This is a genomic window from Polaromonas sp. YR568, from assembly GCF_943371715.1.
Taxonomy (GTDB): Bacteria; Pseudomonadota; Gammaproteobacteria; order Burkholderiales; family Burkholderiaceae_C; genus Polaromonas.
This window is the reverse complement of sequence record NZ_CALRVW010000011.1, coordinates 1-56,570: the sequence shown is the minus strand read 5'-3', so window position 1 is coordinate 56,570 and position 56,570 is coordinate 1. Positions and strand designations below refer to the sequence as shown.

Here is a 56,570-nt window from a genome sequence, read left to right as displayed (position 1 = left end):
CATGGACGGCTTCACCGAAATGATGCTGGCGCAGACCGGCCTGATCTCCATGATCGGCAAGGCCGAACGCGGCCCGGTGGCGATCGAGGCCATCAAGAAACACAAAAGCGCCTACCTGATGGCCGTCGGCGGCGCCGCCTACCTGGTCAGCAAGGCCATCAAGAGCGCCACCGTCGTCGGTTTTGCCGACCTCGGCATGGAAGCGATTTACGAGTTCGACGTGGTCGACATGCCGGTGACCGTGGCGGTGGATTCGGGCGGCACCAGCGCCCATATCACCGGCCCGGCCGAGTGGCAGAAAAAGATTGCCACCGGCGAGTTCAAGGGAATCGCCGTCGCCGCAGCCTAGTGGTGCGCGCAGGGCCTGTCGGCGTTTTTGACAGCGGCGTCGGTGGCCTGAGCGTGCTGCGGGCGCTGCGCGCCGAGTTGCCGCACGAGGACTTCGTTTATCTGGCCGACTCGGGGTTCGCGCCCTATGGCGAGCGCGGCGACGATTATGTGATCGCGCGGACACGGACCGTGGTTGAACGCTTGCTGCAAGACCACGAAGTCAAGGCCCTGGTGATCGCCTGCAACACGGCAACCGCCGCAGCCATCCACCTCATCCGCCAGGCGTATCCCCACTTGCCGCTGGTGGGCGTGGAACCAGCACTCAAGCCGGCGGCCGCCCTCAGCAAGACCAGGCGCATCGGCGTGATCGGCACGCGCGGCACGCTGGGCAGCGCCAGAGTCCGCGCGCTGCACGAGGCGCTGAAAGACCAGGCCGAGTTCGTGCTTGTGCCCTGTGATGGTCTGGCCGATGCAATCCAGAACGACGATGCCGCGCAGATTGCGCAGCTTTGTGCCCGCTACATGGAGATCCTTGGCCCCTGCGGCACCCAAGCAGGTCAGATCGACACCCTGGTCCTGGGCTGCACGCACTACCCTTTCGCGCAACACCAGCTCGCACGCCATGCTGGCGAAGGTGTGCACCTGATCGAGACCGGTGAGCCGGTCGCACGCCAGACGCGGCGCCTGATGGAAGCGGCAGGCCTGCTCAAGGCCGGCGGCGATGGCCGCATCACGCTGCTGGCCACCGGCTCGGTGCAAGCGCTGGAAGCGGCGGCACGGCGCTGGCTGCAGCTGGACATCGCGGCAAGTTAGCTACACATTTAATAGCTGCTCGCGCTCGTCCGACAAGGACCGGGGCCACAAAATGCATTCGATCCGGGCCGCAGTGCCGATGGCGGCAAAGCGGTCACCCTCAAGCAGCCACGTCAGGCGGCGAGGCGCTGCGAATCAGGCCCAGGTTGGCCTTGAGCATATCGAACACCTTGCGCGTCACCGGGTTGATGACGTTGCGTCGAACGAACAGGTAGTAATCCAGATCAGGCAGGCGCGGCAGGCCATCGTTCTCGCCGAGCACACGCAGGTCGGCGCCCGCGATCTCGATGCCGCGCGCGGTCACGCCCAGCCCGGCCCGCAACGCAGCCTTGATGCCGATCAGGCTGGACGCGGTGTAGTTGGGCGACCACTGGACGCCAGCGGCGTCCAGTGCCTCGCGCGCCAGCCGGTAAAACACGCTCGGGCCTTCCACCATGATCAGCGGCACCGGCTTGGCGCGGTCATGCACATAGCTGGCCGAGCACAGCCACACCGTGGGCGAGGTGCGGAGCACGACCCCCTCGAGTGCGGAATCATTGCGGTTGGAGATGGTCATGTCGATCTCCCCGCGTTTGAGCGACTCCATCAGGAAAGGGCTGCGCCCCACGTGAATGTCGAGCTGCAGCAAGGGTGAGGCACGCGCCACCTGCGCCAGCAGGGAGGGGAGCATGGTGTCCGCCACATCGTGCGGCGCGCCTATACGAAGCACGCCTTCGAGGTTACCCTGCTGCAGGCTGCGCATGGCCTCGTCGTTGATGGCCAGCAGGTGGCGCGCGTAGTCCAGCAGCTTGAGGCCATGTGGCGTCAGGCGCTTGTGGCGTCCTTGCTTGCTGAACAGCGGGTGGCCGATCTGGTCTTCCAGCCGCTGCATCTGCTGCGTCACTGCCGATTGCGTCTTGCCCAGGTGCACGGCGGCGCCGGCAAAGCTGTCCTGCTCCTGAATGGCCACCAAGGACCGTAGCAATTCGAGATCAAGCGTATTCATACATAACAAATACTAATGTATTTAGCTTCGTTTCCATGTTGTTCGAAAAAGCAGGTCTGAGTACATTGGCCTTCATCCCAGTGACTTTACTCAGGAAAAAGACCCATGACCACCTCAGCAGCACGTAGCCAGGCCGTAGACGCCAGCATCGAACGCATTAAGAAAATGGCTGGAAGCGGTGAGCCTACCCGCCGATCGCTGGCCGACATCCTGACCGTCCTGAATCAACTGGCAGCACAGACGGACTTGTGGAGCGCCGCCGAGTTCGCTGCGCCGGAGGGCGACGAACTGCAGGCCCGCTACCTGATCACCGAAGACGCAGACCAGAGCTTTGCGCTCTACCTCAACGTGATGCGCCCCGGAAAACGCATCGTGCCGCACAACCACACCACCTGGGCCTGCATCAGCGCGGTGGAAGGCTCCGAACTCAACCGCGTGTATGAGCGCCTGGACGACGGCTCGGTGCCGGGCAAGGCGCAGCTCAAGGAAGTGGGAGCCGTCGTGGTCGCGCCGGGCACGGGCATCGCATTGATGCCGGACGACATCCACTCGGTCGAAATCCCCGCCGGGCAGGTCATCCGCCACTTGCACATGTATGGCCGCGCCCTGGAAACCCTGAACACGCGCACCGGCTACGACATGGAAAAAGGCAGCTGCGAAACCATGTCCATTGGCGTGCAGACGCGCCGCTGATGCCTTTGCCCGCTCCTCCTCACCTTTCCCCCAGGTTCCCATGACACGTTTTGTAGAAGCCGCCACACTGAAGTCGTGGCTGCACGACGGCCACGAAATTGCGCTGTTCGACGTGCGCGAGCATGGCCAGTACGGCCAGTCGCATCTGTTTTACGGCATCACCCTGCCTTACAGCCGGCTCGAGCTGGACGTGCTGCGACTGGCACCGCGCAAGACCGTGCGTCTGGTGGTCTACGACGACGGGCAGGATGTCGCGCCGCGCGCCGCGCGCCGATTGCACGCGCTGGGTTACACCCAGGTGTTTGTGCTGCAAGGCGGCACCGCAGGCTGGCAGGCCGCCGGCTTTCCCTTGTTTGCGGGCGTGAATGTGCCGTCCAAAACCTTTGGGGAACTGGTCGAACAGGTGTATCACACGCCCCGTGTCAGTGCCACCGAACTCGCGGGCATGCTCGACCGGCGTGAAGATGTGGTGGTGCTGGACGGCAGGCCTTTTTCGGAATTTCAGAAAATGAACATCCCGACGGCCACCAGTTGCCCGAATGGCGAGTTGGCATTGCGTGTGCGCTCCCTGGTGCCGAGCGAGCAGACCCGCATCGTGATTAATTGCGCCGGCCGCACCCGTAGCATCCTCGGCGCCCAAACCCTCATCAACCTGGGCCTGCCCAATCCGGTCTTCGCACTTGAAAACGGCACCCAGGGCTGGTATCTGGCCGACCTGGCGCTCGAACACGGCGGCCAGCGCCGTTATGGCGAGCAGGGTGAGCCGGCCGGCATGCGTGCCGCAGCGCAGGCGCTGGCCGGCCGCTTCGAGGTGCAGGTGGTCGATGCGGCCACCGTAGCCATGTGGGCCGGCGATGCCGAACGCACACTCTTTCTCTGTGATGTCCGCACACCCGAGGAATATGCCCGCGGCAGTCTGCCGGGCGCCCAGCACACACCGGGCGGCCAGTTGATCCAGGCCAACGACCAGTATGTGGGCGTGCGCCAGGCCCGACTGGTGCTGTTCGATTCCGATGGCATACGTGCGCTCACCATCGCCAGCTGGCTGCGCCAGATGGGCCACGATGCCAGCGTGCTGGACCGGGGCCTGGACAGCGGTCTGGCCTTGCCCGCACCGCAGCCGGTGGCTTTGCCGGCACTGCCGGCCATCCACGCCGGCGCCCTCGCGTCCGGCCTAGCCGATGAATCCCTGGTCGCGCTGGACCTGCGCGCGAGCATGCAGTTTCGCCACGACCATATCGCAGGCACCCGCTGGTCGATCCGGCCGCGCCTGACCGGCCTGCTCCAGGGTGAACGCCGTCCGGTCGTGCTGATTGCGGACGATCCGGCCGTGGCCGCCTGTGCCGCCATTGACCTGCAGGAGATGGGCCTGTCGGCGCGCCTGCTGGAAGGCAACACGGCCAACTGGCGCGATGCCGGTCTGCCGATGCAGGGGCCGGGCCGTTTGCCGGCAGACGCGGACTGCATCGATTTCCTGTTCTTTGTGCACGACCGGCATGACGGCAACAAGGAAGCCGCGCGCCAGTACCTGGCTTGGGAGGTCAACCTGATCGACCAGCTGGACGAGCGCGAACTGAATGCCTACCGCCTGCCGCCTGTACACCCCCTTCCCCATTGAGTTTCTAGTCACACCCCTTCCGTCCTTGCCATTTTTTCATCCAGGAGTCGCCATGCTTGCCAAGCTGAAATTCACTGTTGCCTCATTGTGCTGGGCTGTGTTTGCCCTGCCCGGCGCGTCGGCCCAGCCGATGCCGCAGGTGGGCGGTTTTCCCAACCAGGCCATCAAGTTCGTGTCGCCCTTCCCCGCCGGCGGCGGCAATGACGGCACCACACGCCTGGTGACCAGCCGCCTGTCGGAGATCATCGGCCAGAGCGCGGTGGTCGACAACCGCGGCGGCGCCGGCGGCAACATCGGTGCCAAGGCGGTGGCTGACGCCAAGCCGGATGGCTACACCGTGCTGACAGGACAGGTCTCGCTGATGGCCGTCAACCCCACGCTGTATGCGTCGCCGGGCTTTGACCCGATCAGGAATTTCGTGCCCATCACCCAGATCAACGCAGCACCCCTGGCTCTCGTCGTGTCCGGCACTTCGCCGCTGAAAAGTTTTGCCGATCTGGCCGCCAGCATCAAGAGCCAACCCGGCCGCATCACCTACGCCACGCCGGGTAACGGCACGCTGTCCCATCTGGTCGGTGTGGTTCTGGAAAAAGACAGCGCGCTGAGCATGACCCACGTGCCCTACAAGGGCGCCGCACCCGCCATCACCGACTTGCTCGGCGGGCAGGTGGACCTGCTGATCACGTCCACCTCCTCGGTGTCCAGCTTCATCCAGAACGGCAAGATGCGCGCCCTGGCCGTCACCAGCCCGCGCCGCATCGGCGTGTTCGCAAAAGTCCCGACGCTGGAAGAACTCGGCTACCGCAACTCGACCTTTGAAGACTGGTATGGCTTTTTTGCACCCGCCGGCACGCCACCGGAGCGCGTGGCCTACCTGCATGACAGCATCGTGCGCTCGCTCAGGACACCCGAAGTCAGCAAGCTGATCACCGACGGCGGCAGCGAAGTGGTAGGAAATACGTCCGCCGCGTTTGCCGCGCAGCTCAGGGAAGACATCGCCCGCTGGTCCCGCGTGGTCAGGCTCTCGGGCGCCAAGCTCGACTGATGCGCCAGCCCGCCGTCGCACCCACCGCCATGAACACCCCGAAGCCTTCACCCACGTCGCTGACACGGCTGGTCCACGCCGGAAAACGCCCGGCCTTCGACGGAGGGCGCACGGTGAATCCGCCCATCGTGCGTGCCAGCACGGTGCTCTTTGACAGCGTGGCGCAGCAGCGCGAGATGCGTGAGAGGCGCGGCGATGAGCGCCTGTTCACCTACGGCGCGCGCGGCAACCCGACCAGCTTCGCGCTCGAAGACCTGGTCAGCGAACTCGAGGGCGCGTACCGCACGCGGCTGTTTCCCACCGGCCTGGCCGCCATCGGGATGACCCTGCTGGCCTACCTGAAGCCGGGCGACCACCTGCTGATGTCGGACAGTGTGTACGAACCGGCCCGCAAGCTCGCTGATTCCTTTCTCCGGCCCTACAACATCCGCTGCACCTTTTTTGCCGCCAATGGCAGCGACGTGGAAGAAAAAATCGAGACCGGCACACGCCTGATTTATGCCGAATGCCCGGGCTCGCTGGTCTATGAGATGTGCGACCTGCCACGTCTGGCCGAACTGGCCCGTGCGCGTGGCCTGCTGGTGGTGGCCGACAACACCTGGGGCTCCGGCTGCCAGTACCGCCCGCTGGCGCTGGGCGCTGACGTCTCCATCATGGCCGCCACCAAATACCTGTCCGGCCACTCCGACGTGATGATGGGCACTGTCGCCACCACAAAAGAAGCCTGGCCGGCGCTGGCCGAACGCAGCGATGCCTTTGGCATGACGGTCAGTCCCGACGACGCCTACCTCGTGCTGCGTGGCGCACGCAGCCTGGCCGCACGCCTGGCCATGCACGAGAGCCATGGCCTGCAGGTGGCGCACTGGCTTCAATCGCGCCATGAGGTGGCAACGGTGTTTTCCCCGGCCCTCCCCGATCACCCGGGCCATGCCTTGTGGCAAAGGGACTGCAAGGGCAGCAATGGCCTGGTGTCCTTCGAGCTGCAGCCCGGCTTCAGCCAGGACGCTGCCGAGTGCCTGATCGACAGCCTGCAATTGTTTGGCATAGGCGCCTCCTGGGGCGGTTATGAAAGCCTGGTCACGCTGGCCGACATGCGACGCGCCCGCAGCGTGACCGACTGGTCGGCGCGCGGCCAGGTGATCCGACTGCACGTCGGGCTGGAAGATCCGGTGGACCTGCTGGCCGACCTCGCTCAAGGGTTTGCCGCGCTACCCGCCTGAGTCGGTTCCCCTCCTCTTTTTTTCCTCGAGGTTTTCCCAACCATGCTCAGCCGTGCGCGCCCCTGGATACGTCACACCCGCAGCCTGTGGCCCGGCCTGGCGCTGCCGGTGCTCATCATGCTGGGCGCGACCTTCCTCTCGGACCACTACGGTGGGCCGCAACTGCTGTACGCCCTTCTGTTCGGGCTGGCATTTCATTTTCTGTACGAAGATGAACGCTGCCGGCCCGGCATCGAGTTCTGCTCGAAAACGCTGTTGCGCATCGGGGTGGCGCTGCTGGGCGCACGCATCACGCTGGCTCAAATCGGACAGCTCGGCATCGGCCCGCTGGCCACGGCGGCGCTCGGCATCGTGAGCACGATCGCACTGGGTGCCTGGCTGGCGCGGCGCTTGGGCCTGAAGACCGACTTCGGCCTGCTTTGCGGTGCAGCCGTGTCCATTTGCGGCGCGTCGGCCGCCCTGGCGGTATCCGCCGTGATGCCCAAAAGCAGGGAGAACGAACGCCGCACGCTGCTGACAGTGGTGGGTGTGACCGGACTGTCCACCCTGGCCATGCTTGTCTATCCGCTGCTGGTCAAATTCCTGCGGCTCAGTGACACCGGCGCCGGCATCTTTCTGGGCGGCACCATCCATGACGTGGCGCAGGTCGTGGGCGCCGGTCTGATGATTTCGCATGAAGCGGGCGACGTGGCCGTGATCATCAAGCTGTTTCGCGTGATGCTGCTGGTGCCCGTGGTGGCGGCACTGGCCTGGTACTGGCGGCAACGCGCCAGCACGGCCGAGGGCAGCAGCCGGTCGACGCCCTTGCTGCCCTTTTTCCTGATGGCTTTCATGGCGCTGGTGCTGGTCAACAGCCTGGGGGGGATCACCCCGCGGCTTATGGAAGGCCTGAGCCAGGTGTCCCGCGTTTGCCTGGTGGTGGCCATTTCGGCACTGGGTATCAAGACCTCGTTCGAAGACCTGGTGAAACTGGGCTGGCGCCCGATGGCGCTGATGCTGGCCGAAACCCTCTGGCTGGCCGCCGTGTTTGTGATCTACCTGTGTGTCCTTGCCGCCTAGGCCTGCCGCCGAGTATTGAACAAATAGGCCACAAGCCATTTACCAGCAATCGCAGGCAGCTATGCTATTAATAGCATAGCCATCTGACTGAAGCCCACGCCCTGCTTCAGTGCGTCGTCGCAGCGGGCTCCGTCCAGCCGCCACCAAGCGTCTTGTACAGCGTGACCTGGTTCTGCAACTGCAGCAGCCGGGTCTGCACCACGGCCTGCCTGGCGGCGAACAGGGAGCGCTGTGCATCCAGCAGGTCGAGCTGGCTGGCGATGCCGTTCTGGTAACGCAGGTCCGAGAGCTTGAAGCGGGTGGCTTCGGCGCTGGCCTGGGCCTGCTGCGCGCGCAGCTGTTCGCCCAGCGTGGCGCGCCCGGCCAGTGCGTCGGCCACTTCGCGGAACGCGGTTTGAATCGCCTTTTCGTACTGCGCCACGGCGATGTCGCGATTCACATTGGCGGAATCCAGCCCGGCGCGGTTGCGGCCGGCGTCAAACAGCGGCAAAAACAGCTGCGGCGCCAGCGTCCAGCCGTAGGTGCCGCTTTCGAACAGCCCCGACAGGTGGTTGCTGGCACTGCCGGCCGAAGCCGTCAGCGAAATGCGCGGGAAAAACGCGGCACGCGCCGCGCCGATGTTGGCATTGGCCGCCAGCAGCTGCTGCTCGGCCTGGCGAATGTCAGGGCGTTTGGTCAGCAGGTCCGAAGGCAGGCCGGCAGGCACGTCCACCATCAGCGGTGCATCGGCCAGCGCCTGGCCGGCCGGCAGCGCCGCCGCGAGTTCACCGGTCAGCGGCTGGCCCAGCAGCAGCGTCAGCAGGTTTTCGTCAAGCGCGCGCTGGCGCTGCAGCTGCGCCAGGCTGATGCGGGCCGCCTCGGTCAGCGACTCGGCCTGGCGCAGGTCCAGCTCGGAGGTGGCACCGTTGTCAAAACGCAGCTGGCTGAGCTTGAAGGATTCCTCGCGCGTGGCCAGCGTCTGTGCGGTGATGGCCAGCAGTTCCTCGTCGGCCAGCAGGCTCAGCCAGGTGTTGGTCACGGTCGCAATCAGGCTGATCTGGGTGGTCTTGCGGCCCTCCTCGGTCGCCAGGTACTGCGCCAGCGCGGCGTCCTTGAGGCTGGCCACACGGCCGAAAAAATCGATTTCATAAGACGTCATCGCCAGGCCGGCGGTGTAGACGCTGGAAATATTTCCTCCGGTGGCGGGCTGGCGTGTGCCGGTCGCCGAGGCGCCCACCGTCGGGAACTGGTCGGCGCGCCGGATCTGGAACTGCGCCCGCGCCTGCTCGATGTTGAGCACCGCGATGCGCAGGTCGCGGTTGTTGCGCAGGGCCGCCTCGATCAGCAGCCGCAGCTTGGGGTCGCTGAAAAAACTCTGCCACTCGATGTCGGCCGCGGCGGTGGTCTGCACGGCTGTCGAGGCCGTGGTCGGGGCGACGGCGAGCGAACGTGCCAGACGCAGGCCCGGCCAGTCGGTCGCGACCGGGGCCTCGGGGCGTTCATATTTGGGCGCCATCGAGCAGCCCGCCGCCAGCGCGACTGCGCTCAACACCAGCGCCTTCGTCAGCTTAGTCATGCGCTTTGCCTTCATTTCCATCTCCGTCAAAACCAGCCGCCTTGGCGTGGTCGGAATACATTTTTCTCTGCCGCTCGCTGCTCTTGAACAGGCTGCGCACCACGACAAAAAAGACCGGTACAAAAATCACGGCCAGTGCGGTCCCGGTGATCATGCCGCCGATCACACCGGTGCCGATGGCGCGCTGGCTGGCCGAGCCGGCGCCGGTGGCCAGCGCCAGCGGCAGCACCCCCATCATGAAGGCCAGCGAGGTCATCACGATGGGCCGGAACCGCAAGTGGGCAGCGGCCAGCGCCGACTCAATCGCGCTCTTGCCCTGCGCTTCCAGGTCTTTCGCAAACTCGATGATCAGGATCGCGTTTTTCGCCGACAGGCCGATGATGGTGATCAGGCCGACCTGGAAATACACGTCGTTCGAGTAGGCGCGCAGCAGCGTGGCCAGCAGCACGCCGAGCACGCCCAGCGGCACCACCATGATCACCGCCAGCGGAATGGTCCAGCTTTCATACAGCGCGGCCAGGCACAGGAACACCGCGAGGATGGCAAAGCCGTAGAGAATCAGCGCCTGCGAGCCGGCGAGTTTTTCCTCGCGCGACTGGCCGGTCCACTCGAAACCAAAGCCGGCGGGCAGCTGCCCGGCCAGCTTTTCCATCTCGGCCATGGCTGCGCCCGAGCTGTAGCCCGGCGCAGCGGCACCCGAAATACGCATCGCCGGATACCCGTTGTAGCGGATCGTCTGCTGCGCACCGGTCACCCAGCGTGTGCTCGCAAACCCCGACAGCGGCACCGGCCGGCCCTGGCTGTTGCTCGCATTGATACGCAGCAGGTCGTCCGGCTGCATGCGCGCCGGCGCATCGGCCTGCACCACCACACGCTGCAGGCGGCCCTGGTTGGGAAAGTCGTTCACATAGCTGGAGCCCAGTGCCGTCGACAGCGTGGTGTTGATGGAGTCAAAGGAAACCCCCAGCGCATTGGCCTTGTCACGGTCAATGTCGATCTGCAATTGCGGGCCGTCTTCCAGGCCGTCCGGACGCACCTGCGCCAGCACCGGGCTCTTGCCGGCCATGCCCAGCATCTGGTTGCGTGCGTTGACCAGCGCCTCGTGCCCGGCGCCTGCCCGGTCCTGCAGGCGGAAGGTGAAACCGCTGGCCGTTCCCAGTTCGGGAATGGGCGGCGGGCTCAGCGGAAAGATGAACGCATCGCGGATGCCGGACAAGGCGCCGAAGGCCCGGCCCGCCAGCGCTTCGGCCGACTGGCCGGGACCTTCACGCAAGGACCAGTCCTTGAGCGTGACAAACGCCAGCGCCGCATTCTGGCCCTGGCCCGAGAAGCTGAAGCCCAGCACACCGACCATGCTCTGCACTTCGGGCTGCTTGAGGATGTAGGCCTCGACCTGCTGCATGACAGCCAGCGTCCGGTCCTGGGTCGCACCGGGCGGCAACTGCACGTTGACCAGTATGTTGCCCTGGTCCTCGCCGGGCAAAAAGGAGGTCGGCAGGCGGGTGTAGGCCACCGCGACGGCGGCGATGATGGCCACATAGATGATCAGGTAACGCGCAGCCCGTTTCAGCACACGGGCGACCATGCTTTCATACCCCTTGGCGGTGCGTGAAAAGCTGCGGTTGAACCAGCCGAAAAAGCCGCGCTTTTCATGGTGGTGGCCCGCCTCCACCGGCTTGAGCAGCGTCGCGCACAGGGCCGGGGTCAGGGACAGGGCCATGAAGGCGGAAAAACCGATGGATGCCACCATCACCGCCGAGAACTGGCGGTAGATGTTGCCGGTGGAGCCGGCAAAAAAAGCGAGCGGCACAAACACCGAGATCAGCACCACGGTCACGCCGATGATGGCGCCCGAGATCTGCCGCATCGCCTTGCGCGTGGCTTCCAGCGGGGACAGCCCCTCCTCGCTCATGATGCGCTCGACGTTTTCGACCACCACGATCGCGTCGTCCACCACGATGCCGATCACCAGTACCATGCCGAACATGGTCAGCACGTTGATCGAAAAGCCCAGGGCCAGCAGCGTCCCGAAGGTGCCCAGCAGCGCAATCGGCACGACGATGGTCGGGATCACGGTGTAGCGCCAGTTCTGCAGGAACAGGAACATCACCAGGAAAACCAGTGCCACCGCTTCCAGCAGTGTGACCGCCACCTGCGAGATCGATATCTGCACGAAGCGCGAACTGTCGTAAGGAATGCTCCAGCTCACGCCTTGCGGAAAATACCGCTCCAGCTCGGCCATCTTCTCGCGCACGGCTTTGGCCGACGCCAGGGCGTTGCCGCTGGGGGACAACTGGACACCGACCCCGACCGCCGGCTGGCCGTTGAGCCGGGCCGAGGTGGCATAGGTCTGGCCGCCGAGCTCGATGCGCGCCACGTCCTTGAGCCGCACAGCCGAGCCGTCGGTGTTGGCGCGCAGCACGATGTTGCCGAACTGTTCGACGTCGGCGAGCTGGCCGTTGACCACCACGGTGGCGGCGATGCCCTGGCCAGCGACGTTGGGCAGGTCACCGATGGTGCCCGACGACACCTGCGCGTTCTGCGCGCGGATGGCGGCGGTGACCTCGGCGGACGACAGGTTGAAGCCCGCCAGCTTGGCCGGATCGATCCAGACGCGCATGGCGCGCTCGGAGCCGAACAGCTGGGCCTGGCCGATGCCGGGCAGGCGCTGCAGCTCGGGCACCACGGTGCGCGATGCGTAGTCGCCCAATGCAATCGGGTCAATCGCCGGGTTGCTCGACGACAGCATGGTGAACAGCAGGAAGTTCGAGCGCGACTTGTCGACACGCACACCTTGCTGCGTCACGGCCTGGGGCAGGCGCGGCGTGGCGCGCGACAGGCGGTTCTGCACGTCCACCTGGGCCAGGTCGGCATTGGTGCCGGGCTGGAAACTGATGGTGATGCTGCCCGAGCCGTTGGCCTGGGCCACCGACTCCATGTAGATCAGGCCGGGCGAGCCGTTCATCTCGCGCTCGATCACCGACAGCACGCTGTCCTCCAGCGTCTGGGCCGAGGCGCCGGGGTAGGAGACATTGATGACAATGGACGGCGGCGCGACCGGCGGGTACTGGGAGATCGGCAGTTGCGTGATGGCCACGCTGCCCATCACGATGATGAAAAGCGCGATCACCCAGGCAAAGATAGGCCGATCAATGAAAAACTTGGCCATGCAGTGCGCTCCTTATTTGGCGGCTGCGGAGGCAGCAGGCGCGGCGGACGCTGCAGCGGGTGCAGCAGGTGCCGCCAGTGCGGAGGCAGTGGCTGCGGCCGGCGCTGAAGCCGCACCAGCGGACGCTGCACCTGCAGGCTGCCAGGGCACGGGCTTGACGCTGGCGCCAGGGCGCAGTTTCTGGAAGCCGTCGACCATGACCTGCTCGCCGGTTTTCAGCCCCTCGAGAATCACCCACTGGTTGCCTTTGGCGGAACCGATTTTCACCGGCCGCGTCGAGACCTTGCCTTCGGCATCAACCACCATGACCGTGTCGCCCTGTCCCGAACGCGTGACGGCCTGCTGCGGCAGGGTCATGGCATTGGTGGCCTGCGCCTGCTCCAGGCGCACCCGCACAAACAGCCCGGGCAGCAACTGGCCGCTCGGGTTGGGCACCTCGGCGCGCAGGGTGATCTGCCCTGTGGTGGCGTCGACCGTCAGGTCCGAAAACAGCAGGCGGCCGGGACGTGCATACTCCGTGCCGTCCTCGAGCACGATACGCACGCTGACCGCATCGCCGCCGCTGGCGCGCTTGAACTGGCCGCTGTCCATGGCAGCGCGCAACTTCATCACATCCGAAGCCGATTGGGTGAAGTTGACGTACATGGGGTTGATCTGCTGGATCACCGCGAGCTGGGTCGCGTCGCCCTGCCCGACCAGCGCGCCTTCGGTGACCAGGGCGCGTCCGATGCGGCCCGAGATCGGGGCGGTCACCGAGGCATAACCGAGGTTGATACTGGCGGTCTGCACATTGGCCCTGCCCACGGCCACATCGGCTTCGGCCTGCTTCTGCGCCGCCACTGCGTTCGCGAACTCCTGCTTGCTGATGGCGTTGGCCTCCACCAGCGGCTTGTAGCGCTGCGCCAGCGCCGTGGCCTGCGCCAGATTGGCTTCAGCACGGGCCTGGCCGGCTTTGGCACTGGCCGCGGCGGCGGCATAGGGCGCGGCATCAATGCTGAACAGCGGCTGCCCTGCTTTCACGTCGCTGCCTTCACGAAACAGCCGTTTTTGCAAAATGCCGGCGGCGCGCGCCCGCACCTGCGCCACGCGGGAGGCCTCGAGCCGTCCGGGCAGTTCTGTCACCAGACCCACGTCGCCCTGGGTCACGGTCACCACCCCCACCTGCGCGGGCGGGGGAGCGGCGGGCGCCTCGCCGGCGCCCTTGCCACAGCCGGCAAGAAGCAGGGACACCATCGCAGCGGCCAGCAGCCACTGATGATTGCTGGAGGGGAGCGCCTCAAAGGGCTGCTTGACGCGGTACATGGGCATGCTGATCCTCGAATTTTCTGGAGTGAAGCGCAAAAGATGGGTCCTGGATGGCAGGCCTGATGGCAACGGCCAGGCGGCTCCATCGGACGAAAGGCAAAAGAATAAGGGTTTTTGCGAGTGTTATAGTTTACATACGTTTATGAATGTATAGATAAACCCGCTTGAAAACCTGTTTTCAGGAGAAGAAGCATGGTCCGACGAACCAAAGAAGACGCCTTGGCCACCCGCCACAAGCTGCTCGATGCGGCCGAGCACCTGTTCCAGGCGCAGGGCGTCTCACGCACCAGCCTGCAGGACATCGCCCGGAGGGCGGGCGCCACCCGCGGCGCGGTCTACTGGCACTTCAAGGACAAGGCCGATCTCTTCAACGCGATGATGGAACGGGTCACCCTGCCCCTTGAAAAGACCTTTCAGGATCAGCTGGGGCAAGAAGGCCGGGAGGAGCAAAACGCGCACACCGACCCGCTCGCACGCATTCGCAGCGGCGTGGGCGAGGCGCTGCGGCGTATCGCGAGCGACCCGCAGACGCGCCGCGTCTTCGAAGTGGCCACCCACAAGGTGGAATATGTCGGCGAGCTCCAGTCGTTGCGGCTGCGTCACCTGAAGAGCCGGAGCGACTTTCTGGCGCAGGTGGAACGTGGTTTCGAGGCGGCCGCCCGGCACCATGCGCTGGAACTGGCGGTGCCGACAGCTGCGGCGGCGCAGGGTCTGCATGCCATCATCGATGGCCTGATCCAGAGCTGGTTGCTGGAAAGCACCGACTTCGACCTGGTGTCCCTGGGACGGGACGTGGTGGAGGTCTACCTGCGCGGGCTGGGATTTCCCGGCCCCAGCAAGAGCACTACGGCCCCGCCCGGGTCTTAACCCTAATGCAGATGCCGCGGCTTGCGTCCGCCGCCGCCGTGGCCTGAGCCGCCCTGCGGACCGCCCATTCCGCGCGGAGGCCGGCCCAGCTGCATGGAGCTGACCAGCGCATCAAAACGCTGCTCGAACAACTTGTCGACAGCGGACACCACATCGCCGAGTTCGGACGCATCAAAATGCCGCTCCATCAGGCCGATCATGTCCTGCACCAGCAGGTCGCGCTGGACCTGCATGATGGCAGCCGGCGTGGGGCCGACAAAATACATCGCGAAGTCATCCCGGGCTTCTTCGCCGTCGGGCTCCTCGTCCTCGTCAAAATCTGCATCGTAGAAAGTGACTTCAATGGGCGCACCGCTGGCAGCCAGCTCGTTCAGGGCCATGCAGACCTCGTCGAGCACCTGGCGAAAATCCTCGTCACCGGGCACCGTCCAGCACAGTTGCAGCAGATGCTGGTGGACATCGAAGCGTATGCCGGGCTCTTCCTCATAGGTGCTGGCGGCGCCGTCGGCCAGCGACTTGGCGCCCGCGTATTTCCAGAGCGGCTTCAGGGCTTCCTGCAGCTGCTCAAAGCCGACATCCTCACGCAACGGCACTTCGCCGTGGACGTGTATTTCGAAAGGAGGGGTGGTGTAGCGGGCCATGGAATCTATCTTAACCAGTTGCGGTCTGAAATGGGCATCACCAGCACACCGGCAAGGCCTGCGCGGCGGTGTTCCTGGGGGCTGGTGCCTGAGACCGGAATCGAACCGGTACGCCCGTTTTCACGAAGCGGCGGATTTTAAGTCCGCTGTGTCTACCTATTTCACCACTCAGGCCGGGGACATGCTGACGAACAAAAAAGCCCCTGGAAGGGGGCTGAAAAAAATGATGGAGGCGCGGGCCGGAGTCGAACCGACCTACTCGGATTTGCAATCCGGTACATAACCGCTTTGTTACCGCGCCGTAATCTGTCTGCCTTCAGTAGAACCAACAGGATGATTCTACTGAATCGCTTGTGAACTGCCACCAATGAAAAAGGACAGCATTTTTAAGTGCTGCCCTTTTCGAATTGGAGCGGGAGAAGAGTCTCGAACTCTCGACCTCAACCTTGGCAAGGTTGCGCTCTACCAACTGAGCTACTCCCGCGTTATCAGCCTCGAATTATAGCGTGCTTTTTTGTGCTTCGCGAAGAAACTTGAAAAATTTGCAGAATACTTAATGCTTGATGCTGCCCGCGACTTCCACCGCCGGTGCGGCAGGCGCTGCTGCTGCCACAGCGGGCTCGTCGTCCGGCAACGGAACCGGCTGGCGCACCAGTGCAATCTGCAGCACCTGGTCAATCCATTTGACAGGCACGATCTCGAGACCGTTCTTCACGTTCTCCGGAATCTCCTGCAGGTCCTTCGCGTTCTCTTCAGGGATCAACACGGTCTTGATGCCGCCGCGCAAAGCCGCGAGCAGTTTTTCCTTCAGACCGCCGATCGCCGTCACCTCGCCGCGCAGCGTGATCTCGCCGGTCATCGCCACATCGCCGCGCACGGGAATGCCGGTGATGGCCGATACAAACGCCGTGGTCATCGCCGCACCGGCGCTCGGACCATCCTTGGGGGTGGCGCCGTCGGGCACGTGAATGTGGATGTCACGCTTCTCGAACATTTCGTCCTTGATGCCCAGCACCCGTGCCCGGCTGCGCACCACCGTGCGCGCGGCCTCCACGGACTCCTTCATCACGTCGCCGAGCGAACCCGTGCGCGTGATCACGCCCTTGCCCGGCATCATGGCCGCCTCGATCGTCAGCAGATCGCCGCCGACTTCCGTCCAGGCCAGACCGACCACCTGGCCGACCTGGTTGTGCTGCTCGGCGCGGCCATAGTCAAACTTGCGTACACCCAGGAACTCATTGAGGTTGTCGGCAGTAACCACCACCTTGGGCACCATCTTCTTGAGCTGGATGCCCTTGACCACCTTGCGGCAGATCTTGGACAGTTCGCGCTCAAGCGAGCGCACACCGGCCTCACGTGTGTAATAACGCACGATGTCGCGAACGGCTTGTTCCTTGATCTCCAGCTCGTCTTCCTTGACGCCGTTGTTCTTGAGCTGCTTGGGCAGCAGGTAACGCATGGCAATGCTGGTCTTTTCGTCTTCGGTGTAACCCGACAGGCGGATCACCTCCATGCGGTCCAACAAGGCCGGCGGGATGTTCATCGAGTTCGAGGTGGCCACGAACATCACGTCGCTGAGGTCGAAGTCGACCTCGACGTAGTGGTCGCCGAACGTGTGGTTCTGTTCAGGGTCCAGCACCTCCAGCAGTGCGCTGGAAGGGTCGCCACGGAAGTCGGTGCCCAGCTTGTCGATCTCGTCGAGCAGGAACAGCGGGTTGCGCGTGCCGGCCTTGGTCAGGCTCTGCAGCACCTTGCCGGGCAGCGCGCCGATGTAGGTACGCCGGTGCCCGCGGATCTCGGCCTCGTCACGCATACCGCCCAAGGCCATGCGCACGTACTTGCGCCCCGTGGCTTTGGCAATCGACTGGCCGAGCGAGGTTTTGCCGACGCCCGGAGGGCCGACCAGACAGAGAATTGGCGCCTTGAGCTTGTCGACGCGCTGCTGCACCGCGAGGTATTCAACAATGCGGTCCTTGACCTTTTCCAGGCCGTAGTGGTCTTCGTCCAGCACCGCCTCGGCGTTGGCCAGATCGTGCTTGATCTTGGTCTTCTTGCTCCACGGCAGGCCCGTCAGCACATCGATGTAGGAGCGCACCACGGTCGCCTCGGCCGACATCGGTGACATCAGCTTGAGCTTTTTCAGCTCGCTCTCGGCCTTTTTCCGCGCTTCCTGCGGCATTTTGGCGGTCTTGATCTTTTTCTCGATCTCTTCGATGTCCGCGCCCTCTTCACCCTCGCCGAGCTCCTTCTGGATCGCCTTGACCTGCTCGTTCAGGTAGAAGTCGCGCTGGTTTTTCTCCATCTGGCGCTTGACGCGGCCGCGGATTTTCTTGTCCACATTGAGGATGTCGACTTCGCGTTCGAGCTGCTCGTAAAGGTTTTCGAGACGAGCCTTGACGTTGTCCAGATCGAGGATGACCTGCTTGGCGTCCAGCTTGAGCGGCAGGTGCGCGGCAATGGTGTCGGCCAGCCGGCCGGCATCATCGATGCTCGAAATGGAGGTGAGGATTTCCGGTGGAATCTTCTTGTTCAGTTTGACGTAGTGGTCGAACTGCTGCATCACGGCGCGGCGCAGCGCTTCCGTCTCGCTGGTCTTGTCGCCGGGCGTGAGCACGGCCGCCTCCACCGGCGTCACATTGGCGCTGAAGTGAGCCTCACCCTCTTCGATCTTGTTGACGACTGCGCGTTGCTGGCCTTCGACCAGCACCTTGACCGTGCCGTCCGGCAATTTGAGCATCTGCAAAATCGTGGCCACGCAGCCGACCCCGAACATGTCCTCGACAGACGGTTCGTCCTTGGCGGCGGCTTTCTGCGCCACCAGCATGATGCGGCGCTCGGCCTCCATCGCCGACTCCAGGGCCTTGATGCTCTTGGGTCGGCCGACGAACAACGGGATCACCATGTGGGGAAACACCACCACGTCACGCAGAGGCAACAGCGGCAGGTCGATGGGGCTGGAAGGCAATGTGGTTTGTGCGGACATATCAACCCTTAAAGGTAGGCCTGTAACGAAAACCGTGGCGCCAGGGCGTCCGGGGATTTTCAGTATCGGTGAAAACAGTTATTTCGAAAGTGGGGAACAGCAGCCACTTTTCAAGCCTGCCGCCCATTTATGCCACTTCAGGCGCCACACAACCGGGGCCTTCTTCGCCGGGTGCGGCCTCAGGCCTGTTTGGCGGCTTCACGGTACACCAGCAGTGGCGGCTTGTTTTCCTCGATCGTCGACTCATCAACCACCACTTTTTCCACATTGCTGGTATTGGGCAGGTCAAACATGGTGTCGATCAGGGATTGCTCCAGGATGGAGCGCAGGCCGCGGGCGCCGGTCTTGCGGGCCAGCGCCTTGCGGGCAATGGCCTTGAGCGCCGAGGGGCGGATCTCCAGATCAACCCCTTCCATGGACAGCAGCTTGCTGAACTGCTTGACGACGGCGTTTTTGGGTTCGGTCAGGATCTGCACCAGCGCGTCCTCGGTCAGTTCGGCCAGGGTAGCGACCACCGGCATGCGGCCCACCAGTTCGGGGATCAGGCCGAACTTGATCAGGTCTTCCGGCTCCACGTCCTTGAAGGCCTCGGTCAGGCTGCGGGCCTTTTTGCTCTTCACCGAGGCGCCAAAACCGATGCCGGACGATTCCGTGCGGTTTTCGATGACTTTTTCCAGTCCCGAAAAAGCCCCACCGCAGATAAACAGGATGTTGGTGGTATCTACCTGCAGGAAGTCCTGGTTCGGGTGCTTGCGGCCACCCTGCGGCGGCACCGAGGCCATCGTGCCCTCGATCAGCTTGAGCAGCGCCTGCTGCACGCCCTCGCCCGACACGTCACGCGTGATCGAAGGGTTGTCGGACTTGCGCGAAATCTTGTCGATTTCGTCGATATAGACAATACCCTGCTGCGCGCGCTCGACTTCATAGTTGCAACTCTGCAGCAGTTTCTGGATGATGTTCTCGACGTCTTCGCCGACATAACCGGCTTCGGTCAGCGTGGTGGCGTCGGCCATCACGAAAGGAACATTGAGCGTGCGGGCCAGTGTCTGCGCCAGCAGCGTCTTGCCCGAACCAGTGGGCCCGATCAGCAGGATGTTGCTCTTGGTCAACTCCACATCGTCTTTTTTGGCTTTTTCCTTGTGACGCAGGCGCTTGTAGTGGTTGTACACAGCAACGGCCAAGGTGCGCTTGGCCGGCTCCTGACCAATCACGTAACCATCGAGCGTCGCCTTGATTTCCAGCGGAGTCGGCAGGTCGCCACGCGTTTCGCGCACATCATCGCCGGCGGGCAGTTCATCGCGGATGATTTCGTTGCACAGATCGATGCATTCATCACAGATGAAAACCGATGGCCCTGCAATCAGCTTCTTGACTTCGTGCTGGCTTTTGCCGCAGAAGGAGCAGTACAGGGTTTTTTCGCTGGAAGAGCCTTTTTTATCGGCCATGAATGTAATGCCTTTGGGTGCCCGTGGGACGTGTTAGCTAATGATAACCAAATAAACCTGGCCCTACCCACGGCAAAACAGGCCTCGGCCGGCTCTGGGGGAGCGGCCAATAAAAACGGCGTCCCCTGTTACAGAAACGCCGTTGCTATGTTGCAACCAGGGAAAGCGAACGCTCGTTCAGGGGCGCTTGGCAATCACCTGGTCCACGACGCCGTAAGCTTTCGCCTCTTCGGCAAACATGAAGTAATCACGTTCGGTATCGCGCTCGATTTTCTCGACCGTCTGCCCGGTATTCGCGGCCAGGATGCGGTTGAGTTGCTCGCGCGTCTTGAGAATGTCGCGGGCATGGATCTCGATGTCGGTGGCCTGGCCCTGCGCGCCGCCCGAGGGCTGGTGAATCATCACGCGCGAGTTGGGCAGCGAAAAGCGCTTGCCCTTGGCGCCGGCCGCCAGCAGAAAGGCGCCCATGCTGGCCGCCATGCCCACACACAGGGTGGACACATCGGCCTTGATGAACTGCATGGTGTCGTAAATCGCCATGCCGGCGGTCACGGAACCGCCCGGCGAGTTGATGTAGAACGAGATGTCCTTGTCCGGGTTTTCGCTCTCGAGGAAGAGCAACTGGGCCACCACCAGGTTGGCCGTCTGGTCATTGACCGGGCCCACGAGAAAAATGACACGCTCCTTCAGCAGACGCGAATAAATGTCATAGGACCGCTCGCCGCGGCCCGACTGTTCAATCACCATCGGCACCATGCCGAGGCCCTGGATGTCCTGTGCACTGCTGTAAATGTTCATGTTTTCTCCAAATGTTGGGACTACTTTACCCAAAATAAATGGGGCTTGAAGCCTCAGCCGCAAGCCCCTGCACCAGAAATCAGCGTTGTGCCGGGCCGGTGGCCCGCCGTCCGCTTCAGTTCTGCGCCATCAATTCATCAAACGGCACCGATTTTTCGACGATTTTGGCCTTGCCCAGCACAAAATTCGTGACATTGTTTTCAATCACGACGGACTCGACCTCGGCCATGCGCTTTTCGTCGCTGAAGTACCAGCGCACCACGTCTTCCGGTTTTTCGTAGCTAGAAGCCAGTTCTTCGACGTGGGCCTTGACCTGCTCGGTCTTGGGAAACAGGTCGTTGGTACGGGTCAGTTCGGCCACCACCAGGCCCAAGCGCACGCGCTTTTCAGCCTGTGGGCGGAAGATGTCATCGGGAATCGGCGCCTTGTCGGCATCCTTGATGCCCCGCTGCTTGAGGTCGGCGCGGGCGCCTTCCACCATGCGGTCCAGTTCGGACTGGACAATCGCCTGGGGCACGTCGAGCTCGGCGTGGGCCAGCAGCGCGTCCATGACGGCGTTTTTGTTACGGGCCAGCAGGCGGAACTTGACTTCGCGCTCGAGGTTCTTGCGAATGTCGGCGCGCAGGCCTTCGACAGTGGCGTCGGCGATGCCCAGGGATTTGGCCAGGGCTTCGTTGACTTCAGGCAGGTGGGCGGCTTCGATCTTCTTGACCGTGACCATGAAGTCGGCCTGTTTGCCGGCGACATCCTTGCCATGGTAGTCGGCGGGAAAATTGAGCGGGAAGGTCTTGCTTTCGCCGCTTTTCATGCCGCGTACCGCGTCTTCGAATTCCTTGAGCATCTGGCCTTCGCCGACCAGGAACTGGAACGCTTCCGCCTTGCCGCCGGCAAACGGCTCGCCGTCGATCTTGCCTTCGAAGTCGATGGTGACGCGGTCGCCGTCCTGCGCTGGCGCGTCGATGGCGCGCTGGGCAAAGGTGCGGCGCTGCTTGCGCAGGATATCCACCGTCTTGTCGATGGCTTCGTCGGTCACTTCGGCGGTGATTTTTTCAACTTCGGCGCTGGCCAGGTCGCCGATCTTGACTTCCGGATAGACCTCGAAAATGGCGTCAAACGCCAGCTCGCCCTCGGGCGCGCCTTCCTTTTCGCTGATGCGCGGCTGGCCGGCCACACGCAGCTTGGCTTCGTTGGCGGCCACGGAAAAAGCCTCGCCGACCTTGTCGTTCATGACTTCGTAATGCACCGAGTAGCCATAACGCTGGGCGACCACGTTCATCGGTACCTTGCCGGGACGGAAACCGTCCATCTTGACCGTGCGGGCCAGGCGTTTCAGGCGCGCGTCCACTTCGGACTGGATGGTGCCGACAGGCAGCGTCAAAGTGATCTTGCGCTCCAGCTTTTCAAGGGTTTCAACAGTCACGGCCATGATCTACTCCTAAATATCCGAAAAATGTGTAAAAGACAGACGGGCGCACCGGTCAGCCGGTGCGGCCATCGTCCTGAAAGTCTCAATCGTGGTGCGCGGGGCGGGACTCGAACCCGCACATCCTTGCGGACGTCAGGACCTAAACCTGGTGCGTCTACCAATTTCGCCACCCGCGCGCCTGAAATAAAAACGGGAATCCTCAGCTTTTCGGCTTGTGGACCCCCGCCTGAAATCGGTCAACTTTCTATTTTAGCCTGTATCGGCCGCCAATTCAGCGCCCAGCCCTCCGGCGGGTGAGCTCAGGCCGCGGCCGGTGTTTCCCGTTTGACACGAAACCATGCAGCGTACATCGCCGGCAAGGCCAGCAGGGTCAACACCGTGGCCACAATCAGGCCGCCCATGATGGCGACCGCCATCGGTCCCCAGAACACGCTGCGCGACAGCGGGATCATGGCCAGCACGGCAGCAGCGGCGGTCAGCACAATGGGGCGCAAGCGCCGCACCGCCGACTCCACGATCGCATCCCAGGCGGGCACGCCGGCGGCCCGGTCCTGCTCGATCTGGTCGATCAGGATCACCGAGTTGCGCTGGATCATGCCCATCAGTGCGATCACGCCGAGCAGCGCCACAAAGCCGAAGGGCCGGCCCAGCAGGAGCAGGGCCCCGGCCACGCCGGCAATGCCCAGCGGTCCGGTCAGGAAGACCAGCATGGCGCGGCTGAAACTGTGCAGTTGCAGCATCAGCAGGGTAAAGGTCAGAAACAGCATGACGGGGATGCCGGCGGCGATCGAGGCCGAGCCCTTGCTGCTTTCCTCGACGGCGCCGGCAACCTCGATGCGGTAGCCGCCCATCCCGGTTTGCTTCCACTTCGCTTCCAGCGCCTTCAGGCCTGGCAAGAGCTGGTTGGTCACCGTGGCGCCCTGCAGGCCTTCGACGATGTCGCTTTGCACAGTGATGGCGTAGTCGCGGTTCTCGCGCCACATCACGCCCGGCTCCCAGGTGAACACCGGCTTGGCGATCTGCGTCAGCGGGATGGACTTGCCTGACGCCGTCGGCAGGTAGGCGTTGGCAATGTCGGTGATGGCGTTGCGCTCGTCCTGCGGCTGGCGCAGCACGATGTCGATCAGCTTGTCGCCTTCGCGGAACTGGCCCACATTGGTGCCGGCCAGGATGGTTTTGGATGCCTGGGCAATCGACTGGCTGGTCACGCCCAAAGCGCGCGCCTTGGACTGGTCCACTTCCAGGCGCAGCACCTTGACGGACTCGTTCCAGTTGTCATTGACACCACGGGTGTTGGGGCTCTCGCGCAGCGCGGCCTTGACCTCGTCGGCACGCTCGCGCAGCACCAGCGGGTCGATGCCGACCACGCGGAACTGCACCGGGTAGGGCACGGGCGGTCCGTTGGGCAGCAGCTTGATGCGGCCGCGCACCTCGGGGAACTCCTGGGCCAGCAGCGCCGGCAGCTTGATGCGCAGCGATTCGCGCACCTTCAGGTCCTGCGGCAGCACGATGAATTGCGACACATTGGTCTGCGGAAAAACCTGGTCCAGCGGCAGGTAAAAACGCGGCACACCCGAGCCGACCCAGGTGCTGACCGAGCTGACGCCGGCTTCCTGGAGCAGGCGCGCCTCGACACGTTTGGCCGTCATTTCGTTGGCGGCAAACGAGGTTCCTTCCGGGAACCAGATATCGACCATGATCTCGCGCCGGCTCGAATCCGGGAAGAACTGCTGCTGCACCTTGCCCATGCCGACAATGCCCAGTGCAAAAAACAGCACCGTCGCGCCAATCGTGACCCAGCGGTACTGCACGCACCAGTTCACTGCCCGGCGAAACGTGTTGTAGAAGGGGCTGTCGAACATCTCGTGCGGGCTGTCCTGTCCGGCGGCCACCTCCTGCACATGTGGCGGCACCTTGAGCAGCAAGGTCCCCAGATAGGGTACGAAATACACCGACACGATCCAGCTCAGCACCAGCGCGATCACGGTGACCGCAAAAATCGCGAAAGTGTATTCACCCACGGCCGATTTGGCCATGCCGATCGGCAAAAAGCCGACCGCCGTGATCAGCGTACCGGTCAGCATGGGCATGGCGGTAATTTCATAGGCAAAAGTCGCGGCGCGCACCTTGTCGTAGCCCTCCTCCATCTTGCGCACCATCATTTCGACCGCAATGATCGCGTCGTCCACCAGCAGGCCCAGCGCGATGATCAGCGAACCCAGCGAGATCTTGTGCAGGCCGATGCCGAAGTAGTTCATGGCCAGAAAGGTCACGGCCAGCACCAGCGGAATCGTGATGCCGACCACCAGACCGGGCCGCATGTCGATGTAGTAACGCTTCCACAGCGGGTGTTGCCCCGGCCGGCGGTGAAAACCCAGCGCGATGAAACTCACGGCCAGCACAATCACCACGGCTTCGATCAGCACCTTCACGAACTCATTGACCGAGGTCGCCACGGCGGTCGGCTGGTCCTGGATCTGCACCAGCTCGATGCCGGCCGGCAGGCCGGCTGCAATGCCGGCGGTGGTCGCCTTCAGTGCCTTGCCCAGGGCAATGATGTCGCCGCCCTTGCCCATGGAGATACCGAGCGCAATGACTTCACGGCCCTGGTGCCGGACCTTGACGGCAGGCGGATCGACGTAGCCGCGCTTGACCTCGGCAATGTCGCCCAGCCGCAACTGGCTGCCCGAGGCACCGCGTATCGGCATGGCGCGTAGTTGCTCGACCGCTTCGAACTGCCCGGCCACCCGCACCTGCACCACATCCAGCGGTGTCTGCACCGCGCCGGCCGACTCCACCGCGTTTTGCTGGCCGAGCTGGCTCAGCACCTGGTTGAAATCCAGCCCGAGCTGGGCCAGGCGCTTTTGCGAAATCTCGATGAAGAGCTTTTCGTCCTGCACGCCGAACTGCTCGACCTTGGCCACATCGGGCACCCGCAGCAGTTTCTGGCGCACCTCGTCGGCAAAGGTCTTGAGCTCGGCATAACTGAAGCCGTCAGCCTGCAGCGCGTAAATCACGCCGTAGACATCACCGAAATCGTCGTTGAAAAACGGCCCGACCACGCCACCGGGCAGCGTGCCGCGCATGTCGCCGATCTTCTTGCGCACCGCGTACCAGACACCCGCCACGTCGGCGGCTTTCGACGAGTCCTTGATCTGGAAAATGATCTGCGACTCGCCGGGCTTGGAGTAACTGCGGATCTTGTCGGCAAACGGAACTTCCTGCAGCGTGCGCTCGATCTTGTCGGTCACCTGCTCGGCCACCTGCTGCGCCGTGGCGCCCGGCCAGTAGGTGCGCACCACCATGGCCCGGAAGGTGAACGGCGGGTCTTCGTCCTGGCCGAGCTGGAAGTAGGCGGCAAAGCCGAGCAGCATCAGCACCACCATCAGGTAACGCGTCAGCGCCGGATGGTCCAGCGCCCATTTGGACAGATTGAAGCCGTCCTTCGGTTGTACTTGGGTCATGCCGGCCTCACTTCGCGGCAGGTGCTGCGACCGGGGGCAGCGTGGCCGCGGCGGCAGATGCTACCGGATTGATAGCTGTCTGCGCAGGTGGAGCAAGGGCTGCAGCCACTTTCGGCTGATAAATTGTGACCTTCTGACCGGGCGAGAGCACATGCACGCCGGCGCTGACCACCAGCATGCCGGACTGCAGGCCCGAAGCCACCACCGCTTCATTGCCGTCGGCCGTGGCCACCTCGATGAGTTGCGACTTCACCGTCATGCTGGCCTTGTCCAGCACCCAGACCGCCGTGGACCGGCCTTCCTGGCGCAGGGCGGTGGTTGGCAGCTTGATGACCTGCACGCCCGCGGCGCTCAGGCCCTGCGGCTGCACGTAGACGGTGGCGCCCAGCACCGGCGGATCCTGGGTGGCGAGCGCCACCTTGACCGGATAGGTCCGCGTCAGCGGGTCGGCGCTGGCGCCCACTTCGCGCACCTTGCCTTCCAGCCCGGCGTTCTGCGCCCAGACCCGCACCTTGACCGGCATGCCGACCTTGATGGCCGCCACCTTGTCTTCGGGCACGGAAAACACCACATCGCGCGGGCCGTCGGCGGCGATGCGCAGCACCGGCGTGCCGGCCGAGACCACCTGCCCGACTTCGGCTTCCACGGCCGTGACCACACCCGACACGTCGGCCACCAGCACGGCGTAAGTGGCCTGGTTGCCCTGCACGGCCAGTTGCGACTGCGCCTGCTCCAGCTGGGCCTGCGCTGCCTTGAGCGTGGTCTCGCGGCGCTCGAGTTCGGCGCCGCTGATGAAGTTCTGGTCCCGCAGTTCCTTGTAGCGTTTGTAGTCGGCCGAGGCCAGGTCGCGCTGCGTGGCCGCCGCCGCGACCTGGGCGCGCGCCGCATCGGCGGCCAGCTTGTAGTCCTGCGGGTCCAGCTGGGCCAGCACCTGCCCCGCCTTCACGCGCTGGCCGAGTTCAGCCTGGCGCCGGATGATTTTTCCGCCGACCCGAAAACCCAGCCGCGACTCGACCTGGGCCTTGACCTCGCCGGCAAACTCGTAAGCGGTATCGAAGGAATCCGTTCCCACGGTCATGACCTTGACGGCACGCACCGGCTCTTCGGGCGGAGCTGGCTTGGAACAGGCTGCCAGCAGCAAGGCGCTGCTGAGGACGGCAAAAACGGTTTTGTTCATGATGGCGTTGAGGAAAGACGGTGGCGAAAGACCGGAAAGCAGGAATCAGGCAAGCCTGAAAACCGTGTTAATGACTGACCGGTTAGTAATCTAGGGTAATTCCCAAGGCTTGTCAAGCGACAATCCAGCCCATGACTTCCGGCCCCCATCCCGACCTTGCGCAGCCGCTGCAGCCTCCTTCCAGCCACTACGAAAACTTCCCCGTGGCCTCGCTGCTGTGCCCGCCGCACCTGCGACCGGCGGTCGCGGCGATCTACTGGTTTGCCCGCACCGCCGACGACATTGCCGACGAAGGCGACGCCCAGCCCGCCGAGCGCCTGGCCGACCTCGCGGCCTGCCGCGCCGACCTATTCGCCGCGGCCGAGGGCCGGCCCGTCTCGGCGCGTTGGCCGGCCGTCTTTGCGGCTCTGGCACCGGTGATCGGGCAGTTCCGGCTGCCGGTGCCGCTGCTGGACGACCTGCTCAGCGCGTTCGAGCAGGACGTCGTCAAGCAGCGTTATGCCAGCGAAGCCGAGCTGCTGGACTACTGCCGCCGCTCGGCCAACCCGGTCGGGCGCCTGCTGCTGCATCTGTACGGCGTGAACGACGCGGTGTCATTGGCGCAGAGCGACCACATCTGCACGGCGCTGCAGCTGATCAACTTCTGGCAGGACCTCAGCGTGGACATTCCGCGCGGCCGCATCTACCTGCCGCAAGACCTGTGGGCCGCGCACGGCGTCGACGAAGCGCAACTGCTGGCCCTCGATGAAAACCCGGCCACTACGAAATTGATAGCTGCCTGCGTCCATTCGGCAAGGGCCAGGATGCTCAAAGGCTTACCTTTGGTGAAGAAGGTGCCGGGGCGCGCGGGCTGGGAGTTGCGCCTGGTCGTGCAAGGCGGCCTGCGCATCCTCGACAAGATCGAAGCGATAGCCTTTGCCACGCTGCGCCAGCGCCCCAAGCTCACGCCCTGGGATGTGGCGCTGATGCTGTGGCGCGCTGTCCGGATGTAATCCGGGCAGCGGACGGCTTGCCACCGCCCCAAGCCTGCGACAATCCCGCCCATGAACCCCGAGGAATACGTCCAGCAGAAAGCCGCCGCGTCCGGCAGCAGTTTTTATTACGCCTTCCTGTTTCTGCCCAGGGAACGGCGCGCGGCCATCACCGCGTTTTATGCCTTTTGCCGCGAGGTCGACGATGTGGTCGATGAAGTGACCGACCCCGGCGTGGCCCAGACCAAACTCGCCTGGTGGCACGCCGAGGTGCTCAAGTCCTACGCCGGCTCGCCCACCCATCCGGTGATGAAAGCGCTGATGCCGCTGGCGCCCACCTACCAGATCGAAGCGCGCCACCTGCAGGCGGTGATTGAGGGCTGCCAGATGGACCTCACGCAAAACCGCTTTCTCGATTTCCCGGGCCTCAAGAGCTACTGCCACCTGGTCGCCGGCATCGTCGGCGAGGTGGCCGCGCGGATTTTCGGGCAGACGCAGCCGCAGACCACCGCGTACGCACACAAGCTCGGGCTGGCCTTCCAGATGACCAACATCATCCGCGACGTCGGGGAAGATGCCTTGCGCGGCCGCATTTACCTGCCGGTCAACGAGCTGCAGCAGTTCGACGTGAAAGCCCACGAAATCCTCAAGCGCCAGTACTCCGACCGCTTCACCGCGCTGATGCAGTTCCAGACGCAGCGAGCGCTCGGCCTGTATGACGAAGCGCTGGCGCTGCTGCCCGAGGCCGACCGCCGCGCGCAAAAGCCGGGGCTCATGATGGCCAGCATTTACCGCACCCTGCTGCGCGAGATCGAGGCCGACGGCTACCAGGTGCTGCACCAGCGTGTCAGCCTGACGCCGCTGCGCAAGTTCTGGCTGGCGTGGAAAACACAGGCCTTCGGAAAAGTGGTGTGAGGACGGCCGTCATCGGCGCCGGCTGGGCCGGCTGCGCGGCGGCGGTCGAAGCCACCCGGCTCGGCCAGCAGGTCACCGTGTTTGAAGCGGCACGTGTTCCCGGTGGGCGCGCGCGGCGTGTCGACGGCCAGTGGCCCGACGGCACGGCGTTGGCGCTGGACAACGGCCAGCACATCCTGATCGGCGCCTACAGCGAAACGCTGCGCCTGATGGCCGACCTCGGCATCGCTGCCGACGCGGCCCTGCTGCGCCTGCCACTGACCTTGCAGTTCCCCGACGGCACGGGCCTGGCCTTTCCCCGGCTCCCTGCACCGCTGGATGCGCTGGTCGGCATCGCGCGTGCGCGCGGCTGGAGCTGGCGCGACAAACTCTCGCTGCTGCGCGCCGCCGTCGGCTGGCAGGTCTCGGGGTTTCGCTGCGCACCGGAGCTGTCTGTCGCGCAGCTGTGCCGCACGCTGAGCCCGGCGGTGATGGCCACCCTGATCGAGCCGCTGTGTGTCTCGGCGCTGAACACGCCGGCCCACCGCGCCAGCGGCCAGGTGTATTTGCGTGTGCTGCGCGACGCGCTGTTCGCCACATCGGGCGGCTCCAACCTGCTGCTGCCGCGTGTGGACCTCAGTGCACTGCTGCCCGATGCAGCACTGGCCTGGGTGGTGCGGCAAGGCGGCGACGTCGGCCTGGGCCGCCGCGTGCAGCAACTGGCATCGGTGGCCGGCCGCTGGCAGATCGATGGCGCCCTCTTTGACCGGGTGATTCTGGCCTGCCCGCCAGCGGAAGCTGCGCGGCTGGTCGAAACAGCGGGACTGCCCTGCCAGGCGTGGCTGGCGCACACCCGCGCGCTGCAGTTCGAAGCGATCACCACGGTGTATGCGTTTTCACCGGGCGCACGCCTGGCGCAGCCCATGCTCACGCTGCGCGCCGGCGCACCCGATGGCGAGGCACCGGCGCAGTTTGTGTTTGACCGCGGACAGCTCGGCGGGCCCGCCGGGCTGCTGGCCTTTGTGGTCAGCGCCAGCAGCGCCGACAAGGACGCGTTGACCCGCCGCGTGCTGGACCAGGGCGAGCGGCAACTCGGACCGACAGCCCTGCAGGCCGTGCAGACGATTGTGGAAAAACGCGCGACCTTCGCCTGCCTGCCTGGCCTGCAGCGCCCCGCCGTGCGGGTGCTGCCGGGACTGCTGGCGTGTGGCGACTACCTCGACGGCCCCTACCCGGCCACGCTAGAAGGTGCCGTGCGCAGCGGCCTGGCCGCTGCTTCCCATGGGCAGGCCTGAAGGCCCTGCGCCGGGCCCTGCGCCCTGCCCGCTGGGCAGGCTCATGCTGTGTTTGTCCATCAGACGGTACAAGGTCATGCGTGACACCCCGAGCTCGCGGGCGGCGCGCGTGACGTTGTGCCCGACACGCGTCAGGGTCAGGAAGATCGCATCGCGCTCGGCCAGGGTGCGGGCAGCATCGAGCCCGATCCCCGCGGGCCGGTCGGCCGGTGCCAGGCCCAGGTCCGCAGGACCTATCAGTCGCTGATCGGTCATGACCACCGCGCGCTGCACGCGGTTGTACAACTCGCGCACATTGCCGGGCCATGTGTGAGCCATCATCGCGGCCATCGCCTGCTGGTTGAAGCCCCGCACCCGGGTCTTGCCCTTGACCGCGCAGCGCTGTAAAAAATACTCGGCCAGCATCGGCACATCCTCCATGTGGCGCCGCAACGGCGGCACCTCGATCGGCAGCACATTCAGCCGGTAAAACAGGTCTTCGCGGAACCGGCCCATGGCCACGCATTCCGCGAGGTCCTGGTGAGAGGCCGCCACCACCCGCGCGTCCACCGGCAGGCTGCGTACCGCGCCCACACGGGTGATCGTCTTCTCCTGCAGAAAGCGCAGCAGGCTGGTCTGCAACTCCAGCGGCAGGTCGCCGATTTCATCGAGGAAAATCGTGCCCCCGTTGGCAGCCTCAATCAGCCCGTGCCGCTGGGATGAGGCGCCAGTGAACGCTCCCCGTTCGTGGCCAAACAGTTCGGAATAAATCAGCGAAGGCGCGATGGCACCGCAGTTGACCGCCACAAACGGCCCCGCCGCGCGATGTGAACAGCGGTGGATCGCGCGCGCGGCCAGCTCCTTGCCGCTACCGCTTTCTCCGCCGAGCAGCACCGGCGCCTCCGTCGCCGCCACCTTGCGGATCTGTTCGCGCAGACGGGTGATGACGGGCCCCTGGCCCACCAGGCCCAGGGAGTCTGCCGCATGCACGTGAGGATGCTGCCGGCTGCGCAGCATGGCGCGCTGGGCGGCGTGCTCCAGGACCAGTTCGAGGTCGTGCCAGACGAGCGGCAGGGTCTGGTGGTCAAAAAAACAGTTGAGCAGCAGATCGCGAAAGCCCGGCGACTCCAGCGCCTCACGGTTGCAAACGGCCACCCACTCCGATCCGTTGGAAGCCTTGACACAGGCTTCCAGCGCGTGCTCCGACCCAGCCAGCGGTGTGCCGATGATCAGCAAACTGACCGGGAAGCGCTGCTGGGCCTGCATCCGCCCCGCAGCCGCCAGATCGGTCGCCTGCGCCACGCGCCAGCCCTGCGCGAGCAGGTGCTCCCCCACGCCACCCGCCGAGTCGGTCAGCGTCACGCACAGGAGGTTGCGGATCAGCATGGCCAGCCTTGTCAGTTCGATATCGGCAACCGGACCGTCAGGGTCAAATCCGGGGTGTCGCGGGTCAGGCCGGCACCCACCGTCACATTCAGCGTGGTCTTGTTGCTGTAGCGGTACGAATAACCCAGCAGCAAGGAAGCCAGTTGGGTGCGTACCGACGTCACCACCGGCTCGCCATTTTGCCGGGTCCGCCCGACGGAGTTCAGGTCCACACCGACACTGAAGGACGAGCGCTCGTTGAGCGCCAGACCCATGCCGAAATTGACACCCACGACGCCGCCCGGCCGCACCGAGCCGATGAACTCCCGCTGGTTGTTGAGTACCAGGCGGCTGACGTTGTCGCGCCCGAAATTGTGCGTGTAGCTGACACCGCCGAAAAACACCGCCGGGTCCGAAGGAAAAAGCCAGGTCACCCCGGTTTGCAGGGAATAAAAGCCCGAGCCCGTCGGCAGGTCCAGCGGCAGGCCGGTGCCGGTGGTGTTGCCCAGGCAGCGTGTCACGCAGTCGGTCACCACTTCGAAGGGGTCCTTGCCGGTGCGGGTCTTGAAGCGCAACGAACCGATCAGGTACGGGGAATTCCCGCGTGGCTGGTTCAACTGGTAACGGGCCGCGACCTCGACATCGCCCATCGCATTGCCGTTGGCGTTGAAAGCTCTCTCCGATGCGGTGCCGGTGAAAAGCTCACGACTGATGGTGTTGTCGGAGCGGTAGACATAGGGAAGTTTGGCTTCCACCTCCAGCCGGTTGCTGAGTCCCCAGCGCCCCGTGATCGCCGCGGTCAGCGTGTTGCGCTTGACCTCGCGCACATCGATCAGGCCGATCAGCAAGGCCGGAATGATGGTGTAGCCCACCAGCGCGACGCGGTTGCTGGACGAGTAGCCGTACTGCAGCGATGGTTCCAGCACATAACGCCCCCGCGGCGTCAGGATGCCGGGCTGATCGAACAGCGGCGCAACTGCGGGCGGCTGCGGCTCCGCGCTCGGCGCCACGCCCACGCGCACCGAACGGGTGGAGGCATCGGGCGTGTCGCTCGCGGCGGTTTCCTTCCTGTCGTCCGCCAGTCTGCTGTCGGGACGCGCCGTGCTGAGCGCCGCCTGGCGTTCCTGCTCGATGCGCTGCTGTTCGCGGTAACGCGCCTCCTGCTCGGTAGCCTGCTGACGCAGTGCTTCACGCAGCACCTCGATCTGGCGCCCCTGCTCGGTGAGCTGCTGCTGCAGCAACTCGATGCGCTTGTTGGCACTGCGGGATGAGGCCGTCCCCTGCGCCTGCGCGAGCGTTGCCAACAACACCGTGGATGAACAGGCCAGCACGGCCCACGCCGGGGGGCGGCGACTTGTTGTTGTCATGAGGTACCCCATGCAATCCTCCGCTTTTTGATTTTTTCATGCAGTGGCACCAGCGTAAGTGCATCGCGCAGACGCTGGCAAGCCGCACATTGCAACGACCCGTAATCCACGCAGGACCAGCGCCAGACAACTGTCACACTTTTGATTCGGTCTGCGCCAGCCCGTATCTCCAGGCCCCGGCTACACGCCCCACAAGGCGTCGCCTTTGGTGGAACAAACCAGAGCGGCGGTTCCGGTCCCTCGCGCGCAGTGGCCTCTGTCACAGATCTGTGACATCACCAGAAATGGGGAGCAACCGGCAAGTGTCGAGGAGGCGCGTCACGCTAATTCGAACCGGCAGCATTGCGCCGTCAACCATCCGTGACACTTCGCGTCAAAAACACGCGCGTGCCAGCCAGCTCTCACCGATTCGACACATTGGGACAAGCCATGCAGGGCAGTGGTCTTCGCAGGGAGAGCCTTGCTGAACGGCCCCACCCCGCAACCCGCTGGCACTGAATTTGCTGTCGCTGGACCGATTTGCGGCGACGCGACTCAACCCAACGATGTCCCTCTCAACCCAACCCGACTCAACTCTCGGAGGAATCATGAAAAAGACACTTCTCGCTTCAACCCTCGCCCTTGCCTTCGCGTCCGCATGGGCCAACCCGGTCAACAACGGGACCGCCGGTACCACCAGTGCAAGCACCGGAAATCAAACCGCGACGGCCACTTCGGATCAAAGCGGCAATGGCCCGCAAGCCAACGAATTTTCGACCGCAACAACCGGCGAAGCGCTTGCCAGCGCCGCGCGGTCAGCCGCACTCAACAACGGTTCCACCGGTACCTTCACCAATGCCTTCAACGTGATGACCGCGACCGCCAGCAGCAACCTCAATGGCGTCGTGACGGGCAACACCGTCTCTGGCATCGGCAACAATGCCTATAACACCGGCACGAGCAACGGCGGCACCGGCAACGGTGGCACCGGCGGCACCGGCAACGGCGGCCAGGCTTCCGGCACGGGTGCCGGCGGCACGGGTGCCGGCGGCGTGGGTGCCGTGGGCGCGACCGGTGGCAGCGCCACCAACGGTGCCGTCAGCAACGGCAGCGCCTCCAACGGCAGCGCCGGTGCGGGTAGCGGCGGCAGCGGCACGGGCGCCACCGCGAGTGGCAACAACAACGGCGGCACCAGCGGTGCCAACGGCGGCGCAGGCGGAGACGGGGGCGCACTCAGTGGCGGCGGCGCAGGCGGAAACGGCGGCACATCCGCCAGCAATGGCGGCGGCGGAACCCGCACTGGCGGAGCAGGCACCGGCGGCACCGGCGGGCCGGCCACCAACGGCAGCGCCACCAACGGCAGCGCCAGCAATGGCAGCAACACCGGTGGCAACGGCGGTGCCGGTGGCAGCGGCACCGGCGGCACCGGCGGCGCTGGCAGTGGCGGCACCAACACGGCCGCTGGCGGAGCCGGCGGCGTGGGCCAGGGCGGCAGCGGTGGCGCCGGCGGTACCAACAGCGTCAACGCCGGGACGTTCAGCATGGCCAACAGCATGACCAGTGTCGGGCAATCGGCCGCCGGCATCATGCTTGCGAGTCAGAACAGCGGCTTCACCTCGCTGGTTCAGCAAAGCGTGAACGTGCAGGCCAACCTGTCCGTCGGTCAATAAGGCGAGTCGCCGGCCATTCCCCACCCGTGCGGTCTGCACAGTTGCAGGTCGCACGGTGGAGGTCGGCGCATGCCCACCCGAGCCCAAAGGGGACGCCATGAAACCGATGCCCTTGTCCTGCGCCGTCTGCGGGCTGGTGCTGTCCACGCTTGCGGCCACGGTTGCAGCGCAAACGCCTTTGCCGCCCCCGTCCGGCGGTGCGGCGGCCAGCAGCGCCAGCTCGGCCGGCTTCGACCAGCCGGTTGATCTGGCCACGCTGGACAGCCAGCGCGGCGGCAGCCAGTTTGTGCTCGTGCACAACGACATGACGCTGACCGGGAGCACCGCCGGCAACATGGCCGAGCAGGTCAACACCGGCAGCAACGCGATCAGCGCCGGCGCCTTTGCCAACATGAACGGCATACCGGTCGTCATCCAGAATTCCGGCGCGAATGTGCTGATCCAGAACGCTGTGATCCTCAATCTGCAGATGAACTGACGGCGGCTACCATGCGCGCCCTGTTGTTTTGCTTCGCGCTGTTGGCCGGTGCCGGGTCGGTCCCGGCCCAGCACGTTCACCTGCCGTCCCTGGGGGCGGGCGACGTCAGCCTGCCCGTCACCAGCCTGCGGCAGGCGCGTCTGGCCAGCACCCTGATCCAGCAGTACGACTTCAGTTGCGGATCGGCAGCGATCGCGACGCTGCTGACGCATCACTACGGTCATCCGGTCAGCGAGCAAGCGGTGTTCCAGGAGATGTATGCGCGCGGCAACCAGCAGAAAATCCAGCGCGAAGGGTTTTCGCTGCTGGACATGAAAAATTTCCTGGCCACGCGGGGCTTCGAGGCCGACGGCTTCGAGCAGCCGCTCGAAAAACTCAACGAGGCACGCGTTCCGGCGATCGTGCTGATCAACGAAAACGGCTACTTCCATTTCGTGGTGGTCAAGGGGCTGCAGGCCGACCGCGTGCTGATTGGCGACCCGTCGCAAGGTACACGCGCACTGCCCCGGCAGACCTTCGATGCGTTGTGGACCACCCGCCTGCTGTTCGTGGTGCACAACCGCATGGAGTCGGCGCGCTTCAACCTGGCGACCGACTGGCGCGTGGCGCCGCGGGCGCCCTTGGGCAGCGGCGTTCACCGGGACGGACTGGCCGGCAACGCCCTGCCCAAGCTGGGACCGGGAGACTTCTGATGCGCGCCAGCCGCCGCCTTTCCCTCCGGAGCAGCCGCGGGCTGTGGCTGCTGGCGCTAATGGCTGGTGTACTTGGCGCAGCCCAAGCCCAGACCCGGGAACCAGATTCATCGGCAGGCGCGCTGTGGCTGGCGGTGAGCGATCGGACGCTGGACAGCTTTCGTGGTGGTTTCGCCCTGGCGGACGGGTTGCGGGTGAGTTTCGGGATCACACGCGCTCTCTACATCAACGGCGAACTGGTCACCCAGATGAGCCTCAACTTCGGCCAGCTCTCTGAATTGACCCCGGTGCAGGCGGAACAACTCAGCCGCCAACTGGCGGCAACCAGCCTGGTGGTGCAAGTCGGTCCGGGCAACAGCATCGCGCCGGAGGCATCGGACGCGGCCTTCGCCACCGTCATCCAGAACACGCTGAACAACCAGCAGATCCTCCAGCAAACCGTGATCAACGCGAGCAGCAACGCCCTGGGCCTGATCAAGAATCTGAACACGCAGGCCACCGTGAACGAGGCCCTGAGCGGAGCCATCGGCGCGCGCTGAGGTCAGCGTTCAGCACCTCACCACACCGCACGCTGCCGGCCGGGCCGGACGGGCGCTGGAGGTGCTACAAAATAAATAGCTATTGGCGCCCGCTGTATAAGGGCTGAAGGTCATTTTCTCTTGAGAAAATTCGCTTCAGGACGGGATGCTTCGCCGCGCCATGGCGCGCACCTGGATCTGTGCCGGCCGCGCCAGGCAACGCTCCAGCCAGTCGGCCAGCCGCGGGCAGTGCAGCATGGCTTCAGCGCGCTGGACCCAGGCCAGCACCGACGCCACGCAGATGTCGGCCACGGTGAAACGCTCCCCGGCCAGGAAACGGCGGGTTTGCAGGTGCTGTTCGAGCACACGCAATGCCGGCAGCAGACGACGCTCGGCCTCCTGCGCCAGCTGCGGTTTGCGCCGCTCCTCGGGCATGGCGATGGTGTGCATCAGGAAGGTCAATGCATCTTTTTCGCATTCGGTCACGGCCCAGAAGCTCCAGCGCAGGATCTCGGCCTGTTCGGCGTGACTCACTGCAGCGAGCGGTTCAGCGCCTGCGCCCTGGAAACGCCCGGCCAGGTACAGCGCGCAGGCCATGGACTCCCAGACCAGTACGCCATCGTCGTCCACCACGGGGATGTGCCCGTTGGGATTGAGCGCCAGAAACTCCGGCGTGCGCGTCGCGCCAGCCTGGTATGGCAGTGCGACGTGCTCATAGGCCAGGCCCAGTTCGTGCGCCACCCACAGCGGCCGTGAGGCGCGCGAGGCGGCGATGCCGTAGATCTTCAATGTCATGGCTGCGGGTCGGCCAGGCGAAACAGGTCGCACAGTTCCGTCAGGCTGGTCACGGTTTCGTGCGGCACGTCATCGTGCGTCCACAGGTGATCGGCCCGGTTCAACCAGGCCGTCTGCATGCCCGCGTTCAGCGCCCCCAGCACATCCAGCGCGGCGTCGTCGCCCACATGCAGCACGTGGTGGGGTGGCACATCCACGGCGCCGGCCGCGGCATGGAAAATCCGCGGGTCCGGCTTGCCCACACCGAACGCCTGCGCGCTGATGGCGGCGCGGAAGTATGGCGCGAGCCCGATGCGGGCGATATCGGCATTGCCATTGGACAGCGCAACCACCGGATAACGCGCGGAGAGAAACTCCAGCGCCAGCATCGCGTCATCGAACAGCGTCACCTCATGGCGCGCGGCGAAAAAAACTTCAAAGGCTTCTTCAGCCAGCAGGGGGTTCTCGCGGGAGCGGTACAGGGCCAGGCGGATGGCCTCGCGCCGGATGGCACTGAGGTTGTGCCTGAGCTCGGGCCGGGTACGGACAATCTGCTCGCGGATATCGTGGCGCGCCGTGGGGTTGGCAAACAGGGCCGCCGTCATCGGCGCATGACGGCCCAGCCATTCATCGAGGGCGGCTTCGGCTTTCTCTATCACCGGCCAGACCGGCCAGAGGGTGTCATCAAGGTCAAGGGTTATGGCTTTAATAATTGTCAGGTCAAGCATAGGTAGGGGAGAATAACCCATGTCTTTTTCCCCAGAACCCCCCTTTGAGCATGGGAAGCCGCCCAGCGCAGCCAGCGGCACCGCGGTGCTGTACTGCAACCTCGGAACCCCGGATGCGCCCACCGCCGCGGCGCTGCGCCCCTACCTGGCGCAGTTTCTGAGTGACCACCGCGTGATCGAAATCCCCAAGGCCCTGTGGTGGTTCATCCTGCACGGCATCATCCTGCGCGTGCGGCCCAAGAAGTCGGCCGCCAAATACGCCAGCATCTGGACCGCGGAAGGCTCACCGCTGAAGGTGTGGACGGCCAAACAGGCGAAGCTGCTGCGCGGTTACCTGGGCGAGCGCGGACACCATGTGGAAGTGCGTTACGCCATGCGTTACGGCCAGCCCTCCGTGGCCGCGCAGCTGAACTCGCTGAAGGCCGAAGGCGTGACACGCATCCTGGTGTTGCCCGCCTATCCGCAGTACAGCGGCACCAGCACCGCCAGCGTGTTCGACGCCGTCTACAGCTGGGCCGCCAAAACCCGGCTTATTCCAGAGCTGCGGTTTGTCAACCACTACCACGACCACCCGGGCTACATCTCGGCGCTGGCAGCACGCGTGCGTGCGCACTGGGCGACGCATGGCCGCGCGGAAAAACTGGTCATGAGTTTTCACGGCGTGCCCGAACGCACGCTGCATCTGGGTGACCCCTACCACTGCGAGTGCCATAAAACCGCCCGCCTGCTGGCCGAAGAACTGGGCCTGGCCAAAGAGCAGTACCGCGTCACCTTCCAGTCGCGCTTCGGCAAGGCCAAGTGGCTGGAGCCCTACACCGAGCCCACGCTGGTGGCACTGGCCAGGGCCGGTGTCAAAAGCGTCGATGTGATGTGCCCCGGCTTCACCGGCGACTGCCTCGAAACCCTCGAGGAAATTGCGCAGGAGGCCAAAGAGGCTTTTGAGCATGCGGGCGGAAAGACCTTCAACTACATCGCCTGCCTCAACGACAGCCCCGAATGGATGAGGGCCCTGAGCGACATTGCACAGCAGCACCTGTCCGGCTGGCCGACCCAGGGCGTGCCCGATATGCAGGCACTGGCCGCGTCACGGGCTGCGGCGCTGGCCCGCGGCGCGCGGCAATAGAAGCCAGCGACCGCGGCGCCCCCGGGACTTACCGCCTGCTGATCACCACAGAACCGCCAGCGCCCCCGGCGTCGTTGTTCTGGCCACGCAGGACACCGGAACTGCCGATGCTCACAGTGAAAGTGTCGGGATCGTAGTTGCCCGAACCCTGCAGGTAGACAGGATTGCTGCCCTTGATCGTGACGGTGTTGCCGCGAACCGTGATCAGCATGTTCTGCTGAATCTTCTTGGCCTGGCCCTGGTTGTTGGTGTAAGCCAGAACCATCACGCCGCGATAGACGCCGTTGCCGGATTTCTCGTTGACCCGCAAGGTCCCGTTGTAGGGGAAGCCGGCGGATCCGGCATAGTCCACCTGCCAGTCACCCTGCATCTGGAATTCCGCGCTGGCCGCGTTGTTGTCCGTGGACCCGGCATCCTGGTCGGACGAGGCCTTCGTGGCATCACAGCCCCATGAACGGACCTTGCAGCTTGACCCGCCCTTGGCCCGGCATTCCGACAAGGCGCGCTGCTGGACGATGGAACTCGTGGCACCGGTTCCCCAGCCATAGGCGTTGGAGCCCTTGGCCTGGTCTGCGGCGTAGGCGCCGCATTCGGCACGGAAGCGCAGCACCACGGCACAGTCGGAACCACACTCCCGCATCGCGCGCTTTTCGGCCTGGTCGGTCGTCGGGTGGTTGAAGGAGAACCCGTATTTTTCACCCTGCAGGCTGTCAATGGCCAGCGCGCCCGCGGCCATGGCCTGGGCCCCTACAAACGAAAGCAGCAAGGCAAAAGCGAGTCTGGCTGCAACAGCCTTCATTCCAGAAATCATGGTGGTTTCCTGTCAGAAATATTTTGAACACAACGCGCAAAAACCGGAGGTGCGCGGCAGGCCTGGCATGAGGGCATTCCTTCCCGCATGTCAGGTCAAATTATCGATGCCCGAAGCCGCCAGAAACCGGCAACCGACGGCCATTCAGACCCCATGAACATGGGGTTTACACAGCGGCCGGGCCGTTTGGTTGACAATCATGGGTTGACCCCAAGATGACCCCCATGACCATGACCCCTTCAGAAACAAGCGCAGCCCCCGTTGAAACCGTCCAGGCGGACGAGACCACACCGGCCGGGCAACCCTCCAGTGCGCCGGCAGGCGAACCCATCGCCGCAGGCCGTTCGCGTTCGGTGCAACCTGTGCTGGAAAAGCTGTTCGAGCTGTACCCACACCTCTTCGGCGCCAATTTCCTGCCGCTCAAGCTCGGGATTTTTCAGGAACTGCTGGCCGCGCACCCCGAACACTTCCAGCGCGACAGCCTCAAGGCGGCGCTGGGCATCCACACACGCTCCACGCGTTACCTGCAATGCGTGACCGCCGGCAACAAGCGCCACGACCTGCAGGGCAATGCGGGGGACGACGTGGCGCCCGAACATGTCTACCTGTCACTGCTTGAACTGTTCCGCCGCCGCCAGGCCCGCGCCCGCGAGGACCTGCGGCCCAAATTCCGCGCGCAGTTGATGGCCGCGTTCGAGGCCAGCGGACTGACCCGCCAGGACTACCAGGCGCGGGTCCAGACCAATGACCTGGAAGCCACCGCCCTGCTCGAGGAAGCCTTCGCCGAGCGCGACCAGAAGCTGGCCAAACGCGAAGCCTTGCGCCGCACGTTTGAAAGCAGCGGCAAGACCGCCGAGGAATTTGCCGACATGTACGGCCTCGACAAACGCGAGCTCGTCGCGGCCATCAAGGCCTGACCATGGCCGACGGCCGGGCATGTCCGGACATTCCCGGACAAGCGAAGGTGAAGGCCTTGCCAGCCTTGACGCTCAGCAGGGTCAATGACGGCGTGTACCGCGTACTCACCGGTACTGGCCTCCATGTGGGCAACCTCAAGCTGATTGGCGGGCAATGGAAGTTCAAGGCCATCGGTTACGGCGCCGGGGGTGAGGTTTTTCCAGGCGGCGGCCCCCTGACCGGGCGGCACAACACCGTCTTCGCAGCGCCCGACGAGGCCGTGATCACCGCCGTGCTGGCCCCGCCCTGACTTCATGTCCAATAGGGGGATGGACCGCCCCTCCGACATCGGCCCGCAGGCCTTGCAGCACCCATGAGCACAGAAGCAGCACCCGGCTTCAATGTCCGCCTGTGGCGACGTTTCGTGGCGATCGCCCGGCCCTACTGGCTCTCGGATGAACGCTGGCGTTCCCGGGGTCTGCTGGCCCTGCTGATTGTGCTGCTGCTGGCGCAGACGGCCGTCAGCGTGCTGTTCAACCACGAGACCGGCGAGTTCACCTCGGCCCTGGCCGCGGGGGACACCGAACGCTTCTGGGCCTCGATCTGGCGTTACACGGCCATCCTCATCGCGGCGGTTCCACTCTACGGCCTGTACTACTTCGTGCGCGACACCCTGGGTCTGCGCTGGCGCCGCTGGCTGACGCACCACTTCCTGGCACGCTATTTTCATCAGCGCGCCTACTACCGGCTCAACGCCGTCGCCGGCATTGACAACCCCGACCAGCGCATTGCCGAGGACATCAACACCTTCACCCAGCAGTCGCTGTACTTCTCGATGATTGTGCTGGGGTCCTTCATCCAGCTGGTCGCCTTTTCCGGTGTGTTGTGGTCCATTTCCCAGGGGCTGGTTTACTTCCTGATCGGTTATGCCGTGTTCAGCACCTGGTTCACCGGCTCGGTGTTCGGCAAGCGGCTGATCGGCCTGAATTTCCGCCAGCTGCAGCGCGAGGCCGACTTCCGTTTCAGCTTGGTGCGGGTGCGTGAACATGCCGAACCGATCGCCTTCTACGACGGGGAAGCACGCGAGATGTCGGCGCTGCAGCGCATTTTCCAGGCGGCTTATGCCAACTTCCAGCAGGTGCTGCGCTGGCAGTTCAAGCTCAACCTCTTCCAGTTCGCCCACAGCTTCCTGACGGTGGTGCTGCCCACCGTGATCATTGCCGGCGATGTGCTCTCCGGAAAGCTGGAGGTCGGCCGGGCGATCCAGGCTGCCGGCGCCTTCGCTGCCATCCTGAGTGCGCTGACGGTGATCGTCGAACACTTCGAGGGCCTGAGCCGCTTTTCCGCCGGGGTGGACCGGTTGCATGCCTTCTCGCAGGCGCTGGATGCCCAGGCCGACCAGCCCACCGGGCTCAGTGATGACACCCCGCAGCAGATCCGCACCACACCGGGCTTTGAGTTGGCCCTGGACCGCCTGACGGTACTCACGCCGAATCGGGAGCACCTGCTGGTTCAGGGGCTCACGCTGGCTGTTCCCCCAGGTGAAGGGCTGCTGATCGTCGGTGCCAGCGGCGCCGGCAAAAGCTCGCTGCTGCGGGTAATGGCCGGCTTGTGGAACACGGGCTCGGGCGACGTGGTGCGCCCGGCCGGACCGGACATGCTGTTCCTGCCCCAGCAGCCCTACCTGCCGCTGGGCGATCTGCGCTGCCAGCTGACCTACCCCCAGACCGATCGCGAAGTCTCGGACGAAGAGCTGCTGTCGTGGCTGGACCGGGTGAACCTGCCGACGCTGGCGGGACGTTTCGGTGGCCTGGGCGCCGAACTGGACTGGGCCAAGGTGCTGTCCGTCGGCGAGCAACAGCGGCTGGCCTTCGCCCGCGCCCTGCTCGCCAAGCCGCGCTACCTGCTGCTCGACGAAGCCACCAGCGCGCTGGACGCGACCAACGAGGAGCGCCTGTACAGCCAGCTCGCCGGCCTGTCGATCACCCCCATCAGCGTCAGCCACCACCAAGCGCTGCTCAAGCACCACCATCAGGTGCTGGAGCTGCCCGGTGATGGCAGCTGGACGCTGCAGGCGGCGGCCACCTACCACTGGGCCCCCTGAGATGGCAGCCCTTGATTGATCAGGAGAACAATGTGTCACTCGCCTGGACCCACCTCATCGACAAGGTCGACTGGAACGAACTCTCCGCGCTCTACCTCGCGGCGCCACTGGGAAACAAGAAGCCGGCCGACCTGAAAACTGTCTTCACGAACAGTATGTTCCGCTGCTTCGTTCATGAGAATGGAAAACTGGTCGGGGTTGGCCGGGCGCTGGCCGATGGTGTGGACTGCGCCTACATCTGCGACGTTGCGGTGATGCCCAGCCACCAGGGCACAGGCCTGGGCCAGCAGATCGTCGGCAAACTCGTGAGCCTGTCCCGCGGCCACCGGAAAATCATTCTCTACGCGGTTCCCGGCAAGGAAGGCTTTTACCGAAAACTCGGTTTCAGGCGCATGCGCACGGCCATGGCGATTTTTGAGAACCAGGCACTGGCCATGGAGCGTGGGTATCTCGATGACACGTGATCCGTGCCAGCCTGTTGGCGCCGGGATGATGCATGAAATCGGCCTCCAGACCTCTATCCACGGGCGCCATCAGCTATTTAATCAATAGCAATCCAGACTCAGCCCGCCGCGTCGATGAATGCCGCCACCCGATCCAGCTGATCGGGCACGTTGAGCGCCGGCGCATGGCCGCAGCCGGCCACTTCCACCACCTGCAGCCGGCCTGCGGCGCCCGGGCCGCGGGTCTGCATCTCGGTGGTGGTGTCGCGCAGCACGAGGTCGGACTCGGCGCCGCGCAGGCACAGTACCGGAATCTCGAGGGCGTCGTAATGCTCCCAGATCAGGTAGTCGCCCGGGTGGTGGGTGAACTGCTGCACCATGGCCGGGTCGTAATGCGGCGTCAGGCGGCCGTCGGGCAGGCGGCGTGCCGAGGTCTCCGTCATGCGGCGCCACTGGGCGTCGCTGAGCCAGCCATAAGGCTTGTAGACCTGCCGGAAGAAGGCTTCGAGCGCCAGCATGGTGTCAAAGGCCGGCGGGTTGCCGGCGTAGGACTTGATCCGTTCGACCGCCGGGTCGGCGATCTGCGGCGCGGTGTCGTTGAGTACCAGGCTCTGGATGCGGCCCTTCATGGCAGGCTCGAACAGGCCGGAAGCGCAGACCGTGCCGATGGCGCCACCCATGGAGGTGCCGACCCAGTGCGCCTTGTCGATGTGTAGTTGCTCGAACAGGTCGGCCGCAATACGCGCATAAAACGCCAGCTGGTATTCGCCCTTAGGGTCGGGGCTCCACTGGCTCAGCCCGCGTCCGATGGTGTCGGGGCAGATCACGCGGTAACGCGTGCTCAGGTGCGCGGCCAGTTCGTCCATGTCACGCCCGGTGCGGGCCAGCCCGTGCCAGGCGATGACGGTGGCACTGTGCTGGTGGCCCCATTCGGTGTAGTGGATCTCGCGCCCGGCGCAGGTCAAATACTCTGACGTGAATTGCATGAAGCGGACTCTCTTGTTAAATCTGTTCTTCTCGGGGTTCGGGCCGAGGTTATTTGAGCAGCTTGCCGGAGCTGCCGATCACGGTCACTTCCACATAACGTGAGCCGATGCGGTTGGCGGGTGAATAGTTGACAACGACACCCCCGGTGTCGAAGCTGTTCATCGACTCCAGTGCCTTGACCACCTTGGCGCGTGTCGGGTTGGGGCCGGCGCGCCGCAGGGCTTCGACCAGCACCTTGGCGCCGACAAACTCCTCAAAACTCGTGTAGTTGACGACTTCGGCGGGCGCATATTTTTTCAGCAGCGCATGGTATTCACGCACCACCGGCGTGTTCGGCATGAAGGGATACGGCACCACCTGGCTGATGCCCAGTCCGTGGGCGTTTTTCAGGCCGGCAAGCCTGACGAGTTCGGCCGGGTCCACCACCGAGATGTTGTAGAGCTGCGCGCCGCCGCCGGTCTCGCGGTAGAGCTTGACAAAAGCCGCCGTGGATTTGTTGACCGAAATCATGATGATGGCCTGCGCGTCCGAGGCCTTGATCTTCCTGACCGCCTCTTCGACCTTGTCGGTGTTGCGCTCATACCCGGCCGCCACGGCCAGCTTCAGCTTGCGTTTGGCCAGCGCGTTTTCCACGCCCAGCAGGCCGGCCTTGCCGAAGCCGTCGTCCTGGTACATCACCGCGATGCGGCTCATGCCCAGCGTCGTCACCTGCTGCACCATGTGTTCGGCCTCGTCGGCATAACCGGCGCGCACATGAAAGATCCAGGGGTTGAACGGGTTGCGCAGCGACTCGCCACCGGTGTAGGGCGCCACCAGCGCGGCGCCGCCCACATCGAGCACGCCATCGGCCAGCAACTGCGTGACGTTGGCCGTGCCGGCAAAGCCGAACAGCGCCACCACCTCGGGCCGGGCCAGCATTTCGCGCGTGAGGCGCACGGTCTCGGGCACCTTGTAACCGTCGTCAGCCACCTCGTGGCGGATCTTTGCGCCGTGCACCCCGCCCTGCGCATTGATGTGGTCGAAATAGATCTTGCCGCCCACCACCATCTGGTGGCCGGTGCTGGCCAGCACGCCGGACAGCGGCGCGACCTGACCAATGACCAGATCAGCCGCCTGCGCCATGCCGCCCAGCCCGAAAAGGGCCAGCGCGGCCAGCGTCTGTCGGCCCCAGGTGTTCAAGCTTGTCTTCATCTTTTTGTCTCCTGCTGGTGGCCTGGCGTTCAGGTCCGGTGGGTTGGTCCCTGACTACGCACGGCCCTGAGCCGCCCCACAACGCCGGTGGGAAAGTAATACACCGATAAAACGAACAGGACGCCTAGCCAGAGCAGCCAGCGGTCGGGTGACAGCAGGGCCGCCAGCCACGGCAGGCCGGCAGCGGCTTCGCTGCCCAGGCGCAGCAGGTCCTGCAGGTAGCTCTGCGCCACCAGGAACAGGGCAGCGCCTATGGCTGCGCCGTAAATCGTGCCCATGCCGCCGATCACGACAATCAGCAACACATCGATCATGATTTCGAACGACAGCGAGGTGTCGGGGCCGTTGTAACGCAGCCAGAGCGCGAGCATGGCGCCGGCCACGGTGGCAAACAGCGCCGACAGCACACTGGAGGTGGTGCGGTAGACCACCACGCGGTAACCGATGGCTTCCGCGCGGAACTCGTTCTCGCGAATCGCCTGCAGCACGCGGCCGAAGGGCGAGTTGACGATGCGCAGCAGGCTCAGCAGCAGCACCAGCGAAAGCACAAACAGCAGGTAGTAACACAGCAGGCGACCGTCCATGGACACCCCCAGGAAAGGCTGCTCCATGAATTCGAAGCTCGGCGACAGCAGCTCGGGCACCTTGAAGGTCAGGCCGTCTTCGCCGCCGGTGACGTCCGACAGCTGCGAGGCCAGCGTCTGGAAGGCCGAGGCCACGGCCAGTGTGATCATGGCAAAAAAGATGGCCTTGACCCGCAGCGAAAACAGGCCGACGGCGAGCGACAGCACAAACGACAGCGCCAGTGCGCACAGCAGGCCCACGGCCAGCGCGCCCCAGGTCGGGCCCATGTGGGTGGTGGCCACTGCAATGCCATAGGCACCGATGCCGAAAAACATGGTGTGCGCAAAACTGACGATGCCGGTGTAGCCCAGCAGCAGGTCGAAGCTGGCCACCAGCACGATGAAAATCAGCACCTTGGCGGCCACGTTGAGCGCCTTGACGCCGGGAAAAATGAAGGGTGCAAACGCCAGCGCCAGCAGCAGGCCGACCAGGATCACGGCCAGCACGCGGTTGCGCGGAAAGTCGCCGGAAAGAACGCGGGTGAGGAAGGTGTTCATCGGGCTCGTCCTCAGCGGTTGGTCACGGGGTAGATGCCCTGCGGCCGCCACAGCAGCACCGCAGCCATCAGCGCGATGTTGGAAAACAGCGCCACCTTGGGCGCCAGGAAACCGGTGTAGTTGGCCATCAGGCCCACCAGCAAGGCGCCTATCAGCGCGCCGCCGGTCGAACCGAGGCCGCCGATGATGATGACGATGAAGATCAGCACATTGACCTGCGCGCCCATCTGCGGAACCACGTTCTGCTGGTACAGGCCCCACATCACGCCGCCCAGGCCGGCCAGCGCGCTGCCGACCACAAACACGCCAACAAACAGGCGCTTGATGCGGTAACCCAGCGACTCGACCATCTCGCGGTCCTGCACGCCGGCACGGATCAACAGGCCGATCTTGGTGCGCGCCAGCGTCCAGGCCAGCAGCGCAAACACCGCCAGGCCCACGACCACCGCGATCAGCCGGTATTTTTCGATCGCTGCATCACCGACCAGCAGCGAGCCGCGCATGGCCTCCGGCAGAGGCAGCGCGATCTGCGCCGGACCCCAGATCACCTTGATCAGTTCCTCGCCAATGATCATGCCGCCCATGGTGATGAGGATCTGCTTGAGGTGCTGGCCGTAAACCGGCCGCACGATGAAACGTTCAAACGCCAGGCCGACGGCACCGGCCACCAGCATGGCCACCAGCATGGCCGGCAGCACCGCCACCAGGTTGCGCCACAGCTCCTGCGAGCCGGTCCAGTCGCTCATGGCACCCAGCACGCTGGTGGCTACAAAAGCCCCCAGCGCAATGAACACACCATGGCCGAAATTGAGCACGTCCATCAGGCCGAACACCAGCGTCAGGCCCGAGGCGATGATGAAGATGATCATGCCCATGGCCAGGCCGGCCACCGTGAGCGTGAGCCAGGTCGAGCTGGAGCCGATGAAGGGGAACACCAGCACGGCGAGCAGGGGCACCAGCGCCAGCGGTTTCCAGTCGAAATCAAGAGTTTTCATAGTGCCAGTCCAAGCAGGGATTGCTGCAGCGCCGCGTCTTCGGCCAGTTCGGCCATGGACCCGGCATGCACGACGCGGCCGTTGTCCATCACGGCCACGGTGTCGCCCAGGCGTTTGGCGAAACTGATGTTCTGTTCCACCAGCAAGATCGTCACGCCGCTGGCCTTGAGTTGCGCAAACGCGTCGATCATGTTGTTGATGATGGCCGGCGCCAGACCCTTGCTGGGTTCGTCGACGATCAGCAGTTCACGCGGCTCCACGATCGCGCGGGCCACGGCCAGCATCTGCTTTTGTCCGCCCGAGAGTTTGCCCGCCGGGTGGTTCCAGAATTTTTCGACCGCCGGAAACAGCGAGAAGATCCACTTCAGGCGTGCCTCGTCCATCTGGCTGGCACGTCTGGCGCTGCGCGCGGCCAGCAGCATGTTCTCCTTGACCGTGAGGTCCGAGAAAATGCCCATGCTTTCGGGCACGTAGGCGATGTTGAGTTCGGCAATCTGCGGCGTGCTGAGCCTGGTGATGTCGCGCCCCGCAAAACGGACACGCCCTTGCGAGGCCTGCCACAGACCCATGATGGTGCGCAGCGTGGTGGTTTTTCCGGCGCCGTTGCGGCCCAGCAGCATGGTCAGCTGACCGCGCGGAATGGCCAGGTCCACCCCGTGCAGGATGTGGTACGCGCCGATGTGGGTATGCACCCCTTCGAGGGTGAGCAGGTTGTCGTTCATGCGCCCTCCCCGGCACGTTCGGGCGCCACACCCAGGTAGGCCTCTTGCACAATCGGCGACGCAATCACCTCGGCCGGCTCGCCATCGGCGACCAGCGTGCCGTTGTGCAGCACGATGATGCGGTCGGCGAGTTCGCGCACCACGTCCATCTTGTGCTCCACCAGCAAAATCGTCTTGCTCTTGTCCTGCTTGAGCTGGCGGATCAGGTTCAGGATCACCGGCGCTTCGTCGGTGCTCATGCCGGCGGTCGGTTCGTCGAACATGAACACCTGCGACTCCAGTGCCATCAGCAGGGCCACCTCGAGCTTGCGCTGGTCACCGTGCGGCAGGCTGGCCACCGGCATCGCTGCCTTGCCCTGCATCGCCACGATTTCCAGGATTTCCTCGGCGCGCTGCAGCAAGGCCTTGTGGTCACTCCAGATGCTCCACAGGTTCAGGCCGCGCCGGTGTTTGCCGTGGTGGGTGGCCTGCACCGCCAGACGAACGTTTTCAAGCACCGACAGATTGGGAAACAGGTTGGTCAGCTGGAAAGCCCGACCCAGGCCGGCCAGCGTGCGTGCCGAGGCGCTCAGGCCGGAGATGTCCTCGCCATTGAGAAAAACCGTGCCGCTGCTGGCCTTGAGCTGACCCGAGATCAGGTTGAAATACGTGGTCTTGCCGGCGCCGTTCGGGCCAACAATGGCCGTCAAGGTGCCAGGTGCAAAGGTGCAGCTGACAGCATTGACCGCCACGTGCCCGCCGAAGCGGATCGTGAGTTCTTTGGTTTGAAGCATATTTTTTGGCTCCCCAAAACAGCGGGAGCAGCGTAGCGAAGAGTCGGACTTCCCTGGCTGTCATCCCGGACCTGATCCGGGATCCATGCAGGCACATCGCCATCGGCGGGTCAGTGCGACATGGATTGCGGGTCAGAGCCTGCCCCGGACTTGGTCCGGGGCCCGCAATGACCATTCAGCGCAATTACCGCTTGTTCCTGATCGGAACGTTCATTTCCTCAGGCTTGATCTCGCGCACGAGTTCAGGCACGCCCCAGGCAAACGCCGGGTCCACCTTGATCTTGAAGTGGTACATGCTCTGCATGGCCTGGTGGTCTTCCTTGCGGAAGGTCATCTTGCCTTTGGGCGTGTCGAAACTCATGCCTTCCATGGTCTTGATCAGCGTGTTGGTATTGGTGTCGCCCTTGCTGTTTTTGAGCGCGGTGACGACGGCCATCGCAGCCGAGAAGCCGCCGGCGGTGAAGAAGTCAGGCGGCGCCTTGAACTGCTTGTAGTGCTGGGCCACCATGGCGTCATTGATCGGGTTTTTCGGCATGCCGAAGTAGTAGTAGGCGGCGCCTTCCATGCCGGGGAACTGCTTGTAGGCGACCATGGCTGGCAGGATGTTGCCACCGGTGGCGATCTCGATGCCGTGGCGCTTGAGGTCCATGTCGGCGATCTTGAACGGGTTGCCACCGGCCCAGATGATGAAGATCACCTTGCGGCCCGGCACACCCTTGAGCTTGTCGATCAGGCGCTGGCCGCCGGCAGTGAAGTCGGTGGTCGCTGGCGGCAGGTACTCTTCATGCACCAGCTTGGCTTTCTTGATGGCTTCCTTGAAGGCCTTGACGCCGTCGCGGCCGAACGCCGAGTCCTGCGCCATGGTGGCAATCGTCACACCCTCCTTGTCCAGCGCCACGGCGTTGGAAATCGCGTCCTGCGAGCTGTTGCGGCCGGTGCGGAAGATGTACTTGTTCCACTTGTCGCCGGTGATGCTGTCGGCCACCGCGGGCTCGACCAGCAGGATCTTCTTGTACTCTTCAGCGACCGGCAGCATGGCCAGCGCCACGGGCGAGGCGGTGGGACCCACAGCCAGATCGACCTTGTCATCGCCATAAGCCGCAGCCAGCAGGGACTTGCCCTGGTCCGGCTTGCCCTGGTCGTCCTTTTCGATCACCACGATTTTTTTACCGGCCACCATCATGGTGCCGCCGGTGGCGTAGTCCAGGCCCATCATGAAACCGGTGGCCGTCTGCTTGCCATAGGCCTCCAGCGGGCCGGTCTTGCTGTAGATGTGGGCGATCTTGATTTCTTTGGCCTGGCTCAGGGCCAGTGGCGAAACAAAAGCGGTGGCGAGTGCGGCAAGCGCGATCAGCGTGCGACGATGCATGGATGTCTCCTGTTGTTGGTCGATGCACCATGATTGCACATCTCGTGCCAGAAAAGAACCGTTGATTCATATGGTTTTTTTCTGATTGGATACCGTACTGTCCATTTATAAGACAAGTTATATGACTTTTTATCAGACAGTTGTCTAATTTTTATGCAGGGTTATCCAGACGTTCATACAGCTTGGCGCGGGAAATTCCAAGCAGACGCGAGGCGGCCAGCTTGTTGCCGCCAGTCGCCACCATGGCAGCGGCAATGGCGCGGCGCTCCACCTGCGCCACCTGCTCGGCCAGTGGTCGCAGCGGGTCGGAGCCGGACTCTGCGCCGTCCCCGAATTCCGCCAGCGGCAAAGGCGCAATCCGCTCGATGCCCGCCTCCTTGAGCACCTCCTCGAATTGCGCGCGGCCGATGTTGAGCGAGTCGCTGCGCATCACCGCCTGCTCCAGCACATTGCGCAGCTCACGGATGTTGCCGCGCCAGGTCTGCGCCGACAGCAGCGCCAGCGCGTCGGGCGCGAGTTCGGGCTGGCGGTCGCCACTGCGCAGCGCCATTTCCTCGCCCAGCACCTCGAGCAGCGCCGGAATGTCGGAGCGGCGCTCGCGCAGCGGCGGCACCTTGATCGGCAGCACGTTGAGGCGGTAAAACAGGTCTTCGCGAAACCTGCCCTCACGCACCAGCGCGGCCAGGTCGCGCGAGGTTGCGGCGATCAGGCGTGCATCAAACGGGATCAGCTTGTTCGAGCCCAGCGGCTCGATCTCGCCTTCCTGCAGGGCGCGCAGCAGCTTGGCCTGCAGGGCCTGCGGCATGTCGCCGATCTCGTCGAGAAACAGCGTGCCGCCGTCGGCGAGCTTGAACTTGCCCTCGCGGCCCTTGCGGTCGGCGCCGGTGTAGGCCCCCGGTGCCACGCCAAAAAATTCGGCTTCCAGCAGGGTGTCGGGTACGGCTGCGATGTTGACACTGATGAAGGGCCCGCGCGCCCGGCTGGAGCTCGCATGGATGGCGTGGGCCAGCAGCTCCTTCCCGGTGCCGGTTTCGCCCAGCAGCAGCACCGGGCTGGAGGTCTGGGCCGCACGCCGGGCCTGGCGCTTGACCTCGACCGCAGCCGGACTGGTGCCGACAAAACTGGCAAAGGTGTACTTGGACTGGCGTTGCCCGCCGGTGTGCTGCAGCCGCTGGCTGGCCAGTTCGCGGCGGGCGTCGTCGAGGTCGCGGTGCAACAGCGCAAACTTGCTGATCAGCGGCTGCAGCGTGGTTTCGGGATGGTCGAACAGCACGATGCCGATGGCACCGATGACATCACCGCCGCTTTCATCGCGCAGCGGGATGCGGCTGACAACAAAGGTGCCGGCGCGGTTGGTCAGCAGGTCGATCAGGAAAGGCTCGCCGGTTTCCAGCACGCGGCGCATCTGCGTGTTGGGAATGACCTCCTCCACCATGTGGCCGACAAACTGGTCCACCGACGAAAAGCCCAGCGCCGGCAAAAAGCGCTTGTAGCCTTCGTTGACCCAGACAATGCGGCCGGTGCGGTCCACCAGAAACATGCCCTGGCTGATGCTGGAGAACAGCTGGAACATGGACCGTGCGGCCAGTTCCAGAATGCTCTGCGCGTCGAGCGGCAAGCCGTGCGGCGGGGTAGCGGTGTGTTCCATGCGCAGATGGTAGCGCGGTAACGCGCCGGCGCCGCAGCTCGGCTGTCAGGCCTTGAGCTTGAGCAGGTGCACCATCACGCGCGAGGTGGTCAGGTCGAAGTCGATGAAGCTGTCGAAGTTCGGGCCCGAGAGCCACGAGGACTCCCAGCGGTTCTGCTTCATGACTTTCTGCCAGGACTCATGGTTGGTCGCCAGCCGCACCGCCTCGACCATCTCGGCGCGCCGCTCTGCCGGCACGTCCTGTCCGGTGAAGACGCCACGCCAGTTGGCCATGTCCACGTCCACACCCTGCTCGCGAATGGCCGGAATGCCGAACACCGAGCGTTTGGACGACACCCCAATGGCGCGCAACTTGCCGCTGGCCAGCTGGTCGCTGAATTCGCTGTAGCCTGAAATACCCACGGCCGCCTTGCCCGACAGCACGGCCTGCACCACCTCGGCACCGCCGGCGAAAGGCAGGTAGACCAGCTCTTCGGGTTTGCTGCGGGAACCCCGCGTGAACACGCCGGAGAACACATGATCGACGCCGCCGGCGGAGCCTCCGGCAATAGGCACGTCTTTGGGGTTGACACGCATGCGTTCGGCGAAGTCGCTGATGTTGCGAATCGGGGAGTTGGCGGCCACCACCACCACCAGATAGTCGCTGGTCAGGCGGGCAATGGGGTGAATGCGGCTCATGTCCACGGCAGGCTTTTGCAGCGCGACCGCGCCCACCATCACCATGCCGCCCATCAACAGGGTGTTGGCATCACGGCTGTATTTGTCGGCGTAATACGCCAGCCCGACGGTGCCGCCCTTGCCGCCCTTGTTTTCATAGTCGATCTCGTCGGCCATGCCGGCCCCGACAAGCGCCGCGCCCAGGGCCCGGCCGGTCTGGTCCCAGCCACCCCCCGCGTTGGCGGGGATCACGATGCGCAACCTGGGCGCCAGTTTGACGGCCGCACGGCTTTTTGCCGCCACGGCCGGCTTGCCGGTTTGCGCCAATACGGTTGCGGTGAGACCGCCCCAGGCAGCCATGCCCAGTCCGCCAAGAACGGCGCGTCGTTTGATATTCTGCATGTCCTTCTCCCTTGGTTGAAAAACTCAGGCCGCGAGCCGGCGTGCCGACCAGCGTTTGGCCAGGCGCGGCAGGATCAGCACCGCCAGCACCACCACGATCAGGACCACCGACATCGGCCGCTGCAGGAACACCATCGCGCTGCCCTCACCGATCGACATGGCGTTGCGCAGTTGGGCTTCGGCCAGCGGGCCCAGGATCATGCCGACCACCACGGGCGCGGTCGGGAAATCAAAGCGCCGCATCACCACCCCGAGCACACCGATGCCATACAGCAGGAACAGGTCAAACGCACTTTGGCGCATGCCGTAAACGCCCACCGTCGCAAAAATCAGGATGCCTGCATACAGGTAGGGTTTGGGAATCTTCAGCAGCTTGACCCACAGGCCCACCAGCGGCAGGTTGAGCACCAGCAGCATCACATTGCCGATGTACAGCGAGGCGATCAGCGCCCAGACCAGGGCCGACGACGAGGTGAACAGCTGCGGTCCGGGCTGGATGCCGTAGTTCTGGAAAGCACCCAGCAAAATCGCGGTGGTATTGGAGGTCGGAATGCCAAGCGTGAGCAGCGGAATCATGGCCGCCGTCACCGTGGCGTTGTTGGCGGCCTCGGGGCCAGCCACCCCTTCGATGGCACCCGCCGTGCCGAACTCGGCCCTGTCGCCGTCCTTGGCCAGCTTTTTCTCGGCGGCGTAACTGAGGAAAGTCGGGATCTCGGTGCCGCCGGCAGGAATGCAGCCGAACGGCGCGCCAATGGCGGTACCGCGCAGCCAGGCGGGCCAGGAGCGACGCCAGTCCCGGCCCGTCATATGGACCCGGCTCATTTTGTTCTGCGACTCGACCACTCGGCCCTCGTAAAGCACGGCGTACATGGCTTCAGCCACGGCGAACAGGCCGACGGCTACCAGAACGATCTCGACACCGTCCAGCAGCTCGGGCACACCACCGGTGTAACGCGCCTGCCCGGAAATCTGGTCCAGCCCGACCAGGCCCGCCGCCAACCCGACAAACAGGGCCGTCAGGCCGCGCACCGTGCTTTTGCCCAGCACCGCACTGACGGTGGTGAAGGCCAGCAGCATCAGCATGAAATATTCGGGCGGGCCGAGCTTGACGGCCAGTTCCGCCACGATGGGCGCAAACAGCGTGACCATCACCGTGGCAATCGTGCCGGCCACAAACGATCCGATGGCTGCGGTGGCCAGCGCCGCGCCGGCGCGCCCGCTTTTCGCCATGCGGTTGCCTTCCATGGCCGTGACCATGCTGGCCGTTTCTCCCGGCGTGTTCAGCAGGATGGAGGTGGTGGAGCCGCCGTACATCGCGCCGTAATAAATGCCGGCAAAGAAAATCATGGAGGCCGTGGCCTCGACCTTGGCCGTGATGGGCAGCAGCATGGCCACCGCCACGGCGGGCCCGATGCCGGGCAACACGCCGATGGCCGTGCCCAGCGCACAGCCCACAAAACACCACAACAGGTTGACCGGTGTGGCCGCCGTGGCAAAGCCCTGCAGCAGCTGATTGAAGATATCCATGATTTACAACCAGCCGGTAGAAGTAAGGCCCGGCAGGTTGATCGCCAGGAATTTCGTGAAGGTCCAGTACACCGGCGCGGAAATCGCGATGCCGATCAGCACGTCCTTGAGCCAGGCCAGCGGCCGTCGGTCTGCCCTGCCCTCCGCACCGCGCAGCCCCTGCAGGGCCAACACAAAACACAGGGTGCAACTGAAAATGAAGCCGATGGTGGTGATCAGCGCGGCATTGGCCAGCAGACCCGCAGACACCCAGGCAAAACCCGGCCAGTAGCCCTGGACCGCGTCCGTGGGCGCTTCCAGGGAACGAAAGCCACCGGTGCGCGCCTCGCGCACGATGAAGACGCCACAAATGAGCAGGGCGGCGGAAATTACCCACGGCAGAAAGTTCGGCCCGACGCCGCCGTAGCCCGCCGCCGAAGGAATGCTGATGGCACCTGCCGCCAGCCCGAGGCCGAGCAGTACCACGCCGGCACCGACCACGGTCTGCAAACGGATTTGCGCAGGGGAAGGATTTTCTTGTGTCATGAGTTGTCTCGCTTGAGGCGGACTGTCATCCCGGACTTGATCCGGGATCCATGCTGCATGGACCGCAGGCTTGCGTGCATGAACATGAATGGCGGCACAAGGCCGCCATGACAAACCAAAAAGGCCGCTAAACCAGTTGTTTAAACCATGCCCGACTTGACCATGGTGGCGCGCAGGCTGGCCATGTCGTCATCGACAAACTTCTCGAAGGCGGCGCCGGTCAGCACAGCCGGTGTCCAGTTGTTTTTCTCGGAGGCTTCCATCCAGCTCTTGGATTTGACAGCCTTGAGAATCATCTCGGTCAGGGCCTGGCGCTCGGCAGCCGAGATGCCGGGGGCACCGTAAACGCCGCGCCAGTTGCCGATCACCACATTGATGCCCTGCTCCTTGAGCGTGGGCACGTTGACGCCCTTGAGGCGGGTGTCGGAAGTGACGGCCAGCGCCTTCATTTTTCCGGTGTTGATGTATTCCGCAAACTCGCTGTAGCCGCTGCCGCCGACCGTGACGTTGCCGCCCAGGATGGCTGCGGTGGCTTCACCGCCGCCCCTGAAAGCCACGTAGTTGATTTTGGAAGGGTCGACGCCGACTTCACGCGCAATCATGGCCGCAGCGATGTGCTCGGTGGAGCCGCGCGAACCGCCACCCCACTTGACGCTGCCGGGGTCTTTCTTGAGCTGGGCCACGACGTCGGCCATGGTCTTGAATGGCGAGTTGGCGGGCAGCACGAACACGTTGTATTCGCTGGTCAGGCGCGCAATCGGTGTGACCTGCGACAGGCTGACCGGGGGCTTGCCGGTGATCAGGCCACCGAGCATGACGGCACCCATCACCATCAGCGCATTCGGGTCGCCCTTGCTGCCGTTGATGAACTGGGCCAGGCCCAGGGCACCGGCGGCGCCGCCCTTGTTGTCGTAACTGACGGTGGAGGCCGCGCCCGAGTCGGTCAGGGCCTTGCCCAGGGCGCGGCCGGTGGTGTCCCAGCCGCCGCCGGGGTTGGCCGGGATCATCATCTTCACATTGGCGGCAGCCAGTGCCGACAGGGGAAAAGCCCCGGTGGCGGCCAGCGCGGCCAGGGATTTCAAAAAGGTATCGCGACGCATGTATGTCTCCTTGTGTGTGGGTAACAAACGAATGATGCGCTTCCTGTCTGTCAAACGGCTGTCCGAAAACCCTAGGGAAAGTGCTAATGTCCTGCCCATGCTGACCACCATGAAATTGCTGCTGATCGAGGACGACCCTTCCATGCAGGCGGCGCTGCAGCGCGCCCTGGGCCGGCGCGGCATGGAGGTGCTGGGCTGCACCGACGGCCGCAAGGCGCTGGCGTTATGGACGGCCGCCCAGCCCGATGTGGTGGTGCTGGACCTGAGTCTGCCGGGGCTCGACGGCCTGCAGGTGCTGGACCAGGCGCGCCGCCAGGGGCTGGCCACCCCGGTGCTGATCCTGACGGCGCGCGGCACGGTGGGGGACCGCATCATCGGCCTGAACACCGGCGCCGACGACTACCTGCCCAAACCCTTTGACCTTGACGAACTCGAGGCCAGGCTGCGCGCGCTGAGCCGCCGTCGCACGGGGTCCAGCAGCGAGCCGGGGGCCGGCGACCACCTGGTGGGTGAGCTTCGTTATGAAAAGGAAAGCGGCGCGATTTACCACCGCGACCAGGTCCTCGAACTGACACCGCGCGAGCTGGGCCTGCTGCAGGCCCTGATCGTCAAGCCCGGCCAGGCGGTGTCCAAGGAAAAACTGTTCGAACTGGTGTTTCCCGGCGAGACCGATGTGCAGTACGAGGCCGTGGAGGTGGTGGTGTACCGCCTGCGCAAGAAAATGGCGCACACCGGCGTGACCCTGGTCACCCTGCGCGGCCTGGGCTATTTGCTGAAAGTGGATGCATGACTGCGGACGGAGACCAGCCACCCACAACCACGCGAGCCATCTCGCTGCGGCGTTACCTTCTGCTGGGCATCCTGCTGCCGGT

49 protein-coding genes and 4 tRNA genes (1 of these 53 running past the window's edge) are annotated in these 56,570 nt (G+C 64.5%); 21 read left to right on the top strand and 32 right to left on the bottom strand.

Features of this window, described 5'->3' with window-relative positions:
- Positions 1-349, top strand: partial view of a fumarate hydratase gene (locus AAG813_RS10115; RefSeq protein ID WP_341914487.1) — the final stretch only. Its footprint begins 1,205 nt before the window's first position; only the last 349 of its 1,554 coding nucleotides appear in the window; its start codon lies off the left edge, out of view; its stop codon occupies positions 347-349.
- A 2-nt stretch (positions 350-351) separates the two neighbouring features.
- Positions 352-1,143, top strand: coding sequence for a glutamate racemase (gene murI, locus AAG813_RS10110; RefSeq protein WP_341914485.1), 792 nt, complete (start codon positions 352-354; stop codon positions 1,141-1,143).
- Positions 1,144-1,243: 100 nt separating this feature from the next.
- Here the strand turns inward: murI and AAG813_RS10105 are convergent, their stop codons facing one another.
- A complete protein-coding gene (locus AAG813_RS10105) occupies positions 1,244-2,128 on the bottom strand; it encodes a LysR substrate-binding domain-containing protein (RefSeq protein WP_341914483.1) in 885 nt (294 codons plus the stop codon).
- A gap of 105 nt (positions 2,129-2,233) precedes the next feature.
- Between AAG813_RS10105 and AAG813_RS10100 the strand changes: the two genes are divergently transcribed.
- From AAG813_RS10100 to AAG813_RS10080, 5 genes are read left to right on the top strand one after another with little or no spacing between them, the layout of a single operon-like run.
- The gene (locus AAG813_RS10100) at positions 2,234-2,821 is read left to right on the top strand and encodes a cysteine dioxygenase family protein (protein ID WP_341914481.1); all 588 of its coding nucleotides are present in this window, start codon (positions 2,234-2,236) and stop codon (positions 2,819-2,821) included.
- A 40-nt stretch (positions 2,822-2,861) separates the two neighbouring features.
- Complete coding sequence (locus AAG813_RS10095; RefSeq protein WP_341914479.1) at positions 2,862-4,439, top strand: rhodanese-like domain-containing protein; 1,578 nt, start codon at positions 2,862-2,864, stop codon at positions 4,437-4,439.
- 52 nt (positions 4,440-4,491) lie between these two features.
- The gene (locus AAG813_RS10090) at positions 4,492-5,484 is read left to right on the top strand and encodes a tripartite tricarboxylate transporter substrate binding protein (RefSeq protein ID WP_341914477.1); all 993 of its coding nucleotides are present in this window, start codon (positions 4,492-4,494) and stop codon (positions 5,482-5,484) included.
- 29 nt (positions 5,485-5,513) lie between these two features.
- The gene (gene metC, locus AAG813_RS10085) at positions 5,514-6,704 is read left to right on the top strand and encodes a cystathionine beta-lyase (protein ID WP_341914623.1); all 1,191 of its coding nucleotides are present in this window, start codon (positions 5,514-5,516) and stop codon (positions 6,702-6,704) included.
- 42 nt (positions 6,705-6,746) lie between these two features.
- Positions 6,747-7,763, top strand: a complete 1,017-nt coding sequence (locus AAG813_RS10080; RefSeq protein WP_341914475.1) for a putative sulfate exporter family transporter — start codon at positions 6,747-6,749, stop codon at positions 7,761-7,763.
- A 106-nt stretch (positions 7,764-7,869) separates the two neighbouring features.
- On the opposite strand, the gene AAG813_RS10075 is transcribed toward AAG813_RS10080, so the two are convergent.
- Genes AAG813_RS10075 through AAG813_RS10065 form a run of 3 tightly spaced genes read right to left on the bottom strand, consistent with a single transcriptional unit; the run spans position 7,870 to position 13,789 of the window.
- Entirely contained in the window at positions 7,870-9,318 is a 1,449-nt protein-coding gene (locus AAG813_RS10075) for an efflux transporter outer membrane subunit (protein ID WP_341914473.1), read from the bottom strand.
- Positions 9,311-12,487, bottom strand: coding sequence for an efflux RND transporter permease subunit (locus AAG813_RS10070; protein ID WP_341914471.1), 3,177 nt, complete (start codon positions 12,485-12,487; stop codon positions 9,311-9,313). Before AAG813_RS10070 ends, AAG813_RS10075 begins: the two co-directional genes overlap by 8 nt.
- A 12-nt stretch (positions 12,488-12,499) precedes the next feature.
- On the bottom strand, positions 12,500-13,789 hold the full coding sequence (locus AAG813_RS10065; RefSeq protein ID WP_341914621.1) for an efflux RND transporter periplasmic adaptor subunit: 1,290 nt from the start codon (positions 13,787-13,789) through the stop codon (positions 12,500-12,502).
- A gap of 195 nt (positions 13,790-13,984) precedes the next feature.
- Between AAG813_RS10065 and AAG813_RS10060 the strand changes: the two genes are divergently transcribed.
- Positions 13,985-14,659, top strand: a complete 675-nt coding sequence (locus AAG813_RS10060; RefSeq protein WP_341914469.1) for a TetR family transcriptional regulator — start codon at positions 13,985-13,987, stop codon at positions 14,657-14,659.
- Positions 14,660-14,661: 2 nt separating this feature from the next.
- Here AAG813_RS10060 and AAG813_RS10055 read toward each other — a convergent pair whose 3' ends face one another.
- The 11 genes from AAG813_RS10055 to AAG813_RS10005 form a co-directional block, all read right to left on the bottom strand.
- Entirely contained in the window at positions 14,662-15,300 is a 639-nt protein-coding gene (locus AAG813_RS10055) for a DUF6806 family protein (RefSeq protein WP_341914467.1), read from the bottom strand.
- 82 nt (positions 15,301-15,382) lie between these two features.
- Positions 15,383-15,474, bottom strand: a tRNA-Leu gene (locus tag AAG813_RS10050).
- Positions 15,475-15,527: 53 nt separating this feature from the next.
- Positions 15,528-15,601: transfer RNA gene (locus tag AAG813_RS10045), tRNA-Cys, on the bottom strand.
- A 107-nt stretch (positions 15,602-15,708) separates the two neighbouring features.
- Positions 15,709-15,784 (bottom strand) — tRNA-Gly (locus AAG813_RS10040).
- 69 nt (positions 15,785-15,853) lie between these two features.
- The gene (lon, locus tag AAG813_RS10035; protein WP_341914465.1) at positions 15,854-18,283 is read right to left on the bottom strand and encodes an endopeptidase La; all 2,430 of its coding nucleotides are present in this window, start codon (positions 18,281-18,283) and stop codon (positions 15,854-15,856) included.
- A gap of 179 nt (positions 18,284-18,462) precedes the next feature.
- Positions 18,463-19,728 carry an ATP-dependent Clp protease ATP-binding subunit ClpX gene (clpX, locus tag AAG813_RS10030; RefSeq protein WP_096699741.1) on the bottom strand — a complete coding sequence of 422 codons (1,266 nt, stop codon included), beginning with the start codon at positions 19,726-19,728 and terminating at the stop codon, positions 18,463-18,465.
- A gap of 177 nt (positions 19,729-19,905) precedes the next feature.
- The gene (gene clpP / locus AAG813_RS10025; protein ID WP_341914461.1) at positions 19,906-20,526 is read right to left on the bottom strand and encodes an ATP-dependent Clp endopeptidase proteolytic subunit ClpP; all 621 of its coding nucleotides are present in this window, start codon (positions 20,524-20,526) and stop codon (positions 19,906-19,908) included.
- A 115-nt stretch (positions 20,527-20,641) separates the two neighbouring features.
- Positions 20,642-21,952: a trigger factor gene (gene tig / locus AAG813_RS10020; RefSeq protein WP_341914459.1), complete on the bottom strand. Its 1,311-nt coding sequence runs from the start codon at positions 21,950-21,952 to the stop codon at positions 20,642-20,644.
- A gap of 89 nt (positions 21,953-22,041) precedes the next feature.
- A tRNA-Leu gene (locus tag AAG813_RS10015) sits at positions 22,042-22,128 on the bottom strand.
- A gap of 123 nt (positions 22,129-22,251) precedes the next feature.
- Positions 22,252-25,416 carry an efflux RND transporter permease subunit gene (locus AAG813_RS10010; protein WP_341914456.1) on the bottom strand — a complete coding sequence of 1,055 codons (3,165 nt, stop codon included), beginning with the start codon at positions 25,414-25,416 and terminating at the stop codon, positions 22,252-22,254.
- Between the two features lie 7 nt (positions 25,417-25,423).
- Positions 25,424-26,593 carry an efflux RND transporter periplasmic adaptor subunit gene (locus tag AAG813_RS10005; RefSeq protein WP_341914454.1) on the bottom strand — a complete coding sequence of 390 codons (1,170 nt, stop codon included), beginning with the start codon at positions 26,591-26,593 and terminating at the stop codon, positions 25,424-25,426.
- A 131-nt stretch (positions 26,594-26,724) separates the two neighbouring features.
- On the opposite strand from AAG813_RS10005, the gene hpnC reads away from it, so the two are divergent.
- Genes hpnC through hpnE form a run of 3 tightly spaced genes read left to right on the top strand, consistent with a single transcriptional unit; the run spans position 26,725 to position 29,753 of the window.
- A complete protein-coding gene (hpnC, locus tag AAG813_RS10000; protein WP_341914452.1) occupies positions 26,725-27,585 on the top strand; it encodes a squalene synthase HpnC in 861 nt (286 codons plus the stop codon).
- Positions 27,586-27,636: 51 nt separating this feature from the next.
- On the top strand, positions 27,637-28,479 hold the full coding sequence (gene hpnD, locus AAG813_RS09995; protein WP_341914450.1) for a presqualene diphosphate synthase HpnD: 843 nt from the start codon (positions 27,637-27,639) through the stop codon (positions 28,477-28,479).
- Complete coding sequence (gene hpnE / locus AAG813_RS09990) at positions 28,476-29,753, top strand: hydroxysqualene dehydroxylase HpnE (RefSeq protein ID WP_341914448.1); 1,278 nt, start codon at positions 28,476-28,478, stop codon at positions 29,751-29,753. The genes hpnD and hpnE overlap by 4 nt, the downstream gene beginning before the upstream one ends.
- Here hpnE and AAG813_RS09985 read toward each other — a convergent pair.
- Both AAG813_RS09985 and AAG813_RS09980 read right to left on the bottom strand, forming a co-directional pair.
- A complete protein-coding gene (locus AAG813_RS09985) occupies positions 29,700-31,118 on the bottom strand; it encodes a sigma 54-interacting transcriptional regulator (protein WP_341914446.1) in 1,419 nt (472 codons plus the stop codon). The two genes, hpnE and AAG813_RS09985, sit on opposite strands and share 54 nt — an antisense overlap.
- 11 nt (positions 31,119-31,129) lie before the next feature.
- Positions 31,130-32,464 (bottom strand): acetate kinase, encoded by a 1,335-nt coding sequence (locus AAG813_RS09980; RefSeq protein ID WP_341914444.1) that lies wholly within the window; start codon positions 32,462-32,464, stop codon positions 31,130-31,132.
- Positions 32,465-33,051: 587 nt separating this feature from the next.
- On the opposite strand from AAG813_RS09980, the gene AAG813_RS09975 reads away from it, so the two are divergent.
- From AAG813_RS09975 to AAG813_RS09960, 4 genes are all read left to right on the top strand, one after another.
- Positions 33,052-34,113 carry a hypothetical protein gene (locus tag AAG813_RS09975; RefSeq protein WP_341914442.1) on the top strand — a complete coding sequence of 354 codons (1,062 nt, stop codon included), beginning with the start codon at positions 33,052-33,054 and terminating at the stop codon, positions 34,111-34,113.
- 97 nt (positions 34,114-34,210) lie between these two features.
- A complete protein-coding gene (locus tag AAG813_RS09970) occupies positions 34,211-34,591 on the top strand; it encodes a hypothetical protein (RefSeq protein WP_341914440.1) in 381 nt (126 codons plus the stop codon).
- A gap of 11 nt (positions 34,592-34,602) precedes the next feature.
- Positions 34,603-35,283, top strand: coding sequence for a C39 family peptidase (locus tag AAG813_RS09965; protein WP_341914438.1), 681 nt, complete (start codon positions 34,603-34,605; stop codon positions 35,281-35,283).
- The gene (locus AAG813_RS09960; RefSeq protein ID WP_341914436.1) at positions 35,283-35,822 is read left to right on the top strand and encodes a hypothetical protein; all 540 of its coding nucleotides are present in this window, start codon (positions 35,283-35,285) and stop codon (positions 35,820-35,822) included. Before AAG813_RS09965 ends, AAG813_RS09960 begins: the two co-directional genes overlap by 1 nt.
- A 135-nt stretch (positions 35,823-35,957) precedes the next feature.
- Here AAG813_RS09960 and AAG813_RS09955 read toward each other — a convergent pair whose 3' ends face one another.
- Together AAG813_RS09955 and AAG813_RS09950 are read right to left on the bottom strand one after the other, a co-directional pair.
- Entirely contained in the window at positions 35,958-36,596 is a 639-nt protein-coding gene (locus AAG813_RS09955) for a glutathione S-transferase family protein (RefSeq protein WP_341914434.1), read from the bottom strand.
- Entirely contained in the window at positions 36,593-37,303 is a 711-nt protein-coding gene (locus tag AAG813_RS09950) for an HAD family hydrolase (protein WP_341914619.1), read from the bottom strand. The genes AAG813_RS09955 and AAG813_RS09950 overlap by 4 nt, the downstream gene beginning before the upstream one ends.
- Positions 37,304-37,322: 19 nt before the next feature.
- Here AAG813_RS09950 and hemH point away from each other — a divergent pair, with 19 nt between their 5' ends.
- Positions 37,323-38,426, top strand: coding sequence for a ferrochelatase (hemH, locus tag AAG813_RS09945; protein WP_341914433.1), 1,104 nt, complete (start codon positions 37,323-37,325; stop codon positions 38,424-38,426).
- A gap of 28 nt (positions 38,427-38,454) precedes the next feature.
- Here hemH and AAG813_RS09940 read toward each other — a convergent pair whose 3' ends face one another.
- Positions 38,455-39,237: a DUF4189 domain-containing protein gene (locus tag AAG813_RS09940; protein ID WP_341914431.1), complete on the bottom strand. Its 783-nt coding sequence runs from the start codon at positions 39,235-39,237 to the stop codon at positions 38,455-38,457.
- 224 nt (positions 39,238-39,461) lie between these two features.
- On the opposite strand from AAG813_RS09940, the gene AAG813_RS09935 reads away from it, so the two are divergent.
- The 4 genes from AAG813_RS09935 (at position 39,462) to AAG813_RS09920 (ending at position 42,702) form a co-directional block, all read left to right on the top strand.
- A complete protein-coding gene (locus AAG813_RS09935; RefSeq protein WP_341914429.1) occupies positions 39,462-40,154 on the top strand; it encodes a ProQ/FINO family protein in 693 nt (230 codons plus the stop codon).
- A gap of 65 nt (positions 40,155-40,219) precedes the next feature.
- Positions 40,220-40,444 carry a hypothetical protein gene (locus AAG813_RS09930; RefSeq protein ID WP_341914427.1) on the top strand — a complete coding sequence of 75 codons (225 nt, stop codon included), beginning with the start codon at positions 40,220-40,222 and terminating at the stop codon, positions 40,442-40,444.
- A 63-nt stretch (positions 40,445-40,507) separates the two neighbouring features.
- Positions 40,508-42,238, top strand: coding sequence for an ABC transporter ATP-binding protein/permease (locus AAG813_RS09925; RefSeq protein WP_341914425.1), 1,731 nt, complete (start codon positions 40,508-40,510; stop codon positions 42,236-42,238).
- Between the two features lie 32 nt (positions 42,239-42,270).
- Positions 42,271-42,702, top strand: coding sequence for a GNAT family N-acetyltransferase (locus AAG813_RS09920; RefSeq protein WP_341914423.1), 432 nt, complete (start codon positions 42,271-42,273; stop codon positions 42,700-42,702).
- Between the two features lie 98 nt (positions 42,703-42,800).
- Here the strand turns inward: AAG813_RS09920 and AAG813_RS09915 are convergent, their stop codons facing one another.
- From AAG813_RS09915 to AAG813_RS09860, 12 genes are all read right to left on the bottom strand, one after another.
- On the bottom strand, positions 42,801-43,667 hold the full coding sequence (locus tag AAG813_RS09915; RefSeq protein WP_341914421.1) for an alpha/beta hydrolase: 867 nt from the start codon (positions 43,665-43,667) through the stop codon (positions 42,801-42,803).
- A gap of 49 nt (positions 43,668-43,716) precedes the next feature.
- Positions 43,717-44,859 (bottom strand): ABC transporter substrate-binding protein, encoded by a 1,143-nt coding sequence (locus AAG813_RS09910; protein WP_341914419.1) that lies wholly within the window; start codon positions 44,857-44,859, stop codon positions 43,717-43,719.
- 29 nt (positions 44,860-44,888) lie between these two features.
- Positions 44,889-45,980, bottom strand: coding sequence for a branched-chain amino acid ABC transporter permease (locus AAG813_RS09905; RefSeq protein WP_341914417.1), 1,092 nt, complete (start codon positions 45,978-45,980; stop codon positions 44,889-44,891).
- 11 nt (positions 45,981-45,991) lie between these two features.
- A complete protein-coding gene (locus AAG813_RS09900; protein WP_341914415.1) occupies positions 45,992-46,975 on the bottom strand; it encodes a branched-chain amino acid ABC transporter permease in 984 nt (327 codons plus the stop codon).
- Positions 46,972-47,697 carry an ABC transporter ATP-binding protein gene (locus tag AAG813_RS09895; RefSeq protein ID WP_341914413.1) on the bottom strand — a complete coding sequence of 242 codons (726 nt, stop codon included), beginning with the start codon at positions 47,695-47,697 and terminating at the stop codon, positions 46,972-46,974. The genes AAG813_RS09900 and AAG813_RS09895 overlap by 4 nt, the downstream gene beginning before the upstream one ends.
- A complete protein-coding gene (locus tag AAG813_RS09890; RefSeq protein WP_341914411.1) occupies positions 47,694-48,470 on the bottom strand; it encodes an ABC transporter ATP-binding protein in 777 nt (258 codons plus the stop codon). Before AAG813_RS09890 ends, AAG813_RS09895 begins: the two co-directional genes overlap by 4 nt.
- Positions 48,471-48,654: 184 nt before the next feature.
- A complete protein-coding gene (locus tag AAG813_RS09885; RefSeq protein ID WP_341914409.1) occupies positions 48,655-49,839 on the bottom strand; it encodes a substrate-binding domain-containing protein in 1,185 nt (394 codons plus the stop codon).
- Positions 49,840-49,990: 151 nt separating this feature from the next.
- Positions 49,991-51,487 (bottom strand): sigma 54-interacting transcriptional regulator, encoded by a 1,497-nt coding sequence (locus tag AAG813_RS09880; RefSeq protein ID WP_341914407.1) that lies wholly within the window; start codon positions 51,485-51,487, stop codon positions 49,991-49,993.
- Positions 51,488-51,532: 45 nt separating this feature from the next.
- Entirely contained in the window at positions 51,533-52,546 is a 1,014-nt protein-coding gene (locus AAG813_RS09875; RefSeq protein ID WP_341914405.1) for a tripartite tricarboxylate transporter substrate-binding protein, read from the bottom strand.
- A gap of 24 nt (positions 52,547-52,570) precedes the next feature.
- Positions 52,571-54,073 (bottom strand): tripartite tricarboxylate transporter permease, encoded by a 1,503-nt coding sequence (locus AAG813_RS09870; protein WP_341914403.1) that lies wholly within the window; start codon positions 54,071-54,073, stop codon positions 52,571-52,573.
- A 3-nt stretch (positions 54,074-54,076) separates the two neighbouring features.
- Positions 54,077-54,598: a tripartite tricarboxylate transporter TctB family protein gene (locus AAG813_RS09865; RefSeq protein ID WP_341914401.1), complete on the bottom strand. Its 522-nt coding sequence runs from the start codon at positions 54,596-54,598 to the stop codon at positions 54,077-54,079.
- Positions 54,599-54,738: 140 nt separating this feature from the next.
- A complete protein-coding gene (locus AAG813_RS09860) occupies positions 54,739-55,698 on the bottom strand; it encodes a tripartite tricarboxylate transporter substrate-binding protein (RefSeq protein WP_341914399.1) in 960 nt (319 codons plus the stop codon).
- 97 nt (positions 55,699-55,795) lie between these two features.
- Here AAG813_RS09860 and AAG813_RS09855 point away from each other — a divergent pair, with 97 nt between their 5' ends.
- A complete protein-coding gene (locus tag AAG813_RS09855) occupies positions 55,796-56,488 on the top strand; it encodes a response regulator transcription factor (RefSeq protein ID WP_341914398.1) in 693 nt (230 codons plus the stop codon).
- Positions 56,489-56,570 lie beyond the last annotated feature (82 nt).

Coding starts and splice junctions, on each gene's coding strand:
- AAG813_RS09900 (WP_341914415.1), bottom strand. CDS start 46,975: ATGAAAACTCTTGATTTCGACTGGAAACCGCTGGCGCTGGTGCCCCTG.
- AAG813_RS10100 (WP_341914481.1), top strand. CDS start 2,234: ATGACCACCTCAGCAGCACGTAGCCAGGCCGTAGACGCCAGCATCGAA.
- AAG813_RS10010 (WP_341914456.1), bottom strand. CDS start 25,416: ATGACCCAAGTACAACCGAAGGACGGCTTCAATCTGTCCAAATGGGCG.
- clpX (WP_096699741.1), bottom strand. CDS start 19,728: ATGGCCGATAAAAAAGGCTCTTCCAGCGAAAAAACCCTGTACTGCTCC.
- AAG813_RS09885 (WP_341914409.1), bottom strand. CDS start 49,839: ATGCATCGTCGCACGCTGATCGCGCTTGCCGCACTCGCCACCGCTTTT.
- hemH (WP_341914433.1), top strand. CDS start 37,323: ATGTCTTTTTCCCCAGAACCCCCCTTTGAGCATGGGAAGCCGCCCAGC.
- AAG813_RS09865 (WP_341914401.1), bottom strand. CDS start 54,598: ATGACACAAGAAAATCCTTCCCCTGCGCAAATCCGTTTGCAGACCGTG.
- AAG813_RS09880 (WP_341914407.1), bottom strand. CDS start 51,487: ATGGAACACACCGCTACCCCGCCGCACGGCTTGCCGCTCGACGCGCAG.
- AAG813_RS10065 (WP_341914621.1), bottom strand. CDS start 13,789: ATGTACCGCGTCAAGCAGCCCTTTGAGGCGCTCCCCTCCAGCAATCAT.
- AAG813_RS09940 (WP_341914431.1), bottom strand. CDS start 39,237: ATGATTTCTGGAATGAAGGCTGTTGCAGCCAGACTCGCTTTTGCCTTG.
- AAG813_RS09870 (WP_341914403.1), bottom strand. CDS start 54,073: ATGGATATCTTCAATCAGCTGCTGCAGGGCTTTGCCACGGCGGCCACA.
- AAG813_RS09975 (WP_341914442.1), top strand. CDS start 33,052: ATGAAAAAGACACTTCTCGCTTCAACCCTCGCCCTTGCCTTCGCGTCC.
- hpnD (WP_341914450.1), top strand. CDS start 27,637: ATGAACCCCGAGGAATACGTCCAGCAGAAAGCCGCCGCGTCCGGCAGC.
- AAG813_RS09915 (WP_341914421.1), bottom strand. CDS start 43,667: ATGCAATTCACGTCAGAGTATTTGACCTGCGCCGGGCGCGAGATCCAC.
- AAG813_RS09890 (WP_341914411.1), bottom strand. CDS start 48,470: ATGCTTCAAACCAAAGAACTCACGATCCGCTTCGGCGGGCACGTGGCG.
- AAG813_RS10075 (WP_341914473.1), bottom strand. CDS start 9,318: ATGACTAAGCTGACGAAGGCGCTGGTGTTGAGCGCAGTCGCGCTGGCG.
- AAG813_RS10080 (WP_341914475.1), top strand. CDS start 6,747: ATGCTCAGCCGTGCGCGCCCCTGGATACGTCACACCCGCAGCCTGTGG.
- AAG813_RS09985 (WP_341914446.1), bottom strand. CDS start 31,118: ATGCTGATCCGCAACCTCCTGTGCGTGACGCTGACCGACTCGGCGGGT.
- AAG813_RS10005 (WP_341914454.1), bottom strand. CDS start 26,593: ATGAACAAAACCGTTTTTGCCGTCCTCAGCAGCGCCTTGCTGCTGGCA.
- AAG813_RS10105 (WP_341914483.1), bottom strand. CDS start 2,128: ATGAATACGCTTGATCTCGAATTGCTACGGTCCTTGGTGGCCATTCAG.
- tig (WP_341914459.1), bottom strand. CDS start 21,952: ATGGCCGTGACTGTTGAAACCCTTGAAAAGCTGGAGCGCAAGATCACT.
- AAG813_RS09925 (WP_341914425.1), top strand. CDS start 40,508: ATGAGCACAGAAGCAGCACCCGGCTTCAATGTCCGCCTGTGGCGACGT.
- AAG813_RS09935 (WP_341914429.1), top strand. CDS start 39,462: ATGACCATGACCCCTTCAGAAACAAGCGCAGCCCCCGTTGAAACCGTC.
- AAG813_RS09895 (WP_341914413.1), bottom strand. CDS start 47,697: ATGAACGACAACCTGCTCACCCTCGAAGGGGTGCATACCCACATCGGC.
- AAG813_RS09905 (WP_341914417.1), bottom strand. CDS start 45,980: ATGAACACCTTCCTCACCCGCGTTCTTTCCGGCGACTTTCCGCGCAAC.
- clpP (WP_341914461.1), bottom strand. CDS start 20,526: ATGAACATTTACAGCAGTGCACAGGACATCCAGGGCCTCGGCATGGTG.
- AAG813_RS09855 (WP_341914398.1), top strand. CDS start 55,796: ATGCTGACCACCATGAAATTGCTGCTGATCGAGGACGACCCTTCCATG.
- AAG813_RS09875 (WP_341914405.1), bottom strand. CDS start 52,546: ATGCAGAATATCAAACGACGCGCCGTTCTTGGCGGACTGGGCATGGCT.
- AAG813_RS10090 (WP_341914477.1), top strand. CDS start 4,492: ATGCTTGCCAAGCTGAAATTCACTGTTGCCTCATTGTGCTGGGCTGTG.
- AAG813_RS10060 (WP_341914469.1), top strand. CDS start 13,985: ATGGTCCGACGAACCAAAGAAGACGCCTTGGCCACCCGCCACAAGCTG.
- lon (WP_341914465.1), bottom strand. CDS start 18,283: ATGTCCGCACAAACCACATTGCCTTCCAGCCCCATCGACCTGCCGCTG.
- AAG813_RS10095 (WP_341914479.1), top strand. CDS start 2,862: ATGACACGTTTTGTAGAAGCCGCCACACTGAAGTCGTGGCTGCACGAC.
- AAG813_RS10070 (WP_341914471.1), bottom strand. CDS start 12,487: ATGGCCAAGTTTTTCATTGATCGGCCTATCTTTGCCTGGGTGATCGCG.
- metC (WP_341914623.1), top strand. CDS start 5,514: ATGAACACCCCGAAGCCTTCACCCACGTCGCTGACACGGCTGGTCCAC.
- AAG813_RS09960 (WP_341914436.1), top strand. CDS start 35,283: ATGCGCGCCAGCCGCCGCCTTTCCCTCCGGAGCAGCCGCGGGCTGTGG.
- hpnC (WP_341914452.1), top strand. CDS start 26,725: ATGACTTCCGGCCCCCATCCCGACCTTGCGCAGCCGCTGCAGCCTCCT.
- AAG813_RS09980 (WP_341914444.1), bottom strand. CDS start 32,464: ATGACAACAACAAGTCGCCGCCCCCCGGCGTGGGCCGTGCTGGCCTGT.
- AAG813_RS09970 (WP_341914440.1), top strand. CDS start 34,211: ATGAAACCGATGCCCTTGTCCTGCGCCGTCTGCGGGCTGGTGCTGTCC.
- AAG813_RS09955 (WP_341914434.1), bottom strand. CDS start 36,596: ATGACATTGAAGATCTACGGCATCGCCGCCTCGCGCGCCTCACGGCCG.
- AAG813_RS09860 (WP_341914399.1), bottom strand. CDS start 55,698: ATGCGTCGCGATACCTTTTTGAAATCCCTGGCCGCGCTGGCCGCCACC.
- AAG813_RS09910 (WP_341914419.1), bottom strand. CDS start 44,859: ATGAAGACAAGCTTGAACACCTGGGGCCGACAGACGCTGGCCGCGCTG.
- AAG813_RS09950 (WP_341914619.1), bottom strand. CDS start 37,303: ATGCTTGACCTGACAATTATTAAAGCCATAACCCTTGACCTTGATGAC.
- AAG813_RS09965 (WP_341914438.1), top strand. CDS start 34,603: ATGCGCGCCCTGTTGTTTTGCTTCGCGCTGTTGGCCGGTGCCGGGTCG.
- AAG813_RS10055 (WP_341914467.1), bottom strand. CDS start 15,300: ATGGCCCGCTACACCACCCCTCCTTTCGAAATACACGTCCACGGCGAA.